General features: G+C 26.8%; 45 protein-coding genes, 1 pseudogene and 2 CRISPR repeat arrays. Of the genes and pseudogenes, 38 read left to right on the top strand and 8 right to left on the bottom strand.

The features are described from left to right. Positions 1-273: IS1 family transposase (locus HCG70_RS12170; RefSeq protein ID WP_195952616.1), on the bottom strand; the 273-nt coding region annotated here is incomplete at its 3' end. Between the two features lie 603 nt (positions 274-876). Then, a CRISPR array of direct repeats spans positions 877-1567; the repeat unit is 30 nt; unit sequence ATAGTAGTAGCTCCATATTGGAATGTAAAT. A gap of 341 nt (positions 1568-1908) precedes the next feature. On the opposite strand from HCG70_RS12170, the gene cas6 reads away from it, so the two are divergent. From cas6 to HCG70_RS12225, 11 genes are all read left to right on the top strand, one after another. Then, positions 1909-2652, top strand: a complete 744-nt coding sequence (cas6, locus tag HCG70_RS12175; RefSeq protein WP_195951350.1) for a CRISPR-associated endoribonuclease Cas6 — start codon at positions 1909-1911, stop codon at positions 2650-2652. A gap of 14 nt (positions 2653-2666) precedes the next feature. Then, positions 2667-4016 (top strand): type I CRISPR-associated protein Cas8a1/Csx8, encoded by a 1350-nt coding sequence (cas8a1, locus tag HCG70_RS12180; RefSeq protein WP_221697830.1) that lies wholly within the window; start codon positions 2667-2669, stop codon positions 4014-4016. A 14-nt stretch (positions 4017-4030) separates the two neighbouring features. Continuing rightward, the gene (gene cas7i, locus HCG70_RS12185; RefSeq protein ID WP_221697831.1) at positions 4031-4930 is read left to right on the top strand and encodes a type I-B CRISPR-associated protein Cas7/Cst2/DevR; all 900 of its coding nucleotides are present in this window, start codon (positions 4031-4033) and stop codon (positions 4928-4930) included. 23 nt (positions 4931-4953) lie between these two features. Then, the gene (gene cas5 / locus HCG70_RS12190; protein WP_221697832.1) at positions 4954-6036 is read left to right on the top strand and encodes a CRISPR-associated protein Cas5; all 1083 of its coding nucleotides are present in this window, start codon (positions 4954-4956) and stop codon (positions 6034-6036) included. A gap of 46 nt (positions 6037-6082) precedes the next feature. After that, a complete protein-coding gene (cas3, locus tag HCG70_RS12195) occupies positions 6083-8362 on the top strand; it encodes a CRISPR-associated helicase Cas3' (RefSeq protein ID WP_195951346.1) in 2280 nt (759 codons plus the stop codon). 45 nt (positions 8363-8407) lie between these two features. Next, positions 8408-8902: a CRISPR-associated protein Cas4 gene (cas4, locus tag HCG70_RS12200; RefSeq protein WP_195951345.1), complete on the top strand. Its 495-nt coding sequence runs from the start codon at positions 8408-8410 to the stop codon at positions 8900-8902. Between the two features lie 14 nt (positions 8903-8916). Next, positions 8917-9909 carry a type I-B CRISPR-associated endonuclease Cas1b gene (cas1b, locus tag HCG70_RS12205; protein ID WP_195951344.1) on the top strand — a complete coding sequence of 331 codons (993 nt, stop codon included), beginning with the start codon at positions 8917-8919 and terminating at the stop codon, positions 9907-9909. 13 nt (positions 9910-9922) lie between these two features. Then, entirely contained in the window at positions 9923-10201 is a 279-nt protein-coding gene (gene cas2 / locus HCG70_RS12210; RefSeq protein WP_195951343.1) for a CRISPR-associated endonuclease Cas2, read from the top strand. Positions 10202-10380: 179 nt separating this feature from the next. After that, a CRISPR array of direct repeats spans positions 10381-13454; the repeat unit is 30 nt; unit sequence ATTTAAGTAGTACCATATTGGAATGTAAAT. A gap of 412 nt (positions 13455-13866) precedes the next feature. Next, positions 13867-14523 carry a 7-cyano-7-deazaguanine synthase QueC gene (queC, locus tag HCG70_RS12215; protein ID WP_055291605.1) on the top strand — a complete coding sequence of 219 codons (657 nt, stop codon included), beginning with the start codon at positions 13867-13869 and terminating at the stop codon, positions 14521-14523. Between the two features lie 123 nt (positions 14524-14646). Then, on the top strand, positions 14647-15072 hold the full coding sequence (locus HCG70_RS12220; RefSeq protein ID WP_052330659.1) for a MarR family winged helix-turn-helix transcriptional regulator: 426 nt from the start codon (positions 14647-14649) through the stop codon (positions 15070-15072). Positions 15073-15145: 73 nt separating this feature from the next. Then, entirely contained in the window at positions 15146-16531 is a 1386-nt protein-coding gene (locus tag HCG70_RS12225) for an MATE family efflux transporter (RefSeq protein ID WP_154820668.1), read from the top strand. Positions 16532-16605: 74 nt separating this feature from the next. Here the strand turns inward: HCG70_RS12225 and HCG70_RS12230 are convergent, their stop codons facing one another. Then, positions 16606-17256, bottom strand: a complete 651-nt coding sequence (locus HCG70_RS12230) for a hypothetical protein (protein WP_207743027.1) — start codon at positions 17254-17256, stop codon at positions 16606-16608. 294 nt (positions 17257-17550) lie between these two features. On the opposite strand from HCG70_RS12230, the gene HCG70_RS12235 reads away from it, so the two are divergent. The 8 genes from HCG70_RS12235 to HCG70_RS12270 all read left to right on the top strand — a co-directional run bounded on the left by HCG70_RS12235 (position 17551) and on the right by HCG70_RS12270 (position 25340). Continuing rightward, on the top strand, positions 17551-19047 hold the full coding sequence (locus HCG70_RS12235) for a glycoside hydrolase family 43 protein (RefSeq protein WP_221697833.1): 1497 nt from the start codon (positions 17551-17553) through the stop codon (positions 19045-19047). A 618-nt stretch (positions 19048-19665) separates the two neighbouring features. After that, the gene (gene larE / locus HCG70_RS12240; protein WP_154820670.1) at positions 19666-20460 is read left to right on the top strand and encodes an ATP-dependent sacrificial sulfur transferase LarE; all 795 of its coding nucleotides are present in this window, start codon (positions 19666-19668) and stop codon (positions 20458-20460) included. Positions 20461-20546: 86 nt separating this feature from the next. Beyond that, complete coding sequence (locus tag HCG70_RS12245) at positions 20547-21740, top strand: MFS transporter (RefSeq protein ID WP_154820671.1); 1194 nt, start codon at positions 20547-20549, stop codon at positions 21738-21740. A 198-nt stretch (positions 21741-21938) separates the two neighbouring features. Beyond that, the gene (locus HCG70_RS12250) at positions 21939-22529 is read left to right on the top strand and encodes an MFS transporter (protein WP_052330660.1); all 591 of its coding nucleotides are present in this window, start codon (positions 21939-21941) and stop codon (positions 22527-22529) included. 102 nt (positions 22530-22631) lie between these two features. Further along, positions 22632-23276, top strand: coding sequence for an ABC transporter permease (locus tag HCG70_RS12255; RefSeq protein WP_070098848.1), 645 nt, complete (start codon positions 22632-22634; stop codon positions 23274-23276). Between the two features lie 2 nt (positions 23277-23278). Beyond that, positions 23279-24175 carry a glycine betaine ABC transporter substrate-binding protein gene (locus HCG70_RS12260; protein WP_311776468.1) on the top strand — a complete coding sequence of 299 codons (897 nt, stop codon included), beginning with the start codon at positions 23279-23281 and terminating at the stop codon, positions 24173-24175. A 22-nt stretch (positions 24176-24197) separates the two neighbouring features. Then, on the top strand, positions 24198-24941 hold the full coding sequence (locus HCG70_RS12265) for an ABC transporter ATP-binding protein (protein WP_195948690.1): 744 nt from the start codon (positions 24198-24200) through the stop codon (positions 24939-24941). 84 nt (positions 24942-25025) lie between these two features. After that, the gene (locus HCG70_RS12270; protein ID WP_042398224.1) at positions 25026-25340 is read left to right on the top strand and encodes a hypothetical protein; all 315 of its coding nucleotides are present in this window, start codon (positions 25026-25028) and stop codon (positions 25338-25340) included. Between the two features lie 89 nt (positions 25341-25429). Here the strand turns inward: HCG70_RS12270 and HCG70_RS17820 are convergent, their stop codons facing one another. After that, a complete protein-coding gene (locus tag HCG70_RS17820; RefSeq protein WP_078061323.1) occupies positions 25430-26191 on the bottom strand; it encodes a metallophosphoesterase in 762 nt (253 codons plus the stop codon). A gap of 331 nt (positions 26192-26522) precedes the next feature. Between HCG70_RS17820 and HCG70_RS12280 the strand changes: the two genes are divergently transcribed. Continuing rightward, entirely contained in the window at positions 26523-27476 is a 954-nt protein-coding gene (locus HCG70_RS12280; protein WP_042398226.1) for an L-lactate dehydrogenase, read from the top strand. Positions 27477-27585: 109 nt separating this feature from the next. Here the strand turns inward: HCG70_RS12280 and HCG70_RS12285 are convergent, their stop codons facing one another. Both HCG70_RS12285 and HCG70_RS12290 read right to left on the bottom strand, forming a co-directional pair. Then, complete coding sequence (locus HCG70_RS12285; RefSeq protein ID WP_042398229.1) at positions 27586-28539, bottom strand: calcium/sodium antiporter; 954 nt, start codon at positions 28537-28539, stop codon at positions 27586-27588. 336 nt (positions 28540-28875) lie between these two features. Continuing rightward, positions 28876-29673, bottom strand: coding sequence for a hypothetical protein (locus tag HCG70_RS12290; RefSeq protein WP_052330661.1), 798 nt, complete (start codon positions 29671-29673; stop codon positions 28876-28878). Between the two features lie 233 nt (positions 29674-29906). On the opposite strand from HCG70_RS12290, the gene treP reads away from it, so the two are divergent. The 11 genes and pseudogenes from treP (at position 29907) to HCG70_RS12345 (ending at position 43181) form a co-directional block, all read left to right on the top strand. Then, complete coding sequence (gene treP, locus HCG70_RS12295; protein ID WP_042398232.1) at positions 29907-31349, top strand: PTS system trehalose-specific EIIBC component; 1443 nt, start codon at positions 29907-29909, stop codon at positions 31347-31349. A 97-nt stretch (positions 31350-31446) separates the two neighbouring features. Then, entirely contained in the window at positions 31447-33111 is a 1665-nt protein-coding gene (treC, locus tag HCG70_RS12300) for an alpha,alpha-phosphotrehalase (protein ID WP_221697834.1), read from the top strand. 34 nt (positions 33112-33145) lie between these two features. After that, a complete protein-coding gene (gene treR, locus HCG70_RS12305) occupies positions 33146-33856 on the top strand; it encodes a trehalose operon repressor (protein ID WP_042398237.1) in 711 nt (236 codons plus the stop codon). Positions 33857-34161: 305 nt separating this feature from the next. Beyond that, positions 34162-36951: a sugar-binding domain-containing protein gene (locus tag HCG70_RS12310; protein ID WP_154820674.1), complete on the top strand. Its 2790-nt coding sequence runs from the start codon at positions 34162-34164 to the stop codon at positions 36949-36951. 339 nt (positions 36952-37290) lie between these two features. Beyond that, entirely contained in the window at positions 37291-37914 is a 624-nt protein-coding gene (locus HCG70_RS12315; RefSeq protein ID WP_042398243.1) for a hypothetical protein, read from the top strand. A 280-nt stretch (positions 37915-38194) separates the two neighbouring features. Next, positions 38195-38395 (top strand): annotated as a pseudogene (locus tag HCG70_RS17455) (HAMP domain-containing protein); the annotation flags it as partial. Then, positions 38393-39328 carry an ATP-binding cassette domain-containing protein gene (locus tag HCG70_RS12325; RefSeq protein ID WP_260457824.1) on the top strand — a complete coding sequence of 312 codons (936 nt, stop codon included), beginning with the start codon at positions 38393-38395 and terminating at the stop codon, positions 39326-39328. The pseudogene HCG70_RS17455 and the gene HCG70_RS12325, both read left to right, overlap by 3 nt. Continuing rightward, positions 39328-41094 (top strand): ABC transporter ATP-binding protein, encoded by a 1767-nt coding sequence (locus tag HCG70_RS12330; RefSeq protein ID WP_221697835.1) that lies wholly within the window; start codon positions 39328-39330, stop codon positions 41092-41094. Before HCG70_RS12325 ends, HCG70_RS12330 begins: the two co-directional genes overlap by 1 nt. Before the next feature lie 426 nt (positions 41095-41520). After that, positions 41521-42024: an N-acetyltransferase gene (locus HCG70_RS12335; RefSeq protein ID WP_042398256.1), complete on the top strand. Its 504-nt coding sequence runs from the start codon at positions 41521-41523 to the stop codon at positions 42022-42024. Positions 42025-42060: 36 nt separating this feature from the next. Further along, a complete protein-coding gene (locus HCG70_RS12340; RefSeq protein WP_042398259.1) occupies positions 42061-42471 on the top strand; it encodes a peptide deformylase in 411 nt (136 codons plus the stop codon). Between the two features lie 32 nt (positions 42472-42503). Then, positions 42504-43181 carry a hypothetical protein gene (locus HCG70_RS12345; RefSeq protein ID WP_042398262.1) on the top strand — a complete coding sequence of 226 codons (678 nt, stop codon included), beginning with the start codon at positions 42504-42506 and terminating at the stop codon, positions 43179-43181. A gap of 139 nt (positions 43182-43320) precedes the next feature. Here HCG70_RS12345 and HCG70_RS12350 read toward each other — a convergent pair whose 3' ends face one another. Then, positions 43321-44757, bottom strand: a complete 1437-nt coding sequence (locus tag HCG70_RS12350; RefSeq protein WP_042398265.1) for a carbon starvation protein A — start codon at positions 44755-44757, stop codon at positions 43321-43323. A gap of 221 nt (positions 44758-44978) precedes the next feature. Between HCG70_RS12350 and HCG70_RS12355 the strand changes: the two genes are divergently transcribed. The 4 genes from HCG70_RS12355 to HCG70_RS12370 all read left to right on the top strand — a co-directional run bounded on the left by HCG70_RS12355 (position 44979) and on the right by HCG70_RS12370 (position 47700). Beyond that, the gene (locus HCG70_RS12355) at positions 44979-45182 is read left to right on the top strand and encodes a heavy-metal-associated domain-containing protein (RefSeq protein WP_042398268.1); all 204 of its coding nucleotides are present in this window, start codon (positions 44979-44981) and stop codon (positions 45180-45182) included. A 276-nt stretch (positions 45183-45458) separates the two neighbouring features. Beyond that, a complete protein-coding gene (locus HCG70_RS12360) occupies positions 45459-46328 on the top strand; it encodes an N-acetylmuramoyl-L-alanine amidase (RefSeq protein WP_042398271.1) in 870 nt (289 codons plus the stop codon). 131 nt (positions 46329-46459) lie between these two features. Continuing rightward, positions 46460-47026: a GNAT family N-acetyltransferase gene (locus HCG70_RS12365; RefSeq protein ID WP_042398274.1), complete on the top strand. Its 567-nt coding sequence runs from the start codon at positions 46460-46462 to the stop codon at positions 47024-47026. A 107-nt stretch (positions 47027-47133) separates the two neighbouring features. Continuing rightward, on the top strand, positions 47134-47700 hold the full coding sequence (locus tag HCG70_RS12370; RefSeq protein ID WP_042398276.1) for a 50S ribosomal protein L25: 567 nt from the start codon (positions 47134-47136) through the stop codon (positions 47698-47700). Positions 47701-47756: 56 nt separating this feature from the next. Here HCG70_RS12370 and HCG70_RS12375 read toward each other — a convergent pair whose 3' ends face one another. Beyond that, positions 47757-48020, bottom strand: coding sequence for a DUF4190 domain-containing protein (locus tag HCG70_RS12375; protein ID WP_052330662.1), 264 nt, complete (start codon positions 48018-48020; stop codon positions 47757-47759). Positions 48021-48341: 321 nt separating this feature from the next. Between HCG70_RS12375 and HCG70_RS12380 the strand changes: the two genes are divergently transcribed. Then, positions 48342-48581: a hypothetical protein gene (locus HCG70_RS12380; RefSeq protein WP_055275902.1), complete on the top strand. Its 240-nt coding sequence runs from the start codon at positions 48342-48344 to the stop codon at positions 48579-48581. Between the two features lie 188 nt (positions 48582-48769). After that, complete coding sequence (locus HCG70_RS12385) at positions 48770-49243, top strand: hypothetical protein (protein ID WP_042398284.1); 474 nt, start codon at positions 48770-48772, stop codon at positions 49241-49243. 63 nt (positions 49244-49306) lie between these two features. On the opposite strand, the gene HCG70_RS12390 is transcribed toward HCG70_RS12385, so the two are convergent. Further along, positions 49307-50644: an MATE family efflux transporter gene (locus HCG70_RS12390; protein WP_042398287.1), complete on the bottom strand. Its 1338-nt coding sequence runs from the start codon at positions 50642-50644 to the stop codon at positions 49307-49309. A gap of 308 nt (positions 50645-50952) precedes the next feature. On the opposite strand from HCG70_RS12390, the gene HCG70_RS12395 reads away from it, so the two are divergent. Then, complete coding sequence (locus tag HCG70_RS12395; RefSeq protein WP_242833244.1) at positions 50953-51417, top strand: UPF0158 family protein; 465 nt, start codon at positions 50953-50955, stop codon at positions 51415-51417. Positions 51418-51666 lie beyond the last annotated feature (249 nt).

Raw genomic sequence — 51666 nt, forward strand, 5'->3', positions numbered from 1 at the left:
ATTGGTGGTGTGATGTTTTACTATTATGTGATTACACTTCTTGTTATTGCACTTATAGCGATTGTAATGTTTATATGAATGATGTAAGTAAGTTCCCTTACCGCATCTAGGACATTTAGGATTATTTAGTTTAGGACGTCCGTCACCGTCGCCTATGGCGAATTGGCGCTTACACTGCTTACATTGATACTTTTGTTTAGCCTGCTTATTCATACCAAACTTGTATAGTTTATCAGAATTACAGCGTGGGCATTTTATATTAGTTTTGCTCATTGTTCTTCTCTCCTTTTCGAAGGGGGTATTATTTAGTATCGCAAACTTATTGTATTTCCTTAGGTTGAGAAGAGCAATGTTCATATAACTTAACAGATCGAGGATTCTAGTGAGGGGGCGAAATGAAAAAATTCTGTTGTATTTTATTATGGTAGGATTACCGATTATAGCTATAACTTGATAATAGTAATTGGATATAAAGTTGTTCTGATTGATAGAAAAAGAAGAATTATTTCTAAAGTATGAGGAAATAGATCTTAAGGTTTGATAAATCTTATTTCAAATAATAACTTTATTTGGTATGTTGTATGTTATAATTATATTAGGTAATAGTAGTTGATAACTTTAAATTTAAACATATTTATAATGTCTGAGATAAATATGTTTAAATTTAATTATTAAAGTAGAAAAAATAAATTAATTTAATTGTCGACCTAACATATGGTTAAAACATAGGGGGGAGACAATGTTATATAAATTCAATATTAGGGGTTGAATAAGTCTAAATATTTTATTTGAAAATATCTATAAAATTTACAAAATATAGAGATAGACAGAAATAAGGGATATATAATAAGAAAATCAGAGTTTAAGAGCGGACGCATAGTAGTAGCTCCATATTGGAATGTAAATTTAGCAGATGGTGGAATTGATGTAGTTGGTAGTTTAATAGTAGTAGCTCCATATTGGAATGTAAATCAGGAATACTTTACTTAATATTGAGAACAGTCCGAACATAGTAGTAGCTCCATATTGGAATGTAAATAATGATCCACAAGATACAGATCCAATTGACATAACAATAGTAGTAGCTCCATATTGGAATGTAAATTTTAGATATTGGAGAAAGTGTAACAGTATCAAAAGGATAGTAGTAGCTCCATATTGGAATGTAAATTACAAAAACATGAACAAAGAATATAAAGAACAATACATAGTAGTAGCTCCATATTGGAATGTAAATCTAGTTGAATCATATTTAACTTTGCAAATGTAGCTAATAGTAGTAGCTCCATATTGGAATGTAAATGCAGCTTTTAATAAGAATCCATTTTTAAATAAATTCATAGTAGTAGCTCCATATTGGAATGTAAATGTTTGAATAGCCATAAACCCACCTCCTAATCATTTAATAGTAGTAGCTCCATATTGGAATGTAAATAGGATTTGCAAAACAGAATTATACCATGTTAGATAAATAGTAGTAGCTCCATATTGGAATGTAAATGTAGAATTAATAGATTCTTTTATTGAGGATTATCCAATAGTAGTAGCTCCATATTGGAATGTAAATATTATAATTAGAATGGAAATAAAGAATAATAGAATGTTAATAGATTATTATTTATGAGTCAAAGAGTTAAAAAATAAGAAAATAAAAAATAGAAATTACATTTACATAATATACCTTATGTAGTAAAATATATATTATAAGAGATTTACTTATAATTTTTTTAAATATAGTATCTTCATATTGGAATGTAGAATATGCTGTAAATTATAGTATAAATATTTTGTAGTAGTACCATAGTGGAATGTTTATATAATTCTATAATTAAAAAATAGTAGATAAAACAATGGGTGAGGTGATAATAAAAATAAAGTATGAATTAACAAAATAAAAGGAGGAATAAAATGAGATTTACTTTAACCTTAGAATTAGAGAAAAGTAGTTTTCCTATTGATTATAGAAGTATAGTCTTAAGTTTTATAAAAAATGCAATATCAAAATGCAATGATGGAAAATATTATGATAGATTTTTTAAGGATACTAATCAAAAGGATTATTGCTTTTCAGTAATACTACCTAAATCAAGATTTACTAAAGATGAAATAAAGTTGGAAAATAATAAGTTAAAAATACTTTTTTCAACAGGAGATGCAGAAAAAACAGGATTAATTTTATTTAATGCTTTTATTTTGCAAAAGAATAAAACGTTTTCACTACCGAACAAAAATTCAATGATATTAAAAAGTATAACAAATCAAAAGCAAGATTTAATAGTAAACTCAAGAGCTATATTTAAAACTACAATAGGTAGTGGTATATGTGTTAGAGAACATAATAGAGAAAATAATAGTGATAAGTATTATGTTTTTAGTGATGCTGATTTTAGAGAAAAATTAAACAATGTAATAAGTAATCAAGTGAGACAAGCTGGATTTAGTGAGGATGAAATTAATAAAATAAAAGTTAGTCCAATTCAATGCAAAAAGGTTGTTGTAAAGCATTACGGGAGATATATAGACATAACAACAGGTATGTTTGAAATTCAGGCAAATAATGAAATATTACAATATTTTTATGATCAAGGAATTGGTAGCAGAAAGTCAGCAGGTTTTGGAATGATAGATTTGATAACACAAGATCTACTATAAGAAAGGAGGTAAATATGAAAACAAATTTACAGAATAGCAATTATGATACTAAGTTAGAAGCATCTGATTGGAGAAGTTCTGCTAGTATATTAGGACTATTGCAATATTTTAACTATCATAATTTAAGCTATCATAAAGAAGAAGATTATATTTTATATAATAGTTCTGATATTAGAGAAGAAAAATATTTGGAATTTGTCGAAGATAAATATGGACAAGAGTTTCATCATAAAATTGTTGAAAATATACTTTCTAATGAAGAAATAACTAATGAACAGATAAAGATAGTTAATGATAAATTGGTAGCTAATACTATAATGAAAAAATGCTTTAATAAAATTAAATTTGAAAATAAAAATAAACAATATATATTAGATATCATTGAAGAAAATAGAGCTGATATTATAAGAGAAACATTTAGAAGTAAAAAAAATATGTATGCTAATTATGCTAATACAAACCAATTATTTAATGATTCACAAGAGTATTGTAGATTATTAGGATATTGTATTGATGTAGGTAAAAAAGGAAAATCGACAGGATATAATTTTGATAATAGCAAATTTATGGGAAATGATATGATAGAAATGGATTTTATTCCATTTGCTTTTGTAGGAAATAGAGAAGCATTCTTTATTAATGATAATTATACAATTGATAGGTTAAAAGTATCAAATGAAACATTTGAAAGAATAATAAGAAAAAATATAGATGAGAATAATGGCAAATTAGATACTAGACAAGCATTATTTAGAGGTATTGTGGAATCAATAGATTTTATACAAAGAGATGTTGAAATAATATTTAAGGATATAAACAAGGGGTATTTTGAAACATTGTACTTAAGAAAAGATAGTATTGACATATTTAAAGCACTAGATAGAGAAAAGATAGATTATAACTCATTTAATACTGCTTATAAGGTAAATGATAAATATTATAGAAATATTCAAAAAGAAGTAATGGAATGTATTATGAACAACATGGTGCTAGATAATTTAATAGAATTATGTTTAAAAGGAAATAGAAATTACTTAGCAACTCAACTTATAAAAACAAATATTTTAATAAGGGGAAATAAATGTATGAAGGATAGGTTAAAAGGGGCTTATGCTTGCTCAAAAAAAGTAGCAGGCGCTTTAGAAAAAAATAAGATTGAAAGTTATAGACAAAAATTAACTAGTTCCATAATATTTAAAGATTACGATAGAGTATGTCAAATACTACTTCAATTGTCGAATTATTCAGGAGTAGAATTTGGATTTATTTATGACTTATTTGATGATTTTGAATCAAATAAAGATTTAGCATATACATTTATCAATGCGTTGTCAAAGAATACAAATAGTAATGAAAATGAATAGGTAGGGGTGGAGAAATGAATAAAAAAGCGCTAACTTTAACAGTTGTAGCAAATATGACTTCAAATTATGGAGAAGGTTTAGGAAATATAGCAAGTGTGCAAAAGATATTTAAGAATAGAAAAGTATATACAATAAGAAGTAGAGAAAGTTTGAAAAATGCAATAATGGTTCAAAGTGGAATGTATGATGATTTACAAACAGATGTAAATGGAGCAACACAAAAGATGGTAAATAAAGAGCTAAATGCTTCTAATTGTAGAGCTCTTGAAGGTGGATATATGAGTACTAAGGGTACTACTAATATTAGAAAAAGTTCTTTTTACTTAACAGATGCTATTTCTTGTGAAAGCTTTGTAAATGAAACAAGATTTCATAATAATTTATATTTAGCTAATAATTATGCTAACGCAAATAAAATAAATTTACAAGAAAAAGCTGTAGAGGCAGGTCTAATGCCTTATCAATATGAATATGACAAATCTTTAAAGGTTTACAGTATAACTGTTGATTTAGAGATGATAGGGAAAGATGAAAATTTTGCAGGAGAAGACGGGTATAAAGAAGCTGATAATAATGAAAAAGCAGCAAGAGTAAATGCTATATTAGATGCTATAGAAAATTTAAGCTTAACAGTAAAGGGAAACCTAGATAATTCAGAGCCTGTATTTATTGTAGGTGGACTATCAGATAGAAAAACGCATTATTTTGAGAATGTAGTTAAGGTAGAAGAGGATAAGTTAGTAATATCACAAGATTTAAAAGAAAAAATTGGAAAAGGATATTATGTTGGTTTATTAGAAGGAAAAGCATTTCAAAATGAGAATGAAATAAAAAGAGAATTAGAGCCTAAATCGATTGTGGAATTTTTTGATATAGTTAGAAGTGAAGTAAATGCTTACTTTAATGCAGAATAATAGTAAGAGAAAGCAGGTAAATTATGAAAGCATTAAGAATAGTACTTACTCAAAGTAGTGCTAATTATAAAAGAGAAGAGACGTTAGATAATAAAATGACATATCCACTCCCTCCAATTTCAACTATTATAGGTGCAATTCATAATGCATGTAATTACAAAGAGTATCATCCAATGGATATAAGTGTACAAGGCAAGTTTGAGTCTATGCATAAAGAGCCGTACACAGATTATTGTTTTTTAAATTCAGTAATGGACGATAGAGGAATATTGGTTAAGATGAGAAATGAAATCCTTTTATCAACTGCCTTCGAAAAAGTGGCAAGTGCTAAAAAGTCACAGGGAAATAGTTTTAGAAAGGGAATCACTATACAGGTATACAATGAGCAATTGTTAAAAGAGTATAGAGATTTAAGAGATTTAAAGGATAAAATAGATATCTATAAAAAAGGTGAATTTAAAGAAAAATTAGATTTGATAAAAACTGAAAAATTAGAGTTATTAGCCAAAAAGAAAACGTTAGATAAAAAATCTAAAGAGTTTTTAGAGGTATCTGAAAAAGAAAAGGAAATTAAAGCTAGAGAAAAAGAAATGAAACAAAAGCAAAAAAATTATGAATTAGAAGAATATACTAAACCTATTTCAAAGTTTAGATCGTTAACAACATCATTAAAGTTTTATGAAATATTAAATAATATAGAACTTGTCATTCATGTAAGAACAGATGAAAAGACTTTAAAAGAAGTTGAAGAAAATATATATAATTTAAAATCTATAGGTAGAAGTGAAGATTTTGTAGATGTAAAAGAAGCTGAAATAGTAACCTTGATTGAAGACTATGAGGGAGAAGTTAGAAGTAATTACTCTGCATATTTAAGCTATGAAGATGTTAAAAATGAAAGAGTATGGTTTGATAATATAAGAAGTGGCATAGAGGTTAGTGGTACAAAATATTATTTAAACAAAAACTATGACATTATATATGGTAAGAGACAATTTCAAAAAAGAAAGGTATTATATGCATCACAATACTATATAGAAGAAACTAGCGAAAATATATTTATAGATAAGGCTGATGAAAAAGAGTATATAGTAAATTTCATTTAATAATAAGCAGTAGGGAGTTCCTACTGCTTTATAATTAGGGGGTAAAATGGAAGAGAGATTTAAAATATTAGATATTAAAACTTTAGAGTTAATAGAGAATAAGTTAGCAAAGCCAGATAAAACTATAAAGCAGCATACAGAAGAATTATTAAAATGTTTAGATTTATTATTAGAACTTGGGTATATAAAAAAGGGTGAGATTTATAATTTAGTAGAAAAAGCTTGTATATATCATGATTTAGGAAAATTAAATGATGAATTTCAAAAAAGGGTAAAAAGTAAAACTTTAAAGTTTAATGAAGATAAAGAGGTTGTACATAATGTTCTATCTTTATATTTTATAGATAGCAAAATGTTTACTACTGAAGCTGATTATTTAAAAGTTGCTCATAGTGTTTTAAATCATCATAGCTATGGGAATGTTTTTGAAATTTTAAATGAAAAGGAAGAATTAATTAAAAGCTTAGTAAAAGATTTTAATATTTACAAAATCAAGAGGTCTATAAAAACAAAATTAGTAAAAAAAGAATTAATAAATAATCCTGAAACTATAAAAATAAAAGGATATCTTCATAAGTGTGACTATAGTGCAAGTGCTGGAAATGTAGCTGAGTATCCTAACAGTTTTTTAGAAGAAGCATTAAAAAATCTTTTAATTAAATGGAAAAAGGAAAATAACAATACAAAATGGAATGAGCTACAAAAGTTTGCTTTAGAAAATAAAAATGAGAATATTATAGCAATAGCTCAAACTGGTATGGGAAAAACAGAAGCTGGCTTTTTATGGATGGGGAATACTAAGGGATTTTTCGTATTACCAATAAGAACAGCTATAAATGCAATTTATGATAGAGCTAGAAAGAATATATTGAATAATGACAAGATTGAAGAGAAAATTGCAATATTACATTCAAGTTCATTAGAGTATTATCTTAGAAATATAAGTAATGATATGAGTGAAAATGAAGATATATTAAATTATCATACGATAGGTAGACAATTATCTATACCAATAAATATTACAACAATGGATCAAATTTTTGATTTTGTATTTAAATATCCAAGTTATGAACTTAAGTTAACTACATTAGGTTATTCAAAAATAGTTATAGATGAAATACAAGCTTATAGTGCAGATTTATTAGCATATTTGATTTATGGATTGGAAAAAGTTAATGAACAAGGTGGTAAAATAGCAATACTTACAGCTACTTTACCACCATTTATAAAAGATTTATTAAAAAAGAATATGGATTTTAAGGAAAATGAAAATGCTTTTACTAGTGATGTAATAAGACATAATTTAAAAGTAATAAATGAAAGAATAAGTTCAGATGATATTTATGAAAAGTATAATGAAAATAAAAAACTAAATAAAAATAATAAGGTATTAATTGTATGTAATACAATAAAAGAAGCTCAAAAAATTTATAATCAATTAAAGGGTAAAGTAGATGAAAAAGAATTAAATATATTGCATAGTAAATTTATAAGAAAGGAAAGACTTGAAAAAGAAGAGGATATTATAGAGTTTGGAAAAACTTATGATGAAGAAAAGAATATTGATAAGAAAAGTGGAATTTGGATATCTACATCAATAGTTGAGGCTAGTTTAGATATAGATTTTGATTATTTATTTACAGAGTTACAGGATTTAAATTCTTTATTTCAAAGATTGGGTAGATGCAATAGAAAGGGTAAAAAAGATTCAAAAGATTATAATTGTTATGTATATACCAAGATAGAAGAATCTAATTTAGTTGATGGAAAAAGAGGATTTATTGATAGATCGTTATTTAATTTGTCAAAGGAAGCAATAGAAGATTTAGATGGACAGCTATCTGAAAAGGAAAAGGTTAGTTTGATAGAAAAATATTTAACAACAGAAAATTTAAAAGATAGTGATTATATGAGGAAATATAATAAGGAATATGAATTTATAAATGATATTGAACCATATAAATTTCAGGTAAATGATGTGAATTTGAGAAACATTTTATCAGAAGAAATTATTCCAAGTCCTATATACGAAAAATATCTTAGTGATATAACTGAGTTAGAGAATAAATTAAAGGATAGGGAAATTAGTATCATTGAAAGGGTAAAATTAAAAGATAAAATAAAGCAATATACAGTTTCAGTTCATCCAATTGATGTTAAAAATTATGAGTTTGCAGTACAAAGTGGTAAGGCTATTCATTATAAAAAAGTTATGTTGAGTAATAATGTTAAAGATTATATAAAAGTTATTGAATGTGAATATGATGAAGTTGGGTATAAAAGGATGAGGTATGATAAGCAAACTAGAAATTCAGCTATATGGTAATAGTTTTTAGTACAAATATTATTTAAGTGTTAGTGAGAGGTTAATATGAAAAAAGATGTTACTGGTGTAATGATTTATTATTATGAGGTTTGCAAGCGAAAGTTATGGTATTTTTGTAATGAGATTCAAATGGAGCAAGGGAATGAAAGTGTTGCTATTGGAAAAGCAATAGATGAAGAAACTTATCAAAGAGATGAAAAACATATAAACATTGATAACATAATAAATATTGATTTTATACGTTCTAAAGGTGTTTTGCATGAGGTTAAAAAAAGTAAAAAAATTGAAGAGGCTAGTATATTTCAGGTTAAATATTATCTATATTTCTTAAAAAATAGAGGGGTAGATAATATAAAAGCTAAAATAGATTATCCATTACTTAAACAAAGCATTGAGGTAACTCTTACGGATGAAGATATAAGAGTTATTGAAAATATTTTATTGGATATACAAAAAATAATAAAAGATAGTAAGCCACCGGTATTAGATAAAAAAAGAATATGTAAGGCTTGTGCTTATTATGATTTGTGCTTTATATAAGGGGGTAAGGATTAATGAAAAGAAGCTATTACATTTATAATAATGGTACTTTAAAGAGAAAGGATAATTCAATTGCTTTTGTTGATGAATTTGGTGAGAGAAAATATATACCAATAGAAACTGTTAATGAGATATATGTAATGTCGGAAATGGACTTCAACACTAATTTAATAAATTATTTATCTCAATATGATGTAGTTATTCATTTTTTTAATTATTATAGTTTTTATACTGGAAGTTTTCAGCCAAAGGAAAAATTAGTATCTGGAAATCTGTTAGTTAATCAAGTGAATCATTATAGTGATAGCGATAAAAGGTTAGAAATAGCTAAAAGGTTTATAGATGGAGCAAGTTATAATATTTATAGAAATTTAAGGTATTACAATGGAAGAGGAAAAGATGTACAGGCATATATGGATAAGATAGAAGCCATAAGAAAACATATATACAGAAGTAATAGTATAAATGAATTGATGGGATATGAAGGAAATATACGTAAGGTATATTATGAAGCATGGAATATAATAATTGATCAAAATATTGATTTTAAAAAGAGAGTTAAGAATCCGCCAGATAATATGATAAATACTTTAATTTCTTTTGTAAATACGTTAATTTACACAAAGGTACTAGGTTCAATATATCACACTCAATTAAATCCAACAGTTAGTTATTTGCATGAACCAGGGGAAAGGAGATTTTCTTTAAGTTTAGATATTGCAGAAATATTTAAACCAATACTGGCAGATAGACTTATATTTTCTTTGTTGAATAAGAAGCAAATTACTGAAAAGAGTTTTACAAAGGAGTTAAATTATTTGCATTTAACAAAAGAAGCATCAAGAATTATAGTAGCTGAGTTAGATGAAAGGTTGCAAACTACAATAAAACATAAAGAGTTAAATAAAAGTGTATCGTATGAATATTTAATGAGATTAGAGTGCTATAAACTAATAAAGCATTTGTTAGGTGAAAAGGAATATGATCCATTTAAAATTTGGTGGTAAGGGGATTGAATAAATGTATGTTATACTAGTTTATGATATAAAAACAGATGATGGTGGTCAAAGGGTGTTAAATAGAACATTTAAAATATGTAAAAAATATTTATGTCATATACAAAACTCTGTTTTTGAAGGTGAGTTATCAGAAGCACAAATTGTCAAACTTAATTATGAATTAAAAAAGGTTGTAAGGGATGATAGAGATTCTATAATTCTATTTAAGAGTAGGAGCGATAGATGGTTGAGCAAGGAGATGTGGGGTAAAGATGATGATAAGACTAGTAATTTTATTTGATTGTCGACCACAGATAGTGTTAAAATATAGGGGGATAGACAAGAGTAGATAAATACTAGGTTGTAAGATGAATATTGCTAATAGTTTGAGATTTTAAATATTGTTGATATGAAAATTTATTATAGGTAGACAAAAAGTAATGATATTGAATAGAAAAATCAGCTTATAAGAGTTGTCGGATTTAAGTAGTACCATATTGGAATGTAAATTTAGAGTATGTAGCAACTGCATCAGCTTTTGTAGTTGGATTTAAGTAGTACCATATTGGAATGTAAATCTTGCTTTTAACTTTATATTTTGTTTTATAAAACTGATTTAAGTAGTACCATATTGGAATGTAAATAGAATTATCTCGCCGATTAGCTGTTTAGCTATAATTCATTTAAGTAGTACCATATTGGAATGTAAATATGACTCTTGCAGAATTTCAGGAGTGGATATTAGCTAATTTAAGTAGTACCATATTGGAATGTAAATTATTAACACCTCACTATTTATTATTAATCTTGTGTAATTTAAGTAGTACCATATTGGAATGTAAATACTGGCTATACTTCAAGTGGACTAGTTAGAGAAACATTTAAGTAGTACCATATTGGAATGTAAATTTGATTCTAATTCATTTAATAAGTTGTTTCTTTTTTATTTAAGTAGTACCATATTGGAATGTAAATAAAACAATTACTATTGACAATAAAGAGTACGAAATTATTTAAGTAGTACCATATTGGAATGTAAATTCAGTAATATCTATTGATATAACAGATAATACTGAAATTTAAGTAGTACCATATTGGAATGTAAATCAAGAAGTTTATATTGACCAAATAATTTTTTAAAATATTTAAGTAGTACCATATTGGAATGTAAATAGTAAACAAGCCACTTACAAGAGTTTTTAAAATTAAATTTAAGTAGTACCATATTGGAATGTAAATCAAAGTAATAAAAGTGTAGAACCAACAAAAGGAATATTTAAGTAGTACCATATTGGAATGTAAATAAAATTAAAGCCATAAGGGGAACAAGTAACCATTTTATTTAAGTAGTACCATATTGGAATGTAAATAAGAAACTCTTAAATGATAGTTGTCCAACAACCAAATTTAAGTAGTACCATATTGGAATGTAAATTAATTCTGAATCAAATATTTCATCAACAGTTTGACCATCATTTAAGTAGTACCATATTGGAATGTAAATTGAGTTTCTATCAAATTGAGCCATTATTTCACCGTATTTAAGTAGTACCATATTGGAATGTAAATTATGACGATGTTTTTAAAGAAGTAAATAAAAATGAGAATTTAAGTAGTACCATATTGGAATGTAAATATTCTAAAATAGAAAATGATGAATTAGTTGGGGAACTATTTAAGTAGTACCATATTGGAATGTAAATTCAAGCATTAAAACTCTTCCTTTTCTCTTATCCTATTTAAGTAGTACCATATTGGAATGTAAATTATTTTCTTTACTTAAATTGTAATAAGCACTTGCAATTTAAGTAGTACCATATTGGAATGTAAATGTAAGAAGTAAATACCCCTTATCAACATTAAAATTTAATTTAAGTAGTACCATATTGGAATGTAAATTTGCATTGTTGCTATCCCTCTTTGTTAATGTTTTAGATTTAAGTAGTACCATATTGGAATGTAAATTGCTGTTTATCGAGATTTAGTGCAATAAAAAAAGTGTATTTAAGTAGTACCATATTGGAATGTAAATTATGGTCAAGCAAATTATAAAGATATAGCATATTGTATTTAAGTAGTACCATATTGGAATGTAAATCTAGCTACTGACATAAGACCAAACTTAATAATACTTATTTAAGTAGTACCATATTGGAATGTAAATTAAAACTCCTGTAGTAGTTCAGTTTATCGGAATTGTATTTAAGTAGTACCATATTGGAATGTAAATTGTGAGTGTAGCTTTTAACGGCTATTCAATATTAAAATTTAAGTAGTACCATATTGGAATGTAAATATGGTACTGTAAGGAAGTTAGAAAAGGGATTGAAGATTTAAGTAGTACCATATTGGAATGTAAATTTAGAGAAAGTGCTATAGAAGCATCTTCTGCAGAAATTTAAGTAGTACCATATTGGAATGTAAATGGAGACTATGAAAGATGTGTGGTCTACCTCAGTTAATTTAAGTAGTACCATATTGGAATGTAAATTTTCCTGCGGTTGAAAATTTAAAATCGTAATTTCTATATTTAAGTAGTACCATATTGGAATGTAAATTGATTATTACATTCTTGTTGTAATCTTCTGATCCAATATTTAAGTAGTACCATATTGGAATGTAAATTTCGTAGTAAATATTAAACTTTGTTCATCATCAACATTTAAGTAGTACCATATTGGAATGTAAATGAGTATAGTGAAACTTTGAGTAAACTAGCTAGTTTACATTTAAGTAGTACCATATTGGAATGTAAATCTAGTAATTACTTTAGTGTGTTCAAAATTTACATTCATTTAAGTAGTACCATATTGGAATGTAAATTTTTCTTTTGTTCCACTTTTTAAATAGCATGACCCAATTTAAGTAGTACCATATTGGAATGTAAATTCATTTTACCTGCGTTATCTGCTCCTGAGTAAAACTATTTAAGTAGTACCATATTGGAATGTAAATATTTGAACAACATTGTTTTCTACCTTTACTACTGTAATTTAAGTAGTACCATATTGGAATGTAAATAGGGGAAATAGAAGGCTTCCAAGAATTTAAAAGACAAATTTAAGTAGTACCATATTGGAATGTAAATACTTTCAAAACAATGACGGTGTGTTTACTATTGAACATTTAAGTAGTACCATATTGGAATGTAAATGAAGTTAAAGAAATGTTTATATCTGCTCTAAAAGCTGATTTAAGTAGTACCATGTTGGAATGTGAATTTTTTCTACAAATTACTTTTATTTTCTTTGTTTTTCATTTAAGTAGTACCATATTGGAATGTAAATATTATAAAAGTTTTTGGTACTGGAACTATAGAGTTAAATTTAAGTAGTACCATATTGGAATGTAAATAAAGCAGATGAAAACTCTACAAATTCAGCTTCACACATTTAAGTAGTACCATATTGGAATGTAAATGTAGGTAAAAATGGAATAACAATAGAAGATGTAAATCATTTAAGTAGTACCATATTGGAATGTAAATAAATACTACGGGACAGGCTTTGATGTTATAGACTTCTATTTAAGTAGTACCATATTGGAATGTAAAAGAGAGATATGAAAAGAATATAAAAGAAATATTTGTAAATCTAAAAGTTTAAGAAATTTAATAAGATTGATGACTTTTAAAAGTTAATAATATTTCATTATTTGTATAGAGTAAATACAGCGGATAAAGTACATTTAATGAATATAACATCAAAATATATATTTAAAAATACTAAACTAATAAAAGTACTAAAGAAAATTTGAAAATTACCATAAGGTATATTATACTAAAAACTGAAAAACTTAATATGGACAGTTCATTAAGACCATCCTGTCCTTAAACAAAACTAGGCTAAGAAATATTAAATAGATTAAAAAGTTAAGGTTTATTTTATTATGCTAGTTTGTGTAATAAAATAAACCTTTTTTATTTAATAAAATAAGGCCTAAAAATATTAAATAGGAGTGATAAGTATGAATAAGAAAGCAGTAGTTGTATTTAGTGGAGGCCAAGATTCTACAACATGTTTATTTTGGGCCCTTAAAGAATTTGATGAAGTAATAGCAGTTACATTTAATTATAATCAGAGGCATAGCTTAGAAATTGAGTGTGCAAAAAATATTGCAAAGGAATTAGGGGTAGAGCATCATATTTTAGATATGGATTTATTAAATCAATTAGCTCCAAATGCTCTTACTCGTAATAATATAGAAATAAAAGAAGGAGAAGGCAAAGAGCCACCATCAACTTTTGTTGAAGGACGTAATATGTTATTTTTAACTTTTGCTGCAGTTTTAGCAAAAGTAAAGGGGGCAAAACATATTGTAACAGGTGTATGTGAAACAGATTTTAGCGGATATCCTGATTGTAGAGATGTATTTATTAAATCACTTAATGTTACACTTAATTTAGCTATGAATTATGATTTTGTAGTTCATACTCCTTTAATGTGGATAGATAAGGCACAAACTTGGGAACTTGCAGATAGCTTTGGAAAATTAGATTATATTAGAGAAAAAACTCTTACTTGTTATAATGGAATAATAGGTAATGGATGTGGAGAGTGTCCAGCTTGTAAATTAAGAAGAAATGGTCTAGAAAAGTATTTAAAAATAAAAGACAATAAATAATATTATAAATTTATTATTAAAATTAGGATTTATAAGAACATGTAATTATAAAAATTCAATCGCATACTATTTACTTTTATAATTTTAAATAGTATATTATGTATGTAGATTGGAGTGATATAATTGGATATAGATAATACTTGTGGAATGTTAATTAGGCAAATACACAATTCATTAGAAAAAATGTCAAATAAAGATTTAAAGGAAAAAGGATTAACTCTTGTACAAGTGTCAGCATTGTTTAGTATAAATGATACTGCAGAAAAGAAAGTAACATTTAAAGAGCTAGAAAAAATACTTCATCTTGCACAATCTACTACAGTAGGGATTATTTCAAGATTAGAACAAAAAAATCTTGTAACAAGCTATATTGATGATAATGATAAAAGAATTAAATATGTTAGAATTACAGAACTTGGTGAACAATGCTGTAAAGAAGCTGAAGATTCTATGTTAAAAACTGAAACATTCCTTTTATCTAATTTAACAGAAATAGAAAAAGTACTATTTAAGGATTTACTAGAAAAAGTTAATAATACTTTAAAATAAAATGCTCGTTTATATAAACGAGCATATAATAAAATATAATCAATCGCATACGATTGAATTTGAAGGGATTATAATGGAAAACAATAACTCTTTAGAGGCATTTAATTCAATGCCAGTATCGAAAGCGGTAATTAAGAATGCTATTCCAGCTATGATAGCAATGTTAATGGTTCTTATTTATAATTTGGCAGATACTTTTTTTATTGGTCAAACACATGATGCTTATCAAGTTGCAGCAGTTTCTCTTGCAACACCAGTATTTCTAATGTTTATGGCTGTAGGTACAGTTTTTGGGATTGGTGGTACATCGGTAATTTCTCGTGCTTTAGGAGAAGGCCGTAAGGAATATGCTAAAAAAGTATGTTCTTTTTGTATGTGGTCATGTGTAATTGTGGGTATTGCAATGTCTTTAGTGTTTTTAATTTTTATGGATCAAATTCTTTCTTTAATAGGTGCAAGTAGTGATACTTGGGATTTTGCAAGAAGTTATCTTATTATTGTATCTTTAAGTGGTCCTTTTGTACTTATTTCAAATTGTTATTCAAATATTTTACGTGCTGAAGGTCAAGCAAATAAAGCTATGATGGGTCAACTTATAGGCAATTTTCTTAATATTATACTTGATCCAATTATGATTTTAGGATTTGGATGGAATATAAAGGGTGCAGCAATAGCTACTGTTATTGGTAATTTAGCAGCAGCAGCATATTATATTCTTTATTTCATTAGGGGAAAATCATCTCTAAGTATAAATATTAATGATTTTTCAATTAAAGATAAAATATGTAGTGGTGTTTTAATTATAGGTATTCCAGCTTCTCTTGCGTCAGTTATGATGAGTATTTCACAAATTATAATGAACGGGCTTATGGCTGGATATGGCGATATGGCACTTGCTGGAATTGGAGTTGCAATGAAAGTAACTATGATTACAGGAATGATTTCAATGGGAATTGGGCAAGGAGTTCAGCCTTTATTAGGTTATTGTGTTGGTGCTAATACATGGGATAGATTTAAGAAAATAATGAAATTTTCATTGATATTTTCTTTCTTACTTGGCTTAATACTTACAGTTTTATGTTATTTGTTTACAAATTCAATAGTTAGTGCATTTTTAACCGAACCTAGTGCATTTGATTATTCTGTACAATTTTCAAGAATATTGCTTACAACAAGTACATTTTTTGGAGTGTTCTATGTATTAACTAACGCTTTACAAGCTATGGGAGCAGCAGTTTCATCTTTAATTATTAATTTAAGTAGACAAGGACTTATATATATTCCTGCATTATTTATTTTAAGAGAAGCTTTAGGAATAACAGGTCTTGCATGGTCACAGCCTGTAGCAGATATTTTATCTATTTTGATAGCAATAGTTTTATATTTATGGGTATCTAAAAAGATGATGAAATTAGAAGAGGATAAGGAATATAAAGAGTATAAAATAAATTCAAACTAACATGTATATAATATAAATATTTTATAGGCTATAGATAAATTTATATAATTATCTATAGCCTATACTTATATAAGTTATTCTTCTAAACTAACTAGTTTTAAATTGCTTTTTCTGTTATCAAGAGGATTGTTGTTTATATGTTCAATCTTATGATTTTCTTCTCTTGGCATAATAATATCTTCAAGATGAATTCTTCCTTCAGGAGTATTTGCTACAACAGATATTTTATTATGAGATTTATGTAGCACCCAACTATATTTTTCATTGATAACAATAGGCAAATCTTCTTCAGATATTAAAGCAATGCCTTCCTTTTTACCAAACTTATCTTTTAAAATAATAGAAACAACACCATCTTTTTTCTCATATTCATTCATAGTATTTTGATTAAAAATCTCTAAGTTACACTTTCTATTATCTAATGTATCACCATTAATATATCTAATAGGAGCTTTAGGATTTACATTTAATATAACACTTTGAAGACTTTGTTTTAATGGTTTAGATTTTTTATTCTTTTTTGTTGAACTAATATTTTGCACTATGTAATTATTATAATCTTTATTCCATTCTGCAAACCAAGTTCCCATATTTTTTATCTTTTCTAAATTTTCAAGATCAATTTTAGTTATAAGCTCAGTTCCATCTTTTTTTAATACTGTAATATAAGCAACATCTTCTTTTACTTCATAGTAGTTACCTATATCATTAATAATTTTATTCAATTTTAACACCTCACTAATTTAATTAAAGTCACATAAGTATAGCAAAGTATTGGAAGAAAAGCAAAAAAATAATGAAATTTAAGTTGTTCATTAGTTATTATATAGAAAATTTATAAAATCTATGTGTTTAAGGATAGCAATTGAATAATAAAAAAATATATGTATTTCATTACTAGAAGTTTGGGTATTTGATAGTGATGATTAATGATAATATAAAGATATTATCAAAGAATAACGTTTACAAAGATAGTGTTATAATTGTAAATTTAGGTATTAATAATTGGAGGTAAGCAAATGAAATATAATAATCCTGTAATTAAAGGTTTTTATCCAGATCCAAGTGTTTGTAAGGTTGGAGATACATATTATCTTGTATGTAGCTCATTTCAATATTTTCCTGGAGTTCCCTTATTTGAAAGTAAGGATTTAGTTAATTGGAAACAAATTGGACATTGTTTAACAAGAAAGAGTCAAGTTCAACTTGATAAAATAAATAGTTCAGGGGGAGTTTTTGCTCCTACTATACGATATAATAATGGTCGTTTTTATATGACGACTACTAATGATACAACTCATCAGCACTTTTACGTATGGACAGATGATATTTATGGTGAATGGTCAGAGCCTATATATGTAGATCAAAGTGGAATTGATCCATCGCTATTTTTTGAAGATAATAAAACATATTTTATGAGTAATGGAATAGATGATTATGGAGTAAGTGGTATTGTTCAGTGTGAAATTGATATTGAAAGTGGTGAAAAGTTAACTCCAAGTAAAACAATTTGGACAGGATCAGGTGGACGTTATCTTGAAAGTCCACATATGTATAAAATTAATGGTAAGTACTATCTTGTTGCAGCAGAAGGAGGAACTGAATATGGCCATATGGTAACATATGCTAGAGCAGATTCTTTATATGGCAAATTTGAAGGTTATGAGAATAATCCAGTTTTGACTAATCGTAATTTAGGTGGATACGAAGTTCAAGGGGTAGGACATGGTGATCTTATTCAAGATAATTATGATAATTGGTGGCTTTTACATCTTGGATTCCGCCAAAGTGGACAGTGGGAAGCTTATCATCATTTAGGACGTGAAGTTTTCCTAACTCCAGTTATATTTGGAGAAGATGGCTGGTTTACGGCAGGTGATAATGGAAGGACTACTAAGAGCTTTGAGATTAATTATATAAATAATGATGTAATTCAAAAAGAAAAGAAACATTATACATTTGAAAATACTAAGTGGGATAATGATTGGTGTTATTTACGTATTCCTAATAAGAAAAACTATAAGCTTGATAAAAATAAGTTAATATTAAAAGGTACTGATATTACATTAGATGATGTTGATTCACCTACATTTATAGGAATAAGGCAAAGAGATTTCAATGCTACTATATCATGTAATGTTGAGATTACAGATGGTGAAGCAGGTATTACTCTATATATGGATGAAAATCACCATTATGATTTAGCAATACGTAAGTGTGAAAATGGGTATGAAGCAATTGAACGTCTTAATATTGGTGATATAAAATCAGTTGAAAAATCTATCTATCTAGAAAATAAAAATAATATTTCACTTATCATTAATGCAAGTAATAGCTATTATAGTTTTTCTATTAAAAGTGAAAATGAAGAAAGTATTCTTGGATATGCTAAAACAAGATATTTATCTTCAGAAGTTGCTGGTGGATTTACGGGTGTTGTAATTGGATTATATGCATGTGCATCAAATTCTTTTAATTATGCTGAATTCACAAACTTTAAGTGCATGTATAAATAATATAAGTAATAATATTTAATTTGTGTAAAGTATGATTTATCAAATAAGTTATGATTATCGGTATTATAAAGAATAAAAAAGAAAAGATAAAATACTAATGACATAAGAGCAATGCATTAGTATTTTATCTTTTTAGAAAAAGAAGCTTTTGGAATCTTTTCCTCACTATTAGTATGTCAATATTATTAGAAAAAATACATAAAAATTAATAGCTAAATATATAAAAGTTTTTAAGATTAAAAATAATAAATAAAAAATACCAACTTTTCAGCTAAAGATACTTTGTGTCTTTTGAAGTTAAAATAGTCTAGAGGTAGGATAGTGATATTCTATTTCTAGATTATATTTTTATTTAATTTTCTTAAAGAATTAGTTTAATAATAAGTATTTAGTATCAATGATAATTTTATTTTTACTCTTCAATAATAGATAAAAAACATTGACTTTAGAGTTAACTTAAATGGTATAGTGTAATTATATAAATTATAAGAAGATTACCATAAAAATATTAGTAAATACAAAATATTTAAGAGGTTATATTTAGAAAAATATATAATTAACTAAAGATAATTTTAACAGTTTTATATAACTACTATATTATTATGAAAGGGTGAGATTATGAGAGAGAAGTATAATAATTTAATTAATAGTCTAAAGGAAAAGGGAAAAATATGTATTGCATTTTCGGGGGGAGTAGACTCAACATTTTTATTAAAGGTTGCACAAAATGTTTTAGGAGAAAATGTATTAGCTATTACAGTTAGATCTTCTATGTATCCAGATAGGGAATTAAAAGAAAGTAAGGAATTTTGTAAGTCACTTAAAATAAAACATATATTTTTAGATGCAAATGAATACAGTGTACCAGAATTTGTAGCAAATAGTAAGGATAGATGTTATTTTTGTAAAAAAGGTATATTTTCTAAGGTAAAGGAAATAGCCAAAAAAGAAGGTTTTGATATTGTTGCAGATGGAAGTAATTTAGATGATGAAGGGGATTATAGACCAGGAATTAAAGCATTAAAGGAATTAGGAATAATTAGTCCATTAAAAGAAGCGGGACTAACTAAAAATGAAATAAGAGAATTATCTAAGGAATTAGGCTTATCAACATGGGACAAGCCTTCTATGGCATGTCTTGCTTCAAGAATACCTTATGGTAGTGTAATAACAAGAGAGAAGCTAAAGAAGATAGAAATTGCTGAAGAATTTTTATTGAGTAATAATTTTAAGCAATTTAGGGTAAGGTATTATGATGATTTAGCTAAAATAGAAGTATTAAAAGAAGATATTCCAAAAGTGTTACAACTATCAGAGGTAATTATAGCAAAATTTAAAGAAATAGGGTTTAATTATATAACTCTTGATTTAGAGGGTTATAGAACTGGAAGTATGAATGAAACATTAAGGTAATTAAATACTCATTTAACTTAAGTAATAATAAATTATTTGTACACATAAGTTTATTATGAAGTATCGAAAATTTATTAGGAGAAACTATGAAAAATGAGTTTATATTAAATGATAAAAAATTTAGAGCGTTTTGCATATATAGGCTGCTTTTTGGAATAAGCTACAGCATTATGATACCAATAATACCACTATTCTTTAAGTCAATAGGAATGGAAACTGTAACTATAGGAATGGTAATTTCATTATATGGAGTAAGTAAGACAATAATGCAAATTCCCTTTGGAATTGTCTGTGATAAAATAGGGGATAAATTAACTCTAAAGTTAGCTTTATTGTTAATGGGGTTAGTACCTATTGGCTATATATTATCAAATACAAGCCTTCAGGCAGGAAGCTTATATGTTATTCAAGGTGCTATTCTTGGAATGGCAGCACCTGCAACTTATTCAGTACTTGCTAGGACATTGAATGTTAAAAGAAGAGGAGAGTGTACTGGCCTTGCTTCAGCAGTGTTTACTTTAGGTGGGGGAATAGGTGCTGCAATTGCAAGTTTTATATTAACAAAGTTAAATAACTTTAGTATGGCATTTAATATATCATCTCTTGGAATATTTTTTACATTAATATATGTAATCATTAGAGTTAACAAAGTAAAACCTATGAAAAATAAAGATAATAAGAAAGAGAGTATAAAGGAAATTTTATATGAAATAAGAAGAAGAAAATTTGTTTATAAAATTATTATTTTATCAAGTAGTGCCTTTTTAGGAGATTATATTTATTCGTGTGTTGTAGCATTAATTCATTTTTATGGACAGGATGTACTTCATGTATCAACGTCTTATACTTCTTCCATTATATCAGTATACTTATTAGTTTTTGGATTAGGTGCGCCAATAGCAGGATGGGTTAGTGATAAAATAGGAAATAAAAAGCAATTATTATATTCTTTTTTTACTATGAATTTTACATTGTTAGGTCTTATTATAACTAGAAATGTAACTATATTTACTATAATAATTATATTGTACTTCTTGGGTGCAACATATTTAAATGCTTCTGTACAAAGCTGTCTTTCGGAATTTGGATCATATCCTAAAATTAAAGGTTTTGTTTTTGGAGTTGTGGGGGCATCAGAGTCACTTGGATATGCAGTTGGACCACTGGTTTCATCTTATATTTATGAATATAATAAAAATTATTTATTTTTAGGTTTATTAATGGTATCTATTTTTATTACTGCAATTTATGTGGTTTTATTCAATAAATCAGGAATATAAAAATATTAACTAAAAGAAAAATCAATATGAAATAATATTAGAGTATAAAAAAGCTATAGTGATAAATAATAAAATAAACTGACTTCTTAACTTTAGATAGGGATTTAACTTCATTTGAAGTTTAGAATTTGCTATCTATAGTAGGTTATTATGACTAGTCAGCAGATAAAGTCTTCCTTATAATCAAAGGGGTTTATTATGAATATAAAAAACAATATATTATTCACTAAAAAAGAGCTTTTATATTTTTGCATTCAAAGGTTTGCTTTTGGATTTAGTTATAGTTTAATGATACCAATAATACCTTTGTATTTTAATTCATTAGGAATAAGCACATTAATTATAGGTGCAGTTATGTCATCTTATGGTTTTGCAAAGGCTTTAATACAAATACCATTTGGAGTTGTTACAAATAAAATTGGGGATAAATTATTACTAATAATATCATTTATATTTATGATACTTTCCTTAGCTACATTATCAATTGTAAGAAGAATAAGCATATTTACAATAGCTATTATTATATATTTTTTAGGTGCAACATTTTTAAATTCAGGATTACAAAATTCACTTTTAAAGTTTGGAGAAGATAAGAAAAGTGAAGGAATTGTATTTGGATTTGTAGGTGCATGTGAAGCACTTGGATATGCAATTGGACCCTTAATATCATCATATGTTTATAATTTAAGTAAGGTATGGCTTTTTCCAGGGTTATTAATTTTTACTATAGGAGTATTTGCAATTTTTATAGTATTAAAAAAGAAAGCCTTTAACATAAAAAATTCCTAAATTTTAATTTAGGAATTTTTTTTTATATTAATAGTATTATATAATGAAGCATTTACTATGTTATTTATGAAGGTAAACTGATTTAAATAAGACTTATGGGAGGTGAAAAAGATTAGTGAATTAATAAAACTTTATATAGAAAGGTATGATTTCTTTTTAAAGTTAACATTAGAACATTTAAAAATTTCAGGAATTTCTATAATAATAGCAACTCTTATAGGTGGAATTTTAGGAATATTAATAAGTGAATACAAAAAAACATCAACATTAGTCTTATCCATAACAAACTTTCTTTACACTATACCATCAATATCTTTACTTGGTTTTTTGATTCCCTTTTCAGGAATTGGGAATACTACAGCAATTATTGCACTTACTATATATGCGTTACTACCTATGATTAGAAATACTTATGCAGGAATTGATAATATAGACAAGTCGATTATAGAATCAGCTAGAGGAATGGGAAGTACGGAATTTCAAATATTATATAAAATAAAAATTCCATTAGCAACAACAGTAATTTTAGCAGGTTTTAAAAATATGGTTGTAATGACTATAGCACTTGCTGGTATTGCATCATTTATAGGGGCAGGAGGTCTTGGTGTTGCTGTATATAGGGGAATAACAACAAATAACCAAACCATGACTATAGCAGGAAGTTTATTAATTGCATTATTAGCTTTATTATGTGATTTAATTATTGGAGGTATAGAGAAAATAATAAAAAGAAAGTGGAGGTTATAAAGGTGAAAAAGAAGGGAAAGGTATTAATATGTATTTTAGCAATTTTATTAATTATTATTCCAGTAGGATGTTCTAAGAAGAGTGAGAGCCTAAAAATTGCTACAAAACCAATGACAGAGCAGTTTATATTAGGCGAAATGTTAAAGCTAATTATCGAAGAAAATACAAATTTAAATGTAGAAATTACAAAAGGAATAGGTGGAGGTACAAGTAATATTCATCCAGCTATATTAAAGGGCGATTTTGATATGTATCCTGAGTATACTGGTACTGGTTGGAGTTTTGTTTTGAAGGAAACAGAAATCCCAGATGATGAAACTTTATATAAACAATTACAAGAAAAATATAATAGTGAATATGATTTAACTTGGGTTAATTTGTTTGGATTTAATAATACATTTGGGTTAGTAATAAGAAAAGATTTAGCAGAAAAGTACAATATAAAAACTTATTCTGATTTGGCAAAATATTCAGAAGAGCTTACATTTGGAGCTGAATATGATTTTTATGAAAGAGATGACGGGTTTGATGCTTTATGTGAAGAATATAATATGAATTTTAAAAAATATGTAGATTTGGATATTGGTCTTAAGTATAATGCAATAAACTCTAAAGAAATAGATGTAATGAATATATTTACTACAGATGGTCAACTTTCAAATTCAGATGTTGTTGTTTTAGAAGATGATAAGGATTTTTATCAAACTTATTATTGTGGCACTGTAGTACGTAATGATACTTTAGAAAAATATCCAGAGTTAAAAGAAGCTATTATGAAGTTAGATAATATTATAAATGAAGAAGAAATGGCCAAGCTAAATTATTTAGTTGAGACAGAAGGACAAGATGAAAGTAAGGTTGCAAAAGACTTTTTAATAGAAAAAGGTTTGGTAAAGTAATCTTTTAAAAAAGGGAGATAATATGGAGGAAAAAAGCATTATAGAAGTCAAAAATATAAGTAAAATATATGGTAATAAAGTAATACTTAAAAATATAAATTTAAAAATTAATAAAGGTGAATTTATAACTGTAATTGGTAGCTCAGGGTGTGGTAAGACTACATTTTTAAAGCTTATTAATGGTTTAATTGAACCAGATGATGGAAAAGTTTATGTAGAAGGCAATGACATCTCAAAAGTAGATAAAATAGCTTTAAGGAGAAAAATAGGTTATGTTATTCAAGAAATTGGCTTATTTCCACATATGACTGTAAGAAAAAACATATCATATGTACCTAATTTAATAAAAAAAGAAAAAAAGGATAGCATTGAAAATAGAGTTAAAGAATTAATAAATAAAGTTGGGTTAAAAGAAGAAATGTTAGATAATTATCCAAATGAACTTTCTGGCGGGCAAAGACAAAGAGTAGGTATTGCAAGAGCCTTGGCAATTAATCCAAATATCATTTTAATGGATGAACCATTTGGAGCTATAGATGAAATAACAAGAAAATTACTGCAAGATGAAATATTAAAAATTTATAAGGAATATAATATGACAATTATATTTATTACTCATGATATTAAGGAAGCATTAAAACTTGGAACAAGGATTATGGTAATGGATAAGGGGGAGGTAATACAAATTGATACACCAGAACAATTGATTAAAAATCCTAAGAATATCTTTGTTAAAGAACTTTTGGGTGATAATAAAATAAGCTAACTTTAATTTATTTATATTATAAGTTCATCGTTATATTTTAAAATACCTTTCATAAAATATACTATGAGAGGGGGTAACATATATATGAAAAATGAAAAGAATAAGATTCCGGATTTCAGAGTAGTTTTTTTAATGTTTGTATTTTTGGGGTTACCTATAATTGTATTTCTAAATTGGCTAACAATAAATAATGAAGTTAGCATACTTATCAAAATGATAACAATTATTATATGTGTATTTTTAATAACAGTATCATATAGAGCTATTAGGTATTTTTTCTTTAAGCATTGTGGAAAAACAAAAATAAATTTGGTTGGTTATATAGTAGTACAATGTGTATCTCTAGTTATTACATTAATTATGATGGGTATAATAGTAGCATGTATACAACTTTTATGAAGTGAATATATAAAATAGTTAGCAGTAGTAGATAAAAATCTAGTACTGCTATTTTCTTTTAGTAGGATAACATAATGTATCAACATAAATTAGTTATCATTTAAATGTATAATAAATTCATCAAGTATTTTTCCTTTTAAATCAATAGCAGATACTTCAATTGTGTTAGGAAGTAAATCCATAACAACAAAATGATATACAGCAATAGGTGGTATTATAACTCCATTCTTACTATTATATTTATTTCGGAGTTTTTCACCAGCACCTCCAGAAATAATTTGATAAATATCATTTTTACCAGATACAACACGACGTGAATAATTATGCTCATGAGATGAAAATACTAATTTAATTTCATATTTATCAACTATTGACCAAAAATCATCCCTACATTTAGGATATAAATCAAGACAATGCCCAAGATGTGCACCAGTAGGAAAAGCTGGTGAGTGAAGAAAAAGTAATTTATTCTTATTACTTTGTTTACATATGTTTTCAAACCATTTTAATTGGTTATTAGTGATTTTATGGATTTCGTTATAATGAAATGAATTAAGAAATATTAATCTATAATTATCAAAGTCAATATAATAAACTGTTTTATTATATTCATCTAAATAATCAGTTACATTAAGATCAGCATAACATTTGCTAAATAGTTTTTCAAAAGTATCATCAGTAGGATTAATATTAACTTCATGATTACCTAAAACAGGAATTAAAGGCTTTGTTTCATAATAACTAGCTACTATGTTTCTAAAATCGTTAAGCTGACTTAATAAGGCATTAGAATTATTACCTCCAGCTACTGAATCTCCTAATATTACAATAAAGTCAGCAGTTGGAGTTATCTAAATAGTTTTATGCATTTTTTATCATCTATTTTATATACGCTTCCTTGAGTACCTTTTCCTAATAGTTGTAGTTCATTTATATTTATATTTTCGTATATTTTCATATTGCACCTTAAAAGAATTAATAATATTAATATATGAAATGAAAAGGATAAGGTTAATATAGAGAAAGAGATATGTTACTTATGTCATGCTAAGAAATATTTACTAAAATTAAGTGAAATGGTAAAATCATATATGAAAATAAAATATGTTCTTTATAATTATCCTATAGGATATAAAAATAGGGGCGAAGTATAAATTAAAGACAGAAAGGTAGGCAGTAAATATGCTAATAAAAAATAGTAAAGTTGCAATTATAGGGGCTGGGAATGTAGGTGTGACTACAGCCTTTTGTTTACAAAATCAGGGGCTTTGTGATGAAATTATATTAATAGATATAAATAGGGATAAAGCATTAGGTGAAGTTCTTGATTTAAATCATGCAGGTGCATTTATGAATAGAAATGTAAAAATAAGTGTAGGAGATTATAAAGATTGTAAGGATGCTGATATTGTAGTAATGACAGCTTCTGCACCTATGGCAATTACAGATAATGATCGTTTAAAAATGTTAGAAAAATCTCAAAACATAGTTAAATCAGTTGTAGATTCTGTAATGGAAAGTGGATTTGAAGGGATTTTTATCGTAGTATCTAATCCAGTTGATATTATGACTTATTATACATGGAAAATATCAGGTCTTCCGAAGAATCAAGTTATTGGAAGCGGAACAACTTTAGATACAGCTAGACTTAAATATTACTTAGCAAAACGTATAGATGTTGATCCAAGAAGTGTTGAGGCATTTGTTATAGGAGAACACGGTGATAGTGAGCTTGTATCTTGGAGCACTGTTACAGTAGGCGGAAAAGATTTTGAAAGTATTGTAAGAGATAATAAAGAGAGAGTTGGGGTAGAACCATATGATTCTCTTGAAGAAGAAACTATTAAAGGTGGATGGGAAATATTCCATAAAAAAGGAAACACATCTTATGGGATTGCAGCATCTGTAGCTGGAATAGTAAAAACTATTTTACATAATGAAAATAGAATCTTACCAGTATCTACTTTATTGTCTGGAGAGTATAATGAACATGATATTTTTATAAGTGTGCCAGCAATAATTGATCGCCAAGGAGTAAAGGAAATTGTTGAATTAAATTTAACAGAAGAGGAACAAAGAAATTTCGATAATTCATGTAAAATAGTACGTGATAAATATAAAGAGCTTAATTTTTAGTATTTGGTTATTCTAGAAGTTAAAGAAGATTATAGAAATAAATATGTTTTATATAAAAAAGAAATCTTAGCTGAAAAAAGCAACTAAGATTTCTTTTTATTTATAAATATTATCTAATTATTGTATAACTCATATAAACTATATAAATTCCTACTAAAATAATGCCATGTTTTTTTAATAGAGAATAATCTTTTTTCATAAATAGATATAATAGTATTGTTATACATAACATAAAAATAATATCTATTAATGCTAAAGTACTAATTGTTATTGGGGAAATGAAAGTAGCTAGCCCTAAAACTAGTAATATGTTAAATATATTTGATCCAATTACATTTCCAATTGCAATTTCAGTTTCACCTTTCTTTATTGCAACTATAGAAGTAACAAATTCAGGTAATGATGTTCCAATAGCAACAATAGTTAAACCAACTAAATTTGCACTCATACCGAATAAAGTTGCAATGGAAGTAGCAGAATCAACAACCATATCTCCACCTATAACAATACCTAAAATTCCTATTACACTTAAAATAACAGTTTTTAATATTGGAGTTTGTGTAGTAGTATCACTTTCAGCTAAGGCAATTTCATTATCAGATGAACTATCTAAATTTGTTGCAGATTTGGCCATTTTAACTGTGGAATATAAAAAGTATACAAAAACAATTAATAATATTAATCCTTCAATTCTGCTTATATATTTATTAATTCCAAATACTAAAAGCAAACCACTTACAATTAATAAAAAAGGTGTATCCTTTTTTATTGTATTTTTTTGTACAGGTAGCTTAGATATTAGTGAAGAAACACCAAGAACTACAAGAATATTAAAAAAGTTTGAACCAACTACATTAGCTACGCTCATATCGTTTTGCCCAGATAATGAAGATGTAATACTTACAGCAGCCTCAGGAGCACTTGTCCCCATTGCAACTATGGTAAGTCCTATTATCATTGATGGAATATTAAATTTTCTTGCTATAGAAGCAGCTCCATCAACAAATAAATCAGCTCCTTTTATAAGAAAAAAGAAACCTATAATTAAAAGAATAAATGACATAGTATATCCTCCAAAAATTTGATAAAAATTATGTGCTAAATAGAAAGATATCATATGAAAGGTAAAGTTACAAATTTTTTTTATGATTAAACTTAAAAAATAATATTTTTTCTTATCTTATGAGGTTTGATTTTATATAACTTATATAAAGAGTTAGTTTATGAATACATAGATTATTTTATAAAGGTAGATTTTATAATTAATAAGTTTTCATAAGTTTGTTTTAGTATACTAATTAAAGGCAAAAAAAATAGAGATCGTATTTATAAATTTTACAGACTACTAATACTATTTATTAGAGGTCTGTAAAATCTATTTTTAATTTAAATTAGATAATTATCTAGTAACTTCATCAACTATAAAAGCTGGTATAGTCATTTCGGCACCTAAAACTGTGGTATAAGTCATATTACCAGCAGATGAACCTTTAAAGTATATATAGTCATTTTCTAATAAAGTTTCAGTTTTTATGCTATCATCAATTTCAACTAGCATTATAGTATCATAGTTTCCGTTTATTGCTACTCTGTATTGAGTATATCCATTACCATTCATGACTTGAATAATTTTACCTTCGAATTGACCTAGTGTTCCGATTTTACCCTCTCTAGCTATGTCTTCCCAAGTTAGACCAGTTTCATATTTATGAGCTTCAGCTTCTTTAGCAGCGGCTTCTTCTTGTGCTTTCTTTTCAGCAGCAGCCTTTTCTTCAGCCTCTTTTTTTGCTTTTTCCTCAGCTTCTTTTTGGGCCTTTTCTTGCGCAATTCTTTCTTCTTCGGCTTTACGTTCCTCTTCTTTCATTTCAAACCAAGGAGCAGCTTCTTCTACCTTTTTTGTAAGGAGTGAGTTTTCTTCCTCTAAGTCTTTAATAGATTTTTTTAACTCAGTTACTTTTTCATTAAGTGATTCACCATATTCCTTGGAGCTTTCATAGAGAGAATTTAAAGTTTTGTATTCTTCAGTTCCTTCTACAGGTGTTGAAAAAATAACGTTTACAATTAGTGCTAAAACAAAACCTAAAGCTATTAATCCTAATCTTTTGGAATAAATAATTACTACATTTAAGAAATCTTCTTTAGTAGCTCCGATAATCCAATCTGTGAAATCTTCTTTTATTTCACTAAATTTTTTCATATTAACCTCCAAGTAAGTGCTAATAGAGTATATGAAAATACATATAAAATAATTCATTTTGAGAATACTTATAAAATATATAAATCAAATATTTTTAAGAAAATGATTACAAAATGTGTTGACAAACATATACGTACAAGTTATTATTGATACATAGACAAGATGTACGTACAGGTTGTTGATAGCGTAGGACAATAATATGCGTACAGGTCATTATGTTAGGAGGTAAAAAGATGGGAAAGTATATTGATGACTCAAAAGCATTACTAGAATACGTTGGCGGAAAAGAAAACATTAGTGCAGTTACACATTGTGTAACTCGTATGAGATTTGTATTAAAGGATACAAGTAAAGCAGATAAAGAAAAAATAGAAGCATTAAAATGTGTAAAAGGAACATTTATTCAAGCTGGACAATTCCAAGTAATAATTGGAAATACAGTTACTGATTTTTACAATGACTTTGTAAAGGTTTCTGGTATTGAAGGAGTAAGTAAGGATAGTGTTAAAGATGCAGCTAAATCAAATATGAGCTTTATTCAAAAGTTAATGGCAAATTTAGCAGAGATATTTTCACCACTTATTCCAGCAATTATAGTTGGAGGTCTTATTTTAGGATTTAGAAATATCATAGGTGATGTAAAGTTCTTCGAAGATGGAACAAAAACATTAATTGAAATATCACAATTTTGGGCAGGAACTTATAGTTTCTTATGGCTAATAGGTGAAGCGATATTCCACTTCTTACCTGTAGGAATCGTATGGGCAATTACTAAGAAGATGGGAACTACTCAAATACTTGGTATAGTATTAGGTATTACATTAGTATCACCACAACTTTTAAATGCATATGCGGTATCAGGTGGAGCTGATATTCCATTCTGGGATTTTGGATTTGCTAAAGTTAATATGATTGGATATCAAGCACAAGTTATTCCAGCGATATTAGCAGGGTTTGTATTAGTTTATTTAGAGAAATTCTTTAGAAAAATATCACCAGCTGCAATTTCAATGATAATAGTGCCATTCTTTGCATTAGTACCATCAGTACTTATAGCACATACAGTACTTGGACCTATTGGTTGGAAAATTGGAGATATGATTTCAACAGTTGTTTATTCAGGATTAACTTCATCATTTAGTTGGTTATTTGCAGGTATATTTGGATTTGTTTATGCTCCATTAGTTATTACTGGTTTACATCACATGACAAATGCAATTGACCTTCAATTAATGTCACAAGTTGGTGGTACATTATTATGGCCAATGATTGCTTTATCAAATATTGCTCAAGGATCAGCTGTACTTGCAATGATATACTTACAAAGAAAAAATGAAGAAGAAAAGCAAGTTTCAATACCAGCATGTATTTCAGCATATTTAGGTGTAACAGAACCAGCATTGTTTGGTGTTAACTTAAAATATGGATTCCCATTTATTTGTGGAATGATTGGTTCAGGTATTGCAGCAGTAATATCAGTAGCAACAGGAGTTATGGCAAATGCAATTGGTATAGGGGGTATTCCTGGAATACTTTCAATTCAACCTCAACATATGTTAATGTTTGCTGTAGCTATGGTAGTAGCAATAGTAATTCCATTTGTATTAACAATAATTGTTGGAAGAAAAAAATTAGGAAATGCATCAGTAGATGCTAAAGTAAAGAAAGCTGCTTAATAAAATATAAAAAATTATAAAAGGATGATATATGAATAGTATAAAATTACTAGGCATATATCGTCCATTATTTGCTAGATAGAAGGAGATAGTTAAAATGAAAGATTTTAGAGAAAGTGTAGTTTATCAAATATACCCTAAGTCATTTAATGATTCAAACGGAGATGGAATTGGAGATATAAACGGAGTAACAGAAAAACTAGATTATTTAAAAGAACTTGGTGTAGATTATATATGGTTAACTCCTGTTTATGTATCTCCTCAAAAAGATAATGGATATGACGTTGCAGATTACTACAAAATAGATCCAAGAATGGGGACTATGGAAGATTTCGATAATCTTGTAGAGGAAGCAAAAAAAAGAAATATTGATATTATGTTAGATATGGTATTTAATCATACTTCTACTGAACATGAGTGGTTTAAAAAAGCTTTAAAAGGTGATAAGAAGTATAAAGATTTCTATATATTTAAGGAAGGGAAAAATAATGAATCTCCAACTAATTGGGTTTCAAAATTTGGTGGTAATGCTTGGGAGTATGTAGAAGAGTTTAATGAATATTATCTTCACTTATTTGACGTTACACAAGGTGATTTAAATTGGGATAATGAAGAAGTAAGAAGTGAAATTTATAAAGTAGTAAACTTTTGGTTAGATAAAGGGGTAAAAGGCTTTAGATTAGATGTAATTAATCTTATTTCAAAGCCAGAAGTGTTTGAAAGTGACAATATAGGTGATGGAAGAAGATTTTATACTGATGGACCTAATATTCATAAGTATTTAAAAGAACTTAATAAAAATACATTTGGTAAGTATGAAGATATAATTACAGTTGGAGAAATGTCTTCAACATCAGTAGATAATTGTATTAAGTATTCAAATCCTGAAGAAAAAGAACTTTCAATGGTGTTTAATTTCCATCATTTAAAGGTTGACTATAAAAATGGTGATAAGTGGACAATGATGGATTTTGATTTTAAGATGTTAAAAGATATATTCAAACAATGGCAAGAGGAAATGCAAGAGGGTAATGGATGGAGTGCAGTATTTTGGTGCAATCATGATCAACCTAGAGCAATATCTAGATTTGGAAATGATAAAAAGTATCATAATGAAAGTGGTAAAATGTTAGCAACAACTATTCATATGATGAGGGGAACTCCTTATATTTATCAAGGTGAAGAGTTTGGAATGACTAATCCTTACTTTGATTCAATAGAAGAATATAGAGATGTTGAATCTATAAATTATTATAATATATTAAAAGAACAAGGTGAAACTGAAGAGGATATTTTAGAAATATTAAGATCAAAATCAAGAGATAATTCAAGAACTCCGATACAATGGAATAGTAAAGAAAATGCAGGGTTTACTGTAGGAACTCCATGGATACCAGTTAGTAAAATGTATAAAGAAATAAATGCGGAAAAGGCATTAGAAAATAAGGATTCAGTATTTTACCATTATAAAAAGTTAATATCTTTAAGAAAAGAATATGATGTTATTTCAAAAGGTAATATAGAAATGATATTAGAAGAACATAACAAAGTATTAGCTTATACAAGAAATTATGAAAATAAAACTTTAGTAGTTTTAAATAACTTCTATGGTGAAGAAACAATGGTAAAATTACCATCAGAATTATTATGCAATGAATATAAAGTAAATACATTAATATCAAATTATTCAAATTCTAGAAAATTAAAGGAAGAAATAATACTTAGACCATATGAGTCAATAGTTTATTATATTGAGAAATAGTAGATATTTATGATAAAATAACTATGGTGATGAAATGGATAAGAAGTATTTAAATATATATAACATTATAGTTAATAAAATTGAAAGTAAAGAATATGTAGCAAATGATAAATTACCTTCTGAAAAGGAATTAATGGATGAGTATAATGTCTCAAGGGATACTGTAAGAAAATCTTTAAATATGCTAGAACAAAATGGATATATTCAAAAAAGTAAAGGAAAAGGTTCATTTGTTTTAGACATAAATAAGTTTAATTTCCCAGTTTCAGGTGTAGTTAGTCTTAAAGAGCTTAGTGAAAAGTCAGGAAGGGCTATTGAAACAACAGTTGAGGCTTTAGAGTGTATTATTCCTAAAAAAAACATTTCAAAAGGGCTTGAGATAAATGAAGATGAGAAAGTATGGAGAATAGTAAGAGCAAGAACTATAGATGGAGAAAAGGTAATATTAGATAAGGATTACGTAGTTCAAAAATTTGTAGAAAATCTTACTGAAGATATATGCAAGAATTCTTTATATGAATATGTTGAAAATGTGTTAGGATTAAAGATAGCATATGCAAAAAAAGAAATAACAGTTCAAAATGCTTCAGAGGAAGATAAAAAGTATTTAGATATGAAGGGCTTTGATATGATAGTAGTAGTTAAAAGCTATACATATTTAGATGATACAAGTTTATTTCAGTATACAGAGTCAAGACATAGGCCAGATAAATTTGTATTTGTAGATTTCGCAAGAAGACATTAATAAAAAGGTGCACTTATAAATTGATACCTATAGACTAGACACTTATAAAAAAGTGTTTAAGTTTATAGATATCAGTTTACATCAGTGCACTTTTTTTTATTAATTAATTAATAAATATATTTATTTAACTATTAAATAATTTGAATTTTCATGTAGGTAATAAAATAAATACTATAATTTTGGTGATATTTTTCGGGTATTTAAAGTAAAAGGTTAATATTATAATTAATTACATATAAAATTTAATTGTATTTTTATAATAATTAGATTATAAATTTTAACTATATAAAAGGATGGGAATAGATATGACTAAAATAAATTTGCATGGTGAATGGAATTTTCAATTAGATAAAGATAAACAAGGATTAAATAATGAATTATATAAAAAAGAATTAAATGATACAATTACTTTACCAACAACAACTTCTGAAGCAAAGAAAGGTGAAATAAATACTGATAGAGAAGTTGGATATCTTACTGATTTATACAAATTCGAAGGATTTGCTTGGTTTTCTAAAGAAGTAGAATTTCCAAATAAAAGTGAAAATGATTATATAGAATTAATAATGGAAAGAACAAGGATAACACACCTTTGGATAGATGATAATTATGTGGGAACATATAATAGTTTATGTACATCTCATCATTACGATATTACCCCTTATGTAAACAATAACAAGCACAAGGTAACTATAATGGTTGATAATACCTCATATCCAACAAAAGGTGGACATATGACTTCACCAGATACTCAAACAAATTGGAATGGAATTACTGGGGAAATTTCTATTAAAATTACTAATAAAACTAGATTATCAAATGTTAAGTTTTATCCTAATATCGAAGATAAATCTGTTATAGTAAGAGGAAATATTTTAGGTAATAAAATAGAAAAAGTTTCATTGACAGCTTTTGATGAGATTAAAGTATTTGATAAAAAAAGTTATAACATAAATAATAATTCATTTGAAGTAAAGTACTTAATGGGAGAGGATGTTCAACTTTGGAGTGAATATAATCCACATACTTATAAAATGAAAATACAAATTCAAAATGAAGAAAAAGTTATAAATGAAGATACTTATTCATTTGGTATGTTATCTTTTAAAACTAATGAAAAGAAGTTTTTAATAAATGGACAAGAGACTTTTCTTAGAGGAAAACATGATGGGTTAATTTTTCCTTTAACAGGATATGCACCAACAGATTTAGAAAGCTGGATAAAGGTTTTAAAAACATCAAAGGAATACGGTATTAATCATTATAGATTCCATACATGCTGTCCACCTAAAGCTGCTTTTGAGGCAGCAGACATTGTTGGTATTTATATGGAACCAGAACTACCTTTCTGGGGGACAATAACAACAAAAGAAGATGAAAATCATGATGAAGCTATGGAAGAGTATTTAATTAAAGAAGGATATAGAATGTTAGATGAATTTGGTAATCATCCATCATTTGTTATGATGTCTTTAGGTAATGAATTATGGGGAAGCAAGGAAACTCTAAATTCTATTTTAAAGGGATATAAAGAATATGATAATAGACATCTTTATGTACAAGGATGTAATAACTTCCAATGGGCACCATGTATTTTAGAAGAGGATGATTTCTTTAGTGGAGTTCGCTTTACAGGTGATAGATTATATAGAGGTTCTTATGCAATGTGTGATGCTCCACAAGGTCATATACAAACAGACGCACCAAATACAATTCATAATTATGATGAAATAATAAGACCAACTTCAAAGAAAAAAAGTTCAGCAGGGGAAGTTGGAGTTAAGCAAATTCAATATGGAACTGGAGTAAAAGAAGTACTTGTGTCTGAAACAGAAGAGTTTATTCCTAAGGTACCAGTTATTTCACATGAAATTGGACAATATGAAACTTTTCCTAATTTCAAAGAAATAGATAAATATACTGGAGTATTAAAAGCTAGGAATTTCGAAGTGTTTAAAGAGCGTTTAGAGGAAAAAGGATTAATTGATAAGGCTGATATGTACTTTAAAGCATCAGGTAAATTAGCAGCAGAATGCTATAAAGGTGAATTAGAAACAGCATTTAGAAGCAATGAATTAGCAGGATTCCAATTGCTAGACTTGCAGGATTTTAGTGGACAAGGAACTGCTTTAGTAGGGATTTTAGATGCTTTTATGGATAATAAGGGAATAATATCATCAGAAGAATGGAGAGAGTTCTGTTCGGATTGTATATTGCTTGGAGAGTTTTCAAAGTATGTATGGGATGCAGGAGAAAAATTTAAATGTAATATAAAACTTACTAATTATAGAAAAGAAATTAAAAATTGCAATATGGTTTTAAAGATAGAACTTGTGAATGAAACAAGTTGTCTATGGAAGGAAGAAGTAATAGTAAGTAAACTTGCTATTGGTGTAAATAATTTATCAACTGTAAGCTTTCAATTACCAAAATGTGAAGTACCACAAAAATATACATTTAAATTAACAATTGAAGATTTAGATATATTAAATCACTATGAGTTATGGGTATATCCTATAGTCCCAGAATTAGATAAAGAAAATATTATTATTACTGATGATTTATTAGAAGTGATAAGTGGAGTTTCAAATAATAAAAAGATATTATATTATCCAAAAGAAGAGGAAAATATAAATTCAATTGAAGGAACTTATTGTACAGATTTCTGGTGTTATCCAATGTTTAGATCTATTTCAGAAAGTATGGGTAAACCTATACCAGTAGGAACAATGGGATTATTAATAAATGATAAACATCCTGCATTAATGAATTTTCCATGCGAGTTTTATTCAACTCCACAATGGTGGGATATTATTATGAATTCCCGTTTATCTATTTTAGATAATGTTAAGATTGATCCAATTGTACAAATGATTGATAATTTTGAGAGAAATCATTTGTTAGGATTAGTTTATGAATTTAAAGTAAATGAAGCTAAAATTTTAGTTTGCAATTCACCCCTTAAAGAAATAGTGGATAGTAGTCCAGCAGAATGGCTTCAATATAGTTTAATTAAATATATGGAAAGTAAAGATTTTAAGCCAGAGAAAACTATTAGGATAGATACGTTTAATAGTATATTTAATAGTAAGTAATAGAGATAAAAAATGATGTAGCCTCCGAGTCAATTATTCAAATTGGATTAGGAGGCTTTATTATCTTTTTCTTGTATCTCTCTTATAAGCATACATTACCTCCAGTAAAAAGTGTTTATTATAACTATTATAACAAAGAAAGCTCTTTTAACTTAAAAAATAATATATTTAATGTAAAAATAATAGAAAAATGTAATTGTTATCACATAAAAGAGGGATATTTCATGATATAATAAAAAAATAAATAAAAATAAGAATGTAAAAATACGAGATATAATTATGTTATTTTTATATTTAGTTTTATTAAATAATTAGATATTAAGTAGGGGAGTAAATATTATGAAGAAATTTATAAAAGAACAGGTGCTAAAAGTAGTAGATACACTTGAGACTATAATAGGGGTACTTTTAGCAATTTGTATTGGAATATCTGTTATATATCTAATTTTTGATATTACATCGGTATTCTCATTTAGAAATAATTTAGATGCATTTAATGATTATCTTTCAATAGCATTTAACTTTGTTATTGGAATAGAATTTATAAAGATGTTATGTAAACATACACCAGAAACTGTAATTGAAGTTTTACTTTTTGCTATTGCAAGACAATTAATAGTTGAACACATGACAATATTCCAAAATTTAATAGGGGTACTAGCTATAGCAGCATTGTTTGCTACAAGAAAGTACTTATTTTATAACTTTGATGAAGTTGATAAAACTATTTATAGAAGTAGTGAAAGAGTAAAAAGGATAAACTTTTTAGAACATATCGATATACCACATGAAAATAAAGAAGATACATTAGAAGATATTGTACTAAAGGAAATAGAAGCAAGAAAACTAGAGTTAGGCACAGGAGTATGTATTTATTATCCAGGATTTGCATTAAGAGTAGCAAAAATAACAAATAATGTTGTAACAAGAGTTGAAGTTATACGTTCAATGAAAAAGAAATAAGGATTTAATTATAAAAAAGAGAAGTTGCACAACTAAGTAAATAGGGTACAACTTCTCTTTTTATTATTATAATATGAATTATGAATTGGTAAATAAATCTATTGTAAAATATTAAATATGATGATTTATTCTAATGTATTTAACAGTAATAAACATTTTGTTTATGTTAAGTTTATTATTTAGTATCATTATTAATTTAATTACTACAGTTATTACAGGGGTTTTAATGTATATATCATTTGCTCTAGGAATTTTAAATGAAAAAAATATTACAGGTATAATGGTATTACCTATAATTACATTAGTTTCATGTATTTTAATAGGTGTTGTAGTTTCTGCATGTTCAAGTAGAGCTGTATTAAAAAATGTTAGAGAGTTTATCGAAGCAACAGATAAACTATCACGTGGAGATTTTTCAGCCCGTTTAAATATAAGAAAGCCACCTGAATTTAGAATATTATCTAAAAATTTTAATACAATGGCAGAAGAATTAGGTAGTATTGAAGTATTACGTACAGATTTTATAAATAATTTTTCTCATGAATTTAAAACACCAATTATATCTATTAAAGGCTTTGCGGAAATTTTAAAGGATGATGATCTTTCTAAAGAAGAAAGAAATGAATATTTAGATATAATTATAGAAGAATCTAAAAGGTTAACATCACTTGCTACTAATGTTTTAAATCTTTCTAAAATTGAAACTCAAGCTATATTATTTATAGGAGCAACTGGTGCTGGTAAAAGTACATTAATTAATCTTATTCCACGTTTTTATGATGCTACAGAAGGTGAAGTATTAGTGGATGGAGTTAATGTAAAAGAATATGATCAAAAATATCTTAGAAATAAATTAGGATATGTTTCTCAAAAGGTTACTTTATTCGAAGGAACAGTTGAATCAAATGTAGCATTTGGAGAAAATGGCAAATCAGAAATTACAAAAAATGATGTTATTTATGGGGTATATGCAGCACAAGCAGCTGAGTTTGTTGAAAATTTAGATGGAGAATATGATGCTCATATTTCACAAGGTGGTACTAACCTTTCAGGAGGTCAAAAGCAACGTTTATCAATAGCAAGAGCAATAGCACGTTATCCAGAAATATTAATTTTTGATGATTCATTCTCAGCTCTTGATTACAAAACAGATAGCAAACTTCGTAAATTCTTGAAAAAAGAAAGTATAGGAACAACAATGCTTGTCGTAGCTCAAAGAATAAGTAGTATAAGAGATGCAGATAAGATTATTGTATTAGAAGATGGTCAAATGGTTAGTATAGGAAAACATGATGAATTAATGAAAACATGTAATGTATATAAAGAAATTGCATACTCTCAACTTTCAAAGGAGGAATTAGCTGTGGACATGGAAGCAGCTTGTTCAGATATTTCAGAGGAGGAGGTTGTATAATGAATAGAAACAAAAGTAAAAACTCAGAAAAAAGTTTAAGTAAGCTTATAACTTATTGTAAAAAATATATTCCAGTAATAATTATTGCTTTGACCAGTGCAGTTATAGGAACTATATTAACTATAATAGGACCTGATAAGCTATCAGAAATGACAGATATTATTACAGCTGGGATAATGACTAGTATTGATTTAGATAAAATAGCATCAATAGGACTAACATTAGTTGCTATATACGTAATTAGTGCAATTTTAACTTTTGCTCAAGGTTATATTATGGCAACTATTACACAAAAAGTTTCTAAAAACTTAAGAAGTGATATTTCTAAGAAAATAAATAAATTACCAATGTCATATTATAACAATAATACTACTGGGGATTTACTTTCTCGTGTTACAAATGATGTAGATACTATAGGGCAAGCGTTAAATCAAAGTGTTGGAACATTAATTAGTGCAATATGTTTATTCTTTGGTTCTTTAATTATGATGTTAAAGACAAATGTCATAATGACAGTAACTGCAGTACTAGCTACAATGATTGGTTTTGCACTAATGATGATAATTATGAAAAGCTCTCAAAAGTATTTTATGAGACAACAAGAATATTTAGGAAAAATTAATGGACATGTTGAAGAAGTATATTCAGGGCATACTATTGTAAAAGCCTATAATGCAGAAGAACAAATGGATAATAAGTTCAGGGCTTTAAATTCAACACTTAAAAATAGTACATTTAAAGCTCAATTCCTATCAGGATTAATGATGCCTATTATGACATTTATAGGAAATTTAGGATATGTTGCAGTTTGCGTAGTAGGTGCAGCTCTTGCAATGAATGGTAATATTTCTTTTGGGGTAATTGTAGCATTTATAATGTATGTTCGTTACTTTACTCAACCTTTAGCTCAAATGGCTCAAGGAGTTCAAAATTTACAATCAGCAGCTGCTGCAAGTCATCGTGTTTTTGAATTTTTAGAAGCAAAAGAAATGGAAGATGAAAGTCATAAGACTAAATCACTTGAAAATGCTAAAGGAAAAGTAGAATTTAAAAATGTTAAGTTTGGTTATGAAGGATCAGATAGAATAATAATCAATGATTTTTCTGCAATTTCAAAGCCAGGTCAAAAAGTTGCCATAGTTGGGCCTACAGGGGCAGGTAAATCTACACTAGTAAATTTACTAATGCGTTTTAATGAAATTAATAGTGGTGAAATTTTAATTGATGATATTCCTACAAGTGATTTAACAAGGGAAAATATTCATGATTTATTCTGCATGGTACTACAAGATACATGGTTATTTGAAGGTACAATTAGAGAAAACCTTGTATATAACAAAGAAGGAGTAAGTGATGAGGTTATAAAAGAGGCATGTAAAGCAGTTGGTTTAGATCACTTTATTGAAACATTACATGATGGATATAACACAATTTTAAATGATAAAGTTAATTTATCTGCAGGACAAAAGCAACAGCTTACAATTGCAAGAGCAATGATTAAAGATGCTCCAATGTTAATTTTAGATGAAGCAACAAGTTCAGTAGATACAAGAACAGAGCTTTTAATTCAAAGTGCAATGGATAAGCTTATGGAAGGAAGAACATCTTTTGTTATAGCTCATAGACTTTCAACTATTAGGAATGCTGATGTTATTCTTGTATTAAAAGATGGAGATATTTTAGAGAGTGGAAATCATGAAGAGTTACTTGCTAAGGATGGATTCTATGCAGAGTTGTATAATAGTCAATTTGAACAGGTAGCTTAATATAGAAAAAAGTAATAAAGATTTATTTCTTTGATTACTTATTGAAAAATAAGAATATATATCTAAAATATATTTATAAATTATTGTAATAGATATATAATATACACAAAGAGATGATGTTGTTAAACAACACCGTCTCTTTGTTTTTTTTAGATGGAATTAAAATGCAGCTAATTCACTAATTCAAAGAATGAAAGAATAAGGCAATTTTTAAAAAGTATATTATAGAGTTTAATAATCCAATAAGAATTTACCTCTTTCTTAGTGGATTAAATTTTGGCAAATATATTGGAAAAAGTTGAAGTTTAAACTAAATTTAATTATACTAAAACAGTTAAAGGTTAAATTATTTAAACTTATAAAAACAAATGAATGAAAATATAAAGAAGTATTGGCAAGAAAAATCTAGAGCTTAAGGAGAATAAAATGGAATTTAGAAAATCGATAAAATCAGATGTTAGTAGAATAATGGAAATTATTAGACAGGCTCAAGAGTATTTTAAATTACAAGGAATTAATCAATGGCAAAATAATTATCCAAACAAAGAAGTAATAAATAATGACATAGATAATGGGCAAAGCTATGTAATGTTAAAAGATAATAATATAGTAGCAACTACAGTTGTTTCATTTAAAGAAGAAAAATCATATGAAAATATTATTGATGGTAAATGGATTACAAATGATAAATACGGGGTAATTCATAGAATAGCAGTAGATAGTAATTATAAAGGATTAGGTTTATCGCATGAAATTATTAAATATTCAGAAGAGCTTTGCTTAAGCAATAATATACATAGTATTAGAGTTGATACTCATGAGGAAAATATACCAATGCAAAATTTACTTAAGAAAAATAATTTCAAATATTGTGGAATTATCTTTTTAGAAGATGGTGCAAAAAGAATAGCTTTTGAGAAAACTATATAAAAATAAAAGAGTAATAGTAGAAAAGGGGAAGTAAAGATGATAAGACCAATTGTAAAAGATGAATTATTTTTAGCTCAAAAATCAGAAGATGCCAATAAAGAAGATGCAAGCATAATTGAAGATTTAATAGATACATTAAGAGCAAATATTGAAGAGTGTGTTGGAATGGCTGCAAATATGATAGGCGTTAAAAAGCGTATTATAGTGTTTGCTGCTGGAGAGTTAATAGTACCAATGGTAAATCCAGTTATTTTAAAAAAGCAAAAAAGATATGAAGCAGAAGAATGTTGTTTATCATTAACTGGTTTTAGAAAAGCTATAAGATATGAAGAAATTGAAGTAGAATATTTAGATGCAAATTTTAATAAACAAAAGCAAAAATTTACTGGGTTTGTAGCTCAAATTATTCAACATGAAATAGATCATTGTAATGGAATTATAATATAGTAAAATTATTTTATACACAAAAGAGGTATCTTATGAATAAAAAGAGAAATATAATAATAGCTATACTACTTGGACTATTTATTTTAGGAAGTATAGTATTTGTAGCTATAAAGGTTGAAAAGCAACCTGAAATAAAAGAAGATATAAAAAAAGAGGAAACAAATGAAAAAGTAGATTCAGATATAATGGATTTCCTTAATGCAATTGCGGGAGTTAAAGCTGAAGAACTAGAAATAATAAATAACCCTATAATTGGAGTTAAAGGTAAAATATTTGTACCAGAAGAATCAATAGTAAATGGTATAAATTACTTTTTAGAAAAGACAAAAAATAATAAAATGAGTAACTTAGAAGCAGTTACTGAAGACAATAATATTAGTTTATATGTTAATTATGCAGTTACAGATAAAATTAGTACACCTATTAAGGTTGATATATCGCCTAATTTAAATGAAAATAAGGACCTAGTTATTAATATTGGATCAGTAAAGATTCTTGATTTAAAGTTAGCTGATTTTATTGTAAATTTAGCATTAAAAACTTTCATTAAAGACTGGTTTGTAAATAGTGATATTATAGTAGCGTATGAAAATAATAAAGTAATAATTTCTAAAGAAAATTTTAATGGAATAGATTTAAATTCTATTTTAGTAAGTGATGAGGGAATAACTTTAGATATGATGATTGATGCAAATATATTACAAAAGTAAAATTAAACTGCACATGAATTATAATATGGTATGAAATAATTTATAATAATGATTTTGGAGTGAAAAATATATTAAATGAAAAAGATTCACAAAGTAAAAGTGCTTTGTGAATCTTTTATTTTTATATAATTAGTAAATTTTAGTAATTGGCTTTTGCTTTTAATGCAGGAATAAATGTTTTAAACAAAAATAAGCAAAGACAAACAGCTGCAAAGATTATTCCTATAGGATATGCTATTGTTGTTGAAAGTTTAAATCCTTCTTCTGCATATAAAATATAAGTACAGCTTACAGCGGACATGAATGTTGCCGGTAATGCTGCAATTAATGATGAAGCAGGTTTAGCAACTTTAGCATATTTAGCAAGATATACAGAGCCTGCCCAAAGTACGATCATAGCTAATGTTTGGTTAGACCATGAGAAATATCTCCAAACAACAGAGTAATCGATAAGGGAAATTAAATATCCAATTCCAAGAAGAGGTACTGCTAACATAAGTCTCTTAGGAATTTTAGTTTGGTCAATTTTAAACCAATCTGCAATGGTAAGCCTTGCACTTCTAAAGGCTGTATCACCTGAAGTAATTGGACAAACAATAACACCAATCATTGCAAGTACACCACCAAATTTACCTAGTAAACCAATAGACATTTCATAAACAGTAGATGAATTACCACCACCAGCTGCAAGTAATCCACCAGTACCCTTATAGAAAGCAACACCAGCTGAAGCCCAAATAAGAGCAATTATACCTTCAGCAACCATTGCGCCATAAAAGATCTTTCTGCCGTTTTTTTCATTATTAATGCAACGTGAAATTATTGGTGATTGAGTTGCATGGAAACCAGAAATAGCACCACATGCAACGGTTATAAACATTAATGGCCAAATTGGAGCACCATTTGGATGAAGATTTTCAAAGGTAATTTCCATCATTGGATTAGTTCCACTATGAGCAATTGTTGCACCTGCAATACCAAGAGCCATAACTATTAAACATATACCAAATATAGGATAAAGTTTACCTATGATTTTATCAATAGGTAATAAGGTAGCTAAAAAATAATAAATTAATACAACGATTGTCCAAAATGTAATATTCATAAAATTTGGAGTAAGCTTTGCTAAAAGACCAGCAGGGCCTACCATAAATACGACCCCAACCATAACAAGTAAAATTACTGAAAAAACTCTCATAACATTTTTCATTACTTTTCCTAAGTAAATACCAACTATTTCAGAAATACTAGCACCATCATTTCTAACTGATAACATACCACTTAGAAAATCATGAACACCTCCGGCTAATATAGTACCAAAAACAATCCAAAGATATACAGATGGTCCCCATATAGCTCCAGATAAAGCACCAAATATTGGTCCAAGACCCGCTATGTTAAGAAGTTGAATTAAGAAAGATTTCCAAGGTTTCATTGGCATATAGTCAACTCCATCTGGATGAACTAAAGCTGGAGTTTTTCTATCAAATTCTGGACCAAATACCTTTTCAACAAGTTTACCATAAAGAAAATAGCCAAGAATTAAAATAGCTAGACAGACAAAAAAACTAATCAAAATAAGTCCTCCTTGAATAATTATTTTTGAATATAACAGCAGTAATGAAACGTTTACAAAAGATATCTTTTAGTAAAAATATATGTAGCTAATATATTTATTAGTACTAAATTATAATAATTTGTTAGTACCTAATTTGTAATAGATTTTTATAAATTTAATATTATTATATCTTTTTGTAAATACTATTTATGTGATTTTAAACATAAGGAGACGAATTAATGAAAAGAGAACATTATATAGTAAATGGAATAGCAAATGAAAATATGAAAACACAAATTAAAAATTCACTTGAAAAAATAGATGGAGTAAATAATGTTTGTGTGGATATGTCAAGGGGAAGTGTTGAAGTTATATATAACAACCCAGCTACAGAACAAGAAATAAGAAGTTGCATAGAAAATACTGGCCATAAAATAGAATAAGAAATAAGCAATAAATAAGGTTAATTTTTTTAATGAAATTAACTTTATTTTTTTGTAAAAATTAAAGAGAGTATTTGTATTATATAAATGAAAAGTTAAAAAATATGGCTTTAATATTTTCATTATTTAGTAGCGATTTAGAATGAAAATCTAGAATATATAATGTTAAAAAAAATAGAAAAATAGAGTTTTAAAAGAAAAGTGGTGAATTATGACACAAATTCAGAACAATAGCATTAGACTTTTCATAATATAAACTAAAGGAGTGTGTTAATTATGAAAATTGCAGTTAGAGGAGGACATTGTCCAAATGTTCCAGGATCAAGTGCTTTAATAGATGAATTGACAGAAGATAGATTAGTAAAAAATGCAGTAATTAAATATTTAAAACAATTAGGAATAAATGTTCTTGATGTTACACCACCAGATACAACTTCATCTTCATCTTCAGACTTAAGTTATGGGGTTAATGAAGCTAATAATTGGGGTGCTGACTTATTTGTATCAATACACTTTAATAATGCTTATAGCTCTTATAATGGAGCGTTAGGAACTGAAGTATGTGTTTATTCTGAATATGATACAGCTAAAAGAGTCGTTAATAAAATGGCTTCTTTAGGATTTAAAAATAGAGGACAAAAAGTAAGAACTGGTTTGTATGAATTGAGGCATACTAGCATGAAATCAATGATAGTAGAAGTTTGTTTTGTTGAAGCAACTGAAGATGTTGCTTTATATAAGAAGCTCGGTTATGATAAAATTGGTAAGACAATAGCAGAGGCTATAGTCAATAGTTCTACAAATTCAACAGACTCTACAACACCTGAGCCTACTCCATCAAACCCACCAACTACTAATTATGATAGCTGGGTGGCTAGATTACAAGAAGAATGCAATAAACAAGGTTTTTCAAATCAAAAGGTAGATGGTATTGCAGGTCCTAATACTTTAAATGGATGCCCTATGTTAAAGCAAGGTGCTAGGGGCAATATTACAAAGTTACTTCAAGAAAAATTAGGTATAAGTGCTGATGGAATTTTTGGAGCTAATACTAAAGCAGCAGTTATTTCTTATCAAAAAGCTAATGGATTATCTGCTGATGGAATTGTAGGACCTAATACTTGGAAAAAATTATTAGGTTTATAATTATTTAAGTCAAGGATTATTGGACAAACCTTAAAGTTTAATATGGTGTTGTTCATATCCTTGCTTTTCTTATTTCCATGGGATATAATGCACTTTAGTAATTAGGATTACCAATATAAGGAGAAAGAAAAATGAATAATTTACTAAAACTAAAAAGAAAAGACGGAGTAATGGTAGATACACAATTAATAGAATTAAAATTATCAGATATAGATAAGATAATGGAGCTTCAAGAAGCTATAATAAATGGATTAGAAAATAAAGAAATTTATGCAGAAACAGAAAAAGATGAGTTTGAAGAATATTTAAATGGTAAGGGAAAAGTAATAGGATATGTAACAAGTGATCATGAGCTTATAGCAATGGGCGTATATGTTAGTAAGGGATACGATGAATCTAATTATGCATATGATTTAGATTTATGTGGCGAAGATATATTAAAGGTCGGACAAATAGAAGCAACTATAGTAAAAGATGAATATAGAGGAAATAAACTTCAAAAATTGATGTGTGAAGAATTAGAAAAAATAGCAAAGGAAAATAATAATGAATTATTATGTGCTACAGCATCACCTTATAATAAATTTAGTGTAAATACATTTATAAATTTAGGTTATGAAATAAAAAAAGACAAATTAAAATATGGTGGTTTAAGAAGATATGTTTTAGTTAAAAATTTATATGTAAATAACAAATAAGAACAGTCAAGAGTAGAAGTTAAAGTAATATTAAATACCTTTTCTGAATAGTATATGATGTACAGAATAAAAAAACTATATATCATAAATGAAAAGGAAGGATTAGAATGGATAATTTAGTATTCAACATAAGTGAAAGATGTGAAAATGGTAAAAAGGTACGAATGAATGGACAAATTCCATGTATTATTTATGGAAGAGATCTTAATAAGGCTTTATCTGCAAAAATCACTAAAAGAGAGTTGATTAGATTATTAGGATATCCTAAGAGTTCTGTAGTATCTTTAAATTTAAATGGAGATTATAAGAAATGCATAGTAAAAGAAATGCAAAAAGATCCTTTTGGAAAGATAATTCATATAGATTTCCAAAGCATAAGTAAAGGTGAATTAGTAAAGCTAAAAATACCAGTAATATTCTATGGACAAGAAGCACTAGAAGCAAAAGGATTATTATTAGAATCATTTGTTAATGAGGTTGAATTACAAGGGGAAGTAGGTAAGTTCCCAGATAATATATCTATTGATGTATCTAAATTAGAAGAAGGAAACCAAATACTTGTTAGAGATTTACCTATTTCAAAGGATATGGTAATTGAAGGCAATGTTGATTTAGCAGTAGCTAAAATTAGTTATAGAACAAATAATGTAAGTGAAGATGAATCTGAAGAATAAAAGATAAGGGATGGCATATGCCATCCTTTATTAATGTACAATTAAAATTGAAAATGTTAAAAAATAAGAGAAATAGCGCAAATAGCATAAATGATATTAATTGCTCCAAAGATTATACCTAAAATAGCTAAGACTTTTCCTTTTTGTTGATTTTTAGATATTTGAGATAAACCAATTGCAGAAAAAACTACAGCTAAAATTCCTACAATACCAAAAAAGTTAAGGAAAAAAGAAATAATTCCTAAAACAAATCCTACGATTGCAAAAACATTATAAGAATTTTTAGTAGTAATTATTTGATCATCTTTATTATTATCCAAATTAAGTACCCCCAGCATTGATTAATATAGTATATGATTAATAATTAGCAATAATGATAAAAGAAATATAATTGTATAAAAAATAATTACTAATGCATTTGTAAGAAAATGAGAAAAAAATACTAAAAAAGGAATATAATTTAACATATATGCACATAATAATCTTGCTGATTGGTTTAATTTGCAATATATAGAATCATTATTAAAAATGGTGATAAAAAGAAAATCACATCTAAATAGATTTGATATAGGAAGTGAAAAAATGTTTTAAATATTAATAAATAATAATTAATTAATTTATTAAAGAAAGAGGATATAAAAATGAACAATATAAACGTAGGCGATAGTTATTATACTATTGAATCAGATCATAAAACATTACTGGAATTAAAGGTATCAAATGTAGAGCATAGAGGAAATGAAAATTTAATATTCTTAACTAGTGACAATAATTGTGATTATTGGAATGGGGCGTATTCTGTAAGTGATTCTAATATTGGTAAGTTTATCTTTTCTTCAAAGGAAGAAGCCATTGAAGCAACAAAAGCATATAAAAAGTAATAGATTTTTCTAAATAGAGAATAGTTTTATTAATTATTATAAAGCTATTCTCTATTATTTTTATATTTATACTTTTAAATAATATACTCGTAAATGAGAATAAAATAAAAAGAAAAAATATAGTACATACTATAATAAAGTAATCAAATTCTTTTAAACAAACAATAAAAAATGGATGTGATTTAATAATGAACGAAGCTATAAATGATAATATTTTTAAAAGTTATACTTTAGACTATGTAGGAAAATATCATTTTTATGAAGAAGAAGAATTTATAGAAGCTGTTAAAGATGGAGAATATATATTAAAAAATTTAAAAGAGAGCAATCGATTTGATTATAATCAAGCATCCTATACTTTTACTAAGTTTGGAAATATAAGTGAAGGAATTACTGAAAAAGATGTTAAACTAGAAGTAGAGAAAAATAATATAAACGTAAAATTAAATGGAAAAACAACGCATTTAGATTTAATTTACAAAATGGAGATTAAAAAATTAGAGGATCACTATAGAGTTGCAACAAGAATAAGTGAAAGGGATGGTAATTTATCTGCTTTATTATATATTAATTTAAAAGATGGAGAGGAATGTCTAAATGCATTAGAAGCCGTAAGAGATTATCAAGAAGAATTGAAAAACTGTATCAGTGAAGAAAATTAAACATAATTTTAAATAAAAAATATCGCTAGCTTCTGTAAGTTAGCGATATTTTTTAGATATTATTTATATTAACTGATTATTAACTGATTTATTATATATAATATATGCAATTACTGCAGTAATTAATTCAGTAATCCAAAAGGCATTCCATACACCATTTACACCAAAAGGAAGGCTTAATAAAAATGCTAGTGGAATAATTATTAATACATAACGTAATAAAGAAATTATTAGTGAATTTAAGCCTTTACCAAGGGCTTCTAATGCACCAGAAGCTGCTATTGAGAAAGCAGATACTATAAATCCTATACTTATAATTCTTAGAGCTATTACACCAGCTTTTATAGTTTCAGGATTATCAGTAAACATTCCAAGTAGTTGATTTGGAATTACTAAGCATAAAATCATTCCAAAAAACATTATTCCAAGAATTAATAGTAATGAAATATTATATATTTTTTTAACTCTCTTATATTCTTTGGCACCATAATTATAGCTTAAAATTGGACGCATACCTTGAATTATTCCGTTAGCTGGAAGGTATATAAATGTTTGAAGTTTATAATATATACCTAGTATAACTACATACATTGGAGAGAAGGATGAAAGAATTCCATTTAATGCTGATACCAATAATGAAGGTAGAGCCATGTTTAATGAGGCAGGAATTCCAATTGAATAAACCTTCCAACAAATATGATTTCCAGGTTTTAAATATTTAAATGACATTTTAATATTAATAGCTTTAAGTAAATAAGCAATTATATAAATAAGTAATGTTACTGTTTGTCCAATACATGTGGCCCAAGCTGCACCTTCAATTCCCATAGCTGGAATAGGTCCAAGTCCAAAGATCATGATAGGGTCTAATATTATATTAACAATACAACCAGCTACTAAACTAATCATTGCAATTACCATTTTACCAACTGATTGAAAGACTTTTTCAAATGTAACTCCAAGCATAACGATTACTGAAAAAGATAATACAATGTTTGAATAGCGTATTCCTAAATTTATTATTGTAGTATCCGAAGTAAATAATTTTAAAAATTGTGGCATAATAATGATTCCAATAATAGTAAGTATAATACCATGAATAATACTAAATACCATTCCTTGAGTTGCTATAGAATTAGCTTTTTCTTTTTTTTCAGCGCCTAAATAAAGGGCAATCATTGCATTAATACCAACACCAAATCCAACAGCAATTGAAATAATTAGATTTTGCACTGGATATACTAATGATATTGCTGTCATAGCGCTTTCACCCATTTTTGCTACAAATATACTATCGATAATATTGTAAAGAGAATTTACCAACATAGATATCATACTTGGCAAAGCTAAAGAAAGTAGCAATGGTAAAATTGGTTTTTCTTTCATATAAGATTGATTCATATTTGTTAACATCTCCTTTTTATTAGTAAGCTTAAACTTACATAGTTATCTTTTGTAGTTGTCTTAATTTTCAACAGAAAAAAAGACTATAAATCTCGTTGTTTAAAGTCAGAAACAACAAAATTTATAGTCTTTTTAAAAATTCAAGACGAACAATATTTTTTTACAATAGTATCATAAAAAAAAATGCATGTCAATAATTTGACTTTATTTAATAAAAAATATAATAAGGATACAAAAACAATAAGATGATGTATAATAAAATAACATATAGTTTGTAAATATAAAGTAGAAAGATGTGATTATAAATGGATAATAAAATGAAAGCTGATTTAAATGACGTAATTGAATGTATAGAGTTTGAAGGGGAACTACTTACACATTACTATAATAAGAACACTGGAGTTATAATGTACATAGAAGATAGTAGTACGGCAACATATAAAGCTGATGATATACATAAAATTGAAGAATTTGAAGAGTGGGAAAAGGAGCTTATACTTTCATTACATGATTTTAAGATGAATCCAAATGACTATATTCAACTTCCATCACATAATGATATTAATGAGCATGGAATGATGATTGATTTTTGTAATACAATAGAAGATATACCAGTAAAAGAAAAGCTTTTAAGTAATAAAGATTCATTTAGAGGCTTAAGACAAGAAATTGAAAATCAAGATTTAATTAATGACTGGTATGATTATAGAGAAGAAGCAGAGAGAAATATTGCAATTAAATGGTGTGAAGAAAATAATATAGAATATTAAAATTTAGTTCAATATTATAATGATAATAAAATTTAATTGAAATTTGTAGAAATAATATAACCCACAAGATGTATAATTATATATCTTGTGGGTTATATTATTTAGTTTAAAAAGTCTATAACAATAATTTATTATTTGAGCATTAAATATACAAATCATTATTATAATATACTAATAGGGATGAGCATAATTGATCTTTTAAAAAGTGAATATTAATTAGAGATGAAAAAATAGGAAAATTAGGATTAT

This window comes from Clostridium sp. K04, from assembly GCF_019734375.1.
GTDB classification, from domain to species: Bacteria; Bacillota; Clostridia; order Clostridiales; family Clostridiaceae; genus Clostridium; species Clostridium saudiense.

What these genes read in the sequence shown, in the direction of transcription:
- cas6 (WP_195951350.1), top strand. Translation starts at nt 1,909, where the DNA reads ATGAGATTTACTTTAACCTTAGAATTAGAGAAAAGTAGTTTTCCTATT.
- cas8a1 (WP_221697830.1), top strand. Translation starts at nt 2,667, where the DNA reads ATGAAAACAAATTTACAGAATAGCAATTATGATACTAAGTTAGAAGCA.
- cas7i (WP_221697831.1), top strand. Translation starts at nt 4,031, where the DNA reads ATGAATAAAAAAGCGCTAACTTTAACAGTTGTAGCAAATATGACTTCA.
- cas5 (WP_221697832.1), top strand. Translation starts at nt 4,954, where the DNA reads ATGAAAGCATTAAGAATAGTACTTACTCAAAGTAGTGCTAATTATAAA.
- cas3 (WP_195951346.1), top strand. Translation starts at nt 6,083, where the DNA reads ATGGAAGAGAGATTTAAAATATTAGATATTAAAACTTTAGAGTTAATA.
- cas4 (WP_195951345.1), top strand. Translation starts at nt 8,408, where the DNA reads ATGAAAAAAGATGTTACTGGTGTAATGATTTATTATTATGAGGTTTGC.
- cas1b (WP_195951344.1), top strand. Translation starts at nt 8,917, where the DNA reads ATGAAAAGAAGCTATTACATTTATAATAATGGTACTTTAAAGAGAAAG.
- cas2 (WP_195951343.1), top strand. Translation starts at nt 9,923, where the DNA reads ATGTATGTTATACTAGTTTATGATATAAAAACAGATGATGGTGGTCAA.
- queC (WP_055291605.1), top strand. Translation starts at nt 13,867, where the DNA reads ATGAATAAGAAAGCAGTAGTTGTATTTAGTGGAGGCCAAGATTCTACA.
- HCG70_RS12225 (WP_154820668.1), top strand. Translation starts at nt 15,146, where the DNA reads ATGGAAAACAATAACTCTTTAGAGGCATTTAATTCAATGCCAGTATCG.
- HCG70_RS12235 (WP_221697833.1), top strand. Translation starts at nt 17,551, where the DNA reads ATGAAATATAATAATCCTGTAATTAAAGGTTTTTATCCAGATCCAAGT.
- larE (WP_154820670.1), top strand. Translation starts at nt 19,666, where the DNA reads ATGAGAGAGAAGTATAATAATTTAATTAATAGTCTAAAGGAAAAGGGA.
- HCG70_RS12245 (WP_154820671.1), top strand. Translation starts at nt 20,547, where the DNA reads ATGAAAAATGAGTTTATATTAAATGATAAAAAATTTAGAGCGTTTTGC.
- HCG70_RS12250 (WP_052330660.1), top strand. Translation starts at nt 21,939, where the DNA reads ATGAATATAAAAAACAATATATTATTCACTAAAAAAGAGCTTTTATAT.
- HCG70_RS12265 (WP_195948690.1), top strand. Translation starts at nt 24,198, where the DNA reads ATGGAGGAAAAAAGCATTATAGAAGTCAAAAATATAAGTAAAATATAT.
- HCG70_RS12270 (WP_042398224.1), top strand. Translation starts at nt 25,026, where the DNA reads ATGAAAAATGAAAAGAATAAGATTCCGGATTTCAGAGTAGTTTTTTTA.
- HCG70_RS12280 (WP_042398226.1), top strand. Translation starts at nt 26,523, where the DNA reads ATGCTAATAAAAAATAGTAAAGTTGCAATTATAGGGGCTGGGAATGTA.
- HCG70_RS12285 (WP_042398229.1), bottom strand. Translation starts at nt 28,539, where the DNA reads ATGTCATTTATTCTTTTAATTATAGGTTTCTTTTTTCTTATAAAAGGA.
- HCG70_RS12290 (WP_052330661.1), bottom strand. Translation starts at nt 29,673, where the DNA reads ATGAAAAAATTTAGTGAAATAAAAGAAGATTTCACAGATTGGATTATC.
- treP (WP_042398232.1), top strand. Translation starts at nt 29,907, where the DNA reads ATGGGAAAGTATATTGATGACTCAAAAGCATTACTAGAATACGTTGGC.
- treC (WP_221697834.1), top strand. Translation starts at nt 31,447, where the DNA reads ATGAAAGATTTTAGAGAAAGTGTAGTTTATCAAATATACCCTAAGTCA.
- treR (WP_042398237.1), top strand. Translation starts at nt 33,146, where the DNA reads ATGGATAAGAAGTATTTAAATATATATAACATTATAGTTAATAAAATT.
- HCG70_RS12310 (WP_154820674.1), top strand. Translation starts at nt 34,162, where the DNA reads ATGACTAAAATAAATTTGCATGGTGAATGGAATTTTCAATTAGATAAA.
- HCG70_RS12315 (WP_042398243.1), top strand. Translation starts at nt 37,291, where the DNA reads ATGAAGAAATTTATAAAAGAACAGGTGCTAAAAGTAGTAGATACACTT.
- HCG70_RS12325 (WP_260457824.1), top strand. Translation starts at nt 38,393, where the DNA reads ATGGCAGAAGAATTAGGTAGTATTGAAGTATTACGTACAGATTTTATA.
- HCG70_RS12330 (WP_221697835.1), top strand. Translation starts at nt 39,328, where the DNA reads ATGAATAGAAACAAAAGTAAAAACTCAGAAAAAAGTTTAAGTAAGCTT.
- HCG70_RS12335 (WP_042398256.1), top strand. Translation starts at nt 41,521, where the DNA reads ATGGAATTTAGAAAATCGATAAAATCAGATGTTAGTAGAATAATGGAA.
- HCG70_RS12340 (WP_042398259.1), top strand. Translation starts at nt 42,061, where the DNA reads ATGATAAGACCAATTGTAAAAGATGAATTATTTTTAGCTCAAAAATCA.
- HCG70_RS12345 (WP_042398262.1), top strand. Translation starts at nt 42,504, where the DNA reads ATGAATAAAAAGAGAAATATAATAATAGCTATACTACTTGGACTATTT.
- HCG70_RS12355 (WP_042398268.1), top strand. Translation starts at nt 44,979, where the DNA reads ATGAAAAGAGAACATTATATAGTAAATGGAATAGCAAATGAAAATATG.
- HCG70_RS12360 (WP_042398271.1), top strand. Translation starts at nt 45,459, where the DNA reads ATGAAAATTGCAGTTAGAGGAGGACATTGTCCAAATGTTCCAGGATCA.
- HCG70_RS12365 (WP_042398274.1), top strand. Translation starts at nt 46,460, where the DNA reads ATGAATAATTTACTAAAACTAAAAAGAAAAGACGGAGTAATGGTAGAT.
- HCG70_RS12370 (WP_042398276.1), top strand. Translation starts at nt 47,134, where the DNA reads ATGGATAATTTAGTATTCAACATAAGTGAAAGATGTGAAAATGGTAAA.
- HCG70_RS12380 (WP_055275902.1), top strand. Translation starts at nt 48,342, where the DNA reads ATGAACAATATAAACGTAGGCGATAGTTATTATACTATTGAATCAGAT.
- HCG70_RS12385 (WP_042398284.1), top strand. Translation starts at nt 48,770, where the DNA reads ATGAACGAAGCTATAAATGATAATATTTTTAAAAGTTATACTTTAGAC.
- HCG70_RS12390 (WP_042398287.1), bottom strand. Translation starts at nt 50,644, where the DNA reads ATGAATCAATCTTATATGAAAGAAAAACCAATTTTACCATTGCTACTT.
- HCG70_RS12395 (WP_242833244.1), top strand. Translation starts at nt 50,953, where the DNA reads ATGGATAATAAAATGAAAGCTGATTTAAATGACGTAATTGAATGTATA.